At 70.6% G+C, this 54,328-nt stretch carries 57 protein-coding genes (2 of these 57 running past the window's edge); 24 read left to right on the forward strand and 33 right to left on the reverse strand.

The genetic code is table 11. The features are described from left to right. The 3 genes from LQ757_RS15250 to LQ757_RS15260 form a co-directional block, all read left to right on the forward strand. On the forward strand, positions 1–61 hold the final stretch of the coding sequence (locus LQ757_RS15250) for an NAD(P)-dependent alcohol dehydrogenase (RefSeq protein ID WP_231048097.1). 974 nt of this gene lie to the left of the window's left edge; 61 of the gene's 1,035 nt are visible here — the last part of the coding sequence; the start codon falls outside the window, past its left edge; it ends in the stop codon at positions 59–61. 113 nt (positions 62–174) lie between these two features. After that, positions 175–981 (forward strand): FadR/GntR family transcriptional regulator, encoded by an 807-nt coding sequence (locus LQ757_RS15255; RefSeq protein ID WP_231048098.1) that lies wholly within the window; start codon positions 175–177, stop codon positions 979–981. Continuing rightward, entirely contained in the window at positions 975–2,351 is a 1,377-nt protein-coding gene (locus LQ757_RS15260; protein ID WP_231048099.1) for an alpha-hydroxy acid oxidase, read from the forward strand. Before LQ757_RS15255 ends, LQ757_RS15260 begins: the two co-directional genes overlap by 7 nt. Here the strand turns inward: LQ757_RS15260 and LQ757_RS15265 are convergent. The 6 genes from LQ757_RS15265 to LQ757_RS15290 form a co-directional block, all read right to left on the reverse strand. Next, positions 2,341–2,844, reverse strand: coding sequence for a methyltransferase family protein (locus LQ757_RS15265; protein WP_231048100.1), 504 nt, complete (start codon positions 2,842–2,844; stop codon positions 2,341–2,343). The two genes, LQ757_RS15260 and LQ757_RS15265, sit on opposite strands and share 11 nt — an antisense overlap. Before the next feature lie 67 nt (positions 2,845–2,911). Then, entirely contained in the window at positions 2,912–3,526 is a 615-nt protein-coding gene (locus LQ757_RS15270) for a hypothetical protein (RefSeq protein WP_231048101.1), read from the reverse strand. Between the two features lie 152 nt (positions 3,527–3,678). Next, positions 3,679–4,818 (reverse strand): flavin-containing monooxygenase, encoded by a 1,140-nt coding sequence (locus LQ757_RS15275; RefSeq protein ID WP_231048102.1) that lies wholly within the window; start codon positions 4,816–4,818, stop codon positions 3,679–3,681. Between the two features lie 186 nt (positions 4,819–5,004). Further along, positions 5,005–6,639: a helix-turn-helix transcriptional regulator gene (locus LQ757_RS15280; protein ID WP_231048103.1), complete on the reverse strand. Its 1,635-nt coding sequence runs from the start codon at positions 6,637–6,639 to the stop codon at positions 5,005–5,007. A gap of 155 nt (positions 6,640–6,794) precedes the next feature. After that, entirely contained in the window at positions 6,795–7,148 is a 354-nt protein-coding gene (locus tag LQ757_RS15285; protein ID WP_231048104.1) for a hypothetical protein, read from the reverse strand. Positions 7,149–7,290: 142 nt separating this feature from the next. Further along, a complete protein-coding gene (locus LQ757_RS15290) occupies positions 7,291–7,779 on the reverse strand; it encodes a hypothetical protein (protein ID WP_231048105.1) in 489 nt (162 codons plus the stop codon). 166 nt (positions 7,780–7,945) lie between these two features. Between LQ757_RS15290 and LQ757_RS15295 the strand changes: the two genes are divergently transcribed. After that, positions 7,946–9,226: an ROK family transcriptional regulator gene (locus tag LQ757_RS15295; RefSeq protein ID WP_231048106.1), complete on the forward strand. Its 1,281-nt coding sequence runs from the start codon at positions 7,946–7,948 to the stop codon at positions 9,224–9,226. 66 nt (positions 9,227–9,292) lie between these two features. Continuing rightward, on the forward strand, positions 9,293–10,207 hold the full coding sequence (locus LQ757_RS15300) for an AraC family transcriptional regulator (protein ID WP_231048107.1): 915 nt from the start codon (positions 9,293–9,295) through the stop codon (positions 10,205–10,207). Positions 10,208–10,255: 48 nt separating this feature from the next. On the opposite strand, the gene LQ757_RS15305 is transcribed toward LQ757_RS15300, so the two are convergent. Together LQ757_RS15305 and LQ757_RS15310 are read right to left on the reverse strand one after the other, a co-directional pair. Next, positions 10,256–11,470 carry an MFS transporter gene (locus tag LQ757_RS15305; RefSeq protein ID WP_231048108.1) on the reverse strand — a complete coding sequence of 405 codons (1,215 nt, stop codon included), beginning with the start codon at positions 11,468–11,470 and terminating at the stop codon, positions 10,256–10,258. An 89-nt stretch (positions 11,471–11,559) separates the two neighbouring features. Beyond that, on the reverse strand, positions 11,560–12,342 hold the full coding sequence (locus LQ757_RS15310) for a polyprenol monophosphomannose synthase (protein ID WP_231048109.1): 783 nt from the start codon (positions 12,340–12,342) through the stop codon (positions 11,560–11,562). A 119-nt stretch (positions 12,343–12,461) separates the two neighbouring features. On the opposite strand from LQ757_RS15310, the gene LQ757_RS15315 reads away from it, so the two are divergent. Beyond that, positions 12,462–13,208, forward strand: coding sequence for a DUF4097 family beta strand repeat-containing protein (locus LQ757_RS15315; RefSeq protein WP_231048110.1), 747 nt, complete (start codon positions 12,462–12,464; stop codon positions 13,206–13,208). A 54-nt stretch (positions 13,209–13,262) separates the two neighbouring features. On the opposite strand, the gene LQ757_RS15320 is transcribed toward LQ757_RS15315, so the two are convergent. The 5 genes from LQ757_RS15320 to ddaH form a co-directional block, all read right to left on the reverse strand. After that, positions 13,263–14,786 carry a peptide MFS transporter gene (locus LQ757_RS15320; RefSeq protein WP_255681453.1) on the reverse strand — a complete coding sequence of 508 codons (1,524 nt, stop codon included), beginning with the start codon at positions 14,784–14,786 and terminating at the stop codon, positions 13,263–13,265. A gap of 84 nt (positions 14,787–14,870) precedes the next feature. After that, complete coding sequence (locus tag LQ757_RS15325; RefSeq protein WP_231048111.1) at positions 14,871–15,497, reverse strand: Rho termination factor N-terminal domain-containing protein; 627 nt, start codon at positions 15,495–15,497, stop codon at positions 14,871–14,873. Between the two features lie 123 nt (positions 15,498–15,620). Next, positions 15,621–17,594 (reverse strand): AMP-binding protein, encoded by a 1,974-nt coding sequence (locus LQ757_RS15330; protein ID WP_231048112.1) that lies wholly within the window; start codon positions 17,592–17,594, stop codon positions 15,621–15,623. A gap of 142 nt (positions 17,595–17,736) precedes the next feature. Beyond that, positions 17,737–18,978: an ornithine--oxo-acid transaminase gene (gene rocD / locus LQ757_RS15335; RefSeq protein ID WP_231048113.1), complete on the reverse strand. Its 1,242-nt coding sequence runs from the start codon at positions 18,976–18,978 to the stop codon at positions 17,737–17,739. Then, on the reverse strand, positions 18,975–19,835 hold the full coding sequence (gene ddaH / locus LQ757_RS15340; RefSeq protein ID WP_372459660.1) for a dimethylargininase: 861 nt from the start codon (positions 19,833–19,835) through the stop codon (positions 18,975–18,977). Before ddaH ends, rocD begins: the two co-directional genes overlap by 4 nt. Positions 19,836–20,117: 282 nt before the next feature. Between ddaH and LQ757_RS15345 the strand changes: the two genes are divergently transcribed. From LQ757_RS15345 to LQ757_RS15355, 3 genes are all read left to right on the forward strand, one after another. Further along, a complete protein-coding gene (locus tag LQ757_RS15345; RefSeq protein WP_231048114.1) occupies positions 20,118–20,873 on the forward strand; it encodes a hypothetical protein in 756 nt (251 codons plus the stop codon). A 98-nt stretch (positions 20,874–20,971) separates the two neighbouring features. Beyond that, entirely contained in the window at positions 20,972–21,409 is a 438-nt protein-coding gene (locus LQ757_RS15350) for an Lrp/AsnC family transcriptional regulator (protein WP_231048115.1), read from the forward strand. A gap of 37 nt (positions 21,410–21,446) precedes the next feature. Further along, positions 21,447–21,809 carry a GntR family transcriptional regulator gene (locus LQ757_RS15355; RefSeq protein ID WP_231048116.1) on the forward strand — a complete coding sequence of 121 codons (363 nt, stop codon included), beginning with the start codon at positions 21,447–21,449 and terminating at the stop codon, positions 21,807–21,809. A gap of 219 nt (positions 21,810–22,028) precedes the next feature. Here the strand turns inward: LQ757_RS15355 and LQ757_RS15360 are convergent, their stop codons facing one another. Further along, positions 22,029–23,225 carry a RimK family alpha-L-glutamate ligase gene (locus LQ757_RS15360; RefSeq protein ID WP_231048199.1) on the reverse strand — a complete coding sequence of 399 codons (1,197 nt, stop codon included), beginning with the start codon at positions 23,223–23,225 and terminating at the stop codon, positions 22,029–22,031. A 24-nt stretch (positions 23,226–23,249) separates the two neighbouring features. Here LQ757_RS15360 and LQ757_RS15365 point away from each other — a divergent pair, with 24 nt between their 5' ends. Continuing rightward, positions 23,250–23,747, forward strand: coding sequence for an ATP-dependent zinc protease family protein (locus tag LQ757_RS15365; protein ID WP_231048117.1), 498 nt, complete (start codon positions 23,250–23,252; stop codon positions 23,745–23,747). A gap of 39 nt (positions 23,748–23,786) precedes the next feature. Here the strand turns inward: LQ757_RS15365 and LQ757_RS15370 are convergent, their stop codons facing one another. From LQ757_RS15370 to LQ757_RS15380, 3 genes are read right to left on the reverse strand one after another with little or no spacing between them, the layout of a single operon-like run. Beyond that, positions 23,787–24,596 carry an SDR family NAD(P)-dependent oxidoreductase gene (locus tag LQ757_RS15370; RefSeq protein WP_231048118.1) on the reverse strand — a complete coding sequence of 270 codons (810 nt, stop codon included), beginning with the start codon at positions 24,594–24,596 and terminating at the stop codon, positions 23,787–23,789. Between the two features lie 19 nt (positions 24,597–24,615). Beyond that, positions 24,616–25,155, reverse strand: coding sequence for a MarR family winged helix-turn-helix transcriptional regulator (locus LQ757_RS15375; protein ID WP_231048119.1), 540 nt, complete (start codon positions 25,153–25,155; stop codon positions 24,616–24,618). 35 nt (positions 25,156–25,190) lie between these two features. Beyond that, on the reverse strand, positions 25,191–26,063 hold the full coding sequence (locus tag LQ757_RS15380) for a sigma-70 family RNA polymerase sigma factor (RefSeq protein ID WP_231048120.1): 873 nt from the start codon (positions 26,061–26,063) through the stop codon (positions 25,191–25,193). 77 nt (positions 26,064–26,140) lie between these two features. Between LQ757_RS15380 and LQ757_RS15385 the strand changes: the two genes are divergently transcribed. Further along, the gene (locus tag LQ757_RS15385) at positions 26,141–26,929 is read left to right on the forward strand and encodes an SDR family oxidoreductase (RefSeq protein ID WP_231048121.1); all 789 of its coding nucleotides are present in this window, start codon (positions 26,141–26,143) and stop codon (positions 26,927–26,929) included. Between the two features lie 122 nt (positions 26,930–27,051). Here LQ757_RS15385 and LQ757_RS15390 read toward each other — a convergent pair whose 3' ends face one another. After that, positions 27,052–30,711 (reverse strand): proline dehydrogenase family protein, encoded by a 3,660-nt coding sequence (locus LQ757_RS15390; protein WP_231048122.1) that lies wholly within the window; start codon positions 30,709–30,711, stop codon positions 27,052–27,054. 168 nt (positions 30,712–30,879) lie between these two features. Here LQ757_RS15390 and LQ757_RS15395 point away from each other — a divergent pair, with 168 nt between their 5' ends. The 3 genes from LQ757_RS15395 to LQ757_RS15405 all read left to right on the forward strand — a co-directional run bounded on the left by LQ757_RS15395 (position 30,880) and on the right by LQ757_RS15405 (position 32,671). After that, positions 30,880–31,890, forward strand: coding sequence for a LysR family transcriptional regulator (locus LQ757_RS15395; RefSeq protein WP_231048200.1), 1,011 nt, complete (start codon positions 30,880–30,882; stop codon positions 31,888–31,890). 88 nt (positions 31,891–31,978) lie between these two features. Then, complete coding sequence (locus LQ757_RS15400) at positions 31,979–32,152, forward strand: hypothetical protein (RefSeq protein WP_231048123.1); 174 nt, start codon at positions 31,979–31,981, stop codon at positions 32,150–32,152. Positions 32,153–32,254: 102 nt separating this feature from the next. After that, positions 32,255–32,671, forward strand: a complete 417-nt coding sequence (locus tag LQ757_RS15405) for an META domain-containing protein (RefSeq protein ID WP_231048124.1) — start codon at positions 32,255–32,257, stop codon at positions 32,669–32,671. Here LQ757_RS15405 and LQ757_RS15410 read toward each other — a convergent pair. Both LQ757_RS15410 and LQ757_RS15415 read right to left on the reverse strand, forming a co-directional pair. Then, entirely contained in the window at positions 32,668–33,126 is a 459-nt protein-coding gene (locus LQ757_RS15410; protein WP_231048125.1) for a VOC family protein, read from the reverse strand. The genes LQ757_RS15405 and LQ757_RS15410 overlap by 4 nt on opposite strands. Before the next feature lie 43 nt (positions 33,127–33,169). Beyond that, positions 33,170–34,189, reverse strand: coding sequence for a helix-turn-helix transcriptional regulator (locus tag LQ757_RS15415; RefSeq protein WP_231048126.1), 1,020 nt, complete (start codon positions 34,187–34,189; stop codon positions 33,170–33,172). 60 nt (positions 34,190–34,249) lie between these two features. Here LQ757_RS15415 and LQ757_RS15420 point away from each other — a divergent pair, with 60 nt between their 5' ends. The 4 genes from LQ757_RS15420 to LQ757_RS15435 all read left to right on the forward strand — a co-directional run bounded on the left by LQ757_RS15420 (position 34,250) and on the right by LQ757_RS15435 (position 38,754). Next, positions 34,250–35,257: an ATP-binding cassette domain-containing protein gene (locus LQ757_RS15420; RefSeq protein ID WP_231048127.1), complete on the forward strand. Its 1,008-nt coding sequence runs from the start codon at positions 34,250–34,252 to the stop codon at positions 35,255–35,257. A 196-nt stretch (positions 35,258–35,453) separates the two neighbouring features. Continuing rightward, positions 35,454–36,275: an ABC transporter permease gene (locus LQ757_RS15425; RefSeq protein WP_231048128.1), complete on the forward strand. Its 822-nt coding sequence runs from the start codon at positions 35,454–35,456 to the stop codon at positions 36,273–36,275. 122 nt (positions 36,276–36,397) lie between these two features. After that, complete coding sequence (locus LQ757_RS15430) at positions 36,398–38,101, forward strand: phytoene desaturase family protein (RefSeq protein ID WP_231048129.1); 1,704 nt, start codon at positions 36,398–36,400, stop codon at positions 38,099–38,101. Between the two features lie 86 nt (positions 38,102–38,187). Further along, positions 38,188–38,754, forward strand: coding sequence for a TetR/AcrR family transcriptional regulator (locus LQ757_RS15435; protein ID WP_231048130.1), 567 nt, complete (start codon positions 38,188–38,190; stop codon positions 38,752–38,754). Between the two features lie 4 nt (positions 38,755–38,758). On the opposite strand, the gene LQ757_RS15440 is transcribed toward LQ757_RS15435, so the two are convergent. From LQ757_RS15440 to LQ757_RS15455, 4 genes are all read right to left on the reverse strand, one after another. Beyond that, a complete protein-coding gene (locus tag LQ757_RS15440) occupies positions 38,759–39,121 on the reverse strand; it encodes a DoxX family protein (RefSeq protein ID WP_231048131.1) in 363 nt (120 codons plus the stop codon). A 118-nt stretch (positions 39,122–39,239) separates the two neighbouring features. Continuing rightward, on the reverse strand, positions 39,240–40,373 hold the full coding sequence (locus tag LQ757_RS15445) for an ROK family transcriptional regulator (RefSeq protein WP_231048132.1): 1,134 nt from the start codon (positions 40,371–40,373) through the stop codon (positions 39,240–39,242). A 330-nt stretch (positions 40,374–40,703) separates the two neighbouring features. Then, positions 40,704–41,084, reverse strand: a complete 381-nt coding sequence (locus tag LQ757_RS15450; RefSeq protein ID WP_231048133.1) for a TfoX/Sxy family protein — start codon at positions 41,082–41,084, stop codon at positions 40,704–40,706. A 35-nt stretch (positions 41,085–41,119) separates the two neighbouring features. Continuing rightward, complete coding sequence (locus LQ757_RS15455) at positions 41,120–41,479, reverse strand: DoxX family protein (protein WP_231048134.1); 360 nt, start codon at positions 41,477–41,479, stop codon at positions 41,120–41,122. A gap of 124 nt (positions 41,480–41,603) precedes the next feature. Here LQ757_RS15455 and LQ757_RS15460 point away from each other — a divergent pair, with 124 nt between their 5' ends. Then, positions 41,604–42,026 carry a winged helix-turn-helix transcriptional regulator gene (locus LQ757_RS15460; RefSeq protein WP_231048135.1) on the forward strand — a complete coding sequence of 141 codons (423 nt, stop codon included), beginning with the start codon at positions 41,604–41,606 and terminating at the stop codon, positions 42,024–42,026. Positions 42,027–42,116: 90 nt separating this feature from the next. On the opposite strand, the gene LQ757_RS15465 is transcribed toward LQ757_RS15460, so the two are convergent. Next, the gene (locus LQ757_RS15465; protein WP_231048136.1) at positions 42,117–42,512 is read right to left on the reverse strand and encodes a hypothetical protein; all 396 of its coding nucleotides are present in this window, start codon (positions 42,510–42,512) and stop codon (positions 42,117–42,119) included. Between the two features lie 84 nt (positions 42,513–42,596). On the opposite strand from LQ757_RS15465, the gene LQ757_RS15470 reads away from it, so the two are divergent. Both LQ757_RS15470 and LQ757_RS15475 read left to right on the forward strand, forming a co-directional pair. Beyond that, positions 42,597–43,109, forward strand: coding sequence for an SRPBCC domain-containing protein (locus tag LQ757_RS15470; protein ID WP_231048137.1), 513 nt, complete (start codon positions 42,597–42,599; stop codon positions 43,107–43,109). A gap of 67 nt (positions 43,110–43,176) precedes the next feature. Continuing rightward, positions 43,177–44,298, forward strand: coding sequence for an AI-2E family transporter (locus LQ757_RS15475; protein WP_231048138.1), 1,122 nt, complete (start codon positions 43,177–43,179; stop codon positions 44,296–44,298). Positions 44,299–44,345: 47 nt separating this feature from the next. Here the strand turns inward: LQ757_RS15475 and LQ757_RS15480 are convergent, their stop codons facing one another. The 6 genes from LQ757_RS15480 to LQ757_RS15505 all read right to left on the reverse strand — a co-directional run bounded on the left by LQ757_RS15480 (position 44,346) and on the right by LQ757_RS15505 (position 50,042). Continuing rightward, positions 44,346–44,927: an acyl-CoA thioesterase gene (locus LQ757_RS15480; protein ID WP_231048139.1), complete on the reverse strand. Its 582-nt coding sequence runs from the start codon at positions 44,925–44,927 to the stop codon at positions 44,346–44,348. Between the two features lie 103 nt (positions 44,928–45,030). Then, entirely contained in the window at positions 45,031–45,675 is a 645-nt protein-coding gene (locus tag LQ757_RS15485; RefSeq protein ID WP_231048140.1) for a dihydrofolate reductase family protein, read from the reverse strand. Positions 45,676–45,679: 4 nt separating this feature from the next. Beyond that, a complete protein-coding gene (locus tag LQ757_RS15490) occupies positions 45,680–46,852 on the reverse strand; it encodes a bifunctional 2-methylcitrate synthase/citrate synthase (RefSeq protein ID WP_231048141.1) in 1,173 nt (390 codons plus the stop codon). Positions 46,853–46,899: 47 nt separating this feature from the next. After that, complete coding sequence (prpB, locus tag LQ757_RS15495) at positions 46,900–47,811, reverse strand: methylisocitrate lyase (RefSeq protein ID WP_231048142.1); 912 nt, start codon at positions 47,809–47,811, stop codon at positions 46,900–46,902. Next, positions 47,811–49,346 (reverse strand): MmgE/PrpD family protein, encoded by a 1,536-nt coding sequence (locus LQ757_RS15500; RefSeq protein WP_231048143.1) that lies wholly within the window; start codon positions 49,344–49,346, stop codon positions 47,811–47,813. Before LQ757_RS15500 ends, prpB begins: the two co-directional genes overlap by 1 nt. A gap of 27 nt (positions 49,347–49,373) precedes the next feature. Beyond that, on the reverse strand, positions 49,374–50,042 hold the full coding sequence (locus LQ757_RS15505) for a GntR family transcriptional regulator (protein WP_231048144.1): 669 nt from the start codon (positions 50,040–50,042) through the stop codon (positions 49,374–49,376). A gap of 149 nt (positions 50,043–50,191) precedes the next feature. Here LQ757_RS15505 and LQ757_RS15510 point away from each other — a divergent pair, with 149 nt between their 5' ends. Continuing rightward, entirely contained in the window at positions 50,192–51,481 is a 1,290-nt protein-coding gene (locus LQ757_RS15510) for an aminotransferase class V-fold PLP-dependent enzyme (RefSeq protein WP_372459661.1), read from the forward strand. A 40-nt stretch (positions 51,482–51,521) separates the two neighbouring features. Then, positions 51,522–51,977, forward strand: coding sequence for a Fe-S cluster assembly sulfur transfer protein SufU (gene sufU, locus LQ757_RS15515; protein WP_231048146.1), 456 nt, complete (start codon positions 51,522–51,524; stop codon positions 51,975–51,977). A gap of 172 nt (positions 51,978–52,149) precedes the next feature. On the opposite strand, the gene LQ757_RS15520 is transcribed toward sufU, so the two are convergent. Beyond that, positions 52,150–52,788 carry a LysE family translocator gene (locus LQ757_RS15520; RefSeq protein WP_231048147.1) on the reverse strand — a complete coding sequence of 213 codons (639 nt, stop codon included), beginning with the start codon at positions 52,786–52,788 and terminating at the stop codon, positions 52,150–52,152. A 39-nt stretch (positions 52,789–52,827) separates the two neighbouring features. Between LQ757_RS15520 and LQ757_RS15525 the strand changes: the two genes are divergently transcribed. Next, positions 52,828–53,946, forward strand: a complete 1,119-nt coding sequence (locus tag LQ757_RS15525) for an enoyl-CoA hydratase/isomerase family protein (protein ID WP_231048148.1) — start codon at positions 52,828–52,830, stop codon at positions 53,944–53,946. Positions 53,947–53,954: 8 nt separating this feature from the next. Here the strand turns inward: LQ757_RS15525 and LQ757_RS15530 are convergent, their stop codons facing one another. Next, positions 53,955–54,328 carry the 3' portion of a YbhB/YbcL family Raf kinase inhibitor-like protein gene (locus LQ757_RS15530; protein ID WP_231048149.1) on the reverse strand. Its footprint extends 169 nt past the window's final position, so 374 of the gene's 543 nt are visible here — the last part of the coding sequence; its start codon lies off the right edge, out of view; its stop codon occupies positions 53,955–53,957.

Genomic DNA, 54,328 nt, shown 5'->3' on the forward strand with positions numbered 1-54,328 from the left:
AGAGGCGTACCGTCGCCTGCACGACGGAACCCTCCGCGGTCGGGCCGTCATCGTCCCGTAGCGCGTCATCGCCGCGCCGGATGCGCACCGGTGCAGGACGTCATGCCCCGACATGTGGTCTGACCACATCTGCTACTGTGGTCAGACCACACGAAAGCAGCGGGGGTGAACGGCATGGCAGACGACACGACGGCACTCGGTGCCGCTCCTGGCGAGACATCCGACGCCCCGCGCGCCTGGCGCACCGTGCTCGATCACGTCGAGACGCAGCTCCTGGCCGGCGCGCTGCGCCCCGGCGACCGCCTGCCCGGCGAGCGCGCACTCTCGACCGAGCTCGGCGTGGGTCGCTCGAGCGTACGCGAAGCGCTGCGCGTGCTCGAGGTGCTCGGCCTCATCCGCACGCAGGCCGGGTCGGGCCCGAACGCCGGCGCGATCATCATCGCAACCCCGAGTGGCGGCATGAGTGCCCTGATGCGGCTGCAGGTCGCCGCCAGCGGCTTCCCCGTCGCCGACATCGTGCGCACGCGACTCATCCTCGAGACCGCGGTCGCCGCCGACCTCGCCGACGCGACGCCGCAGCCCGACCTCGCCACCTCCAACGCCCTGCTCGACGCGATGGACTCCCCCGACCTCACACCCGCCGAGTTCCTCGCGCTCGACGCCGCCTTCCACCTGGCCCTCGCCGAGGCATCCGGAAACCAGGTCATCGCGGCGACGATGGCCGGCCTGCGCAGCGGCATCGAAGGCTACGCACGTGCGGGCCTCGACCGCCTCGACGACTGGCACGAGACATCCGCTCGCCTGCGTCGCGAGCATCGCGGCGTCGTCGACGCGATTCGAGCAGCGGATGCCCCGGCCGCCCGCACCCGCATCCACGAACACATCTCGCGGTACTACGCCGAGACGTTCATCGACCCGACCCCGACCCCCGACGACCCCGACCGACGACCCGCCGACAGAGAGCACTCAGCACCATGGTGAAGCGCCAATTCCCGAACCCCCGCGACCTCGCGGAGCTCATGAAGTTCAAGAAGCCGACCCTCAACGCGACCGACCGGCGGCTCGAGAAGGCGCTCACGATCGCCGACCTTCGCGCGATCGCGAAGCGCCGCACGCCGAAGGCTCCGTTCGACTACACCGAGGGCGCCGCCGAGGGCGAACTGTCGCTCGCGCGGGCGCGTCAGGCCTTCCAGGACGTCGAGTTCCACCCGTCGATCCTGCGCAACGTGCCCGTCGTCGACACGTCGCGCGAGGTGCTCGGCGGCACGAGCGCGCTGCCGTTCGGCATCGCCCCGACCGGCTTCACGCGCCTGATGCAGACCGAGGGCGAGATTGCCGGCGCCGCCGCAGCAGGGGCGGCGGGCATCCCGTTCACCCTGTCGACTCTCGGCACGACTTCGATCGAAGACGTGAAGGCCGCGAACCCCGACGGCCGCAACTGGTTCCAGCTCTACGTCATGCGCGACCGCGAGATCTCGTACGAGCTCGTGCGACGCGCGGCCGCAGCCGGCTTCGACACGCTCTTCTTCACGGTCGACACGCCCGTGGCCGGCGCACGGCTGCGCGACAAGCGCAACGGCTTCTCGATCCCGCCGCAGCTCACGCCCGGCACGGTCATCAACGCGATCCCCCGGCCGGCGTGGTGGATCAACTTCCTCACGACCCCGGCTCTCGAGTTCGCCTCGCTCTCGTCGACCGGTGGCACGGTCGGCGAGTTGCTCGACAGCGCGATGGACCCGACGATCTCGTTCGACGACCTCGACATCATCCGCGAGATGTGGCCGGGCAAGATCGTGGTCAAGGGTGTGCAGACCGTCGCCGATGCGAAGCTGCTCGCCGATCGCGGCGTCGACGGCATCGTGCTCTCGAACCACGGTGGGCGCCAGCTCGACCGCGCGCCGATCCCGTTCCACCTGCTGCCGAGCGTCGTGCGCGAGGTCGGCAGCGACCTGGAGGTGCACGTCGACACGGGCATCATGAACGGTGCCGACATCGTGGCCTCGGTCGCGCTCGGCGCGCGCTTCACGCTCATCGGCCGCGCCTACCTCTACGGGCTCATGGCCGGCGGGCGCCGCGGGGTCGACAAGACGATCTCGATCCTGCGCACAGAGATCGAGCGCACCATGAAGCTGCTCGAGGTGGCGACGCTCGCCGAGCTCGGTCCGCAGCACGTCACTCAACTGGCGCGGCTGCAGCCGATCTCGCGATCGGTGACGGATGCCGCGGAGCAGGCGACCGCGTCGAAGCCGAAGACCGTTCGTTCCCCGCGTTCGGCCGCGGCTGCGTCGAAGCCAGCGGCGTCGAAGCCGGCCGCGGCGAAGCCCGCCTCGCGGAGCACCGTCACGAAGTAGGTCGTTGCGACGGGCGCCGAGGTAGCCCGAGGTAGCGCGGCACGCGCCTCCGGTACCGTGCGAACTCGTGCGGGAATTGCCGCTCGAGCGTGTGTTCCTCGTGGAGCACCCCCACGTGCTCCACGAGCGTCGCCATGGGAATCGTCGCAGCAACCCAGGCGGAGCCGAACAGCAGGCCGATGCCGAGGTGGATGAACCACCATCCGACGTACATCGGGTGCCGGCTCAGGGCGTACGGGCCTGTCGTCACGAGCGATTCCGGCTGTTCGAGCTCGAACCGGCCGGAGGTCCGGCGTCGCCGCTCGACCAGCGCCCACACGTTGAGAGCGCACCCTGCGCCGAGCGCTACGGCACCCGTTGCCGCATGGAGGGCACGTGAACCGGGGAACAGTGCCGGGCGCACACGACCGAGCCCGACCGCAGTCGCAACGCCCAGGATCTGTCCCGCCGGAAGCGGAAGGTTCTCGTACAACCCGATCAGACGCGATGTCATCCGTATCGCCTTCCGCGAAGAGCGCGCGACGCGCCGGGCAGCACGCCGAGCTGAGACGCCCGCGCCCTCAGCCCGCGACGCGGGTATCCGCGCGCGCGGCCGCGGGGGCCGCGGCATCCGCTGCGGCACGCTCCGCGCTCACGAATCGCTCCGCGATCGAGACGGCCGCCGTGAGCAACGCGACGAGTCGATCGTCGGCGTCGCCGACGCATGCCTGCGAGATCCCGTGGACCGCACCCGTCACGACTTCTCGGCTCTGCCGCACGCTCATTCCGGCGCGGTGCATCGGGCCGATCTGGTCGATGAACCGGGCGGCCCAGGCGTCTGCGCCGGGAGCGGCGCGAAGGGCTGAGCGCGCCGACTCGATCGCTTCCGCGGCGAGCACGTCACGGTGTTCCGCGAGGAAGACGATGGCGACATGCAGCGCGACGGCCTGTGAGCGCTGGCGCTCTTCGGCGGCGACGGGCAATGCATCGTGTGCAGCCCGCACGGCGAGCAGGACGTCGAGCAACGGGTCGTCGCTCGTCAGGCCGATGACCCTCGGGATGAGTGGCGTGAGCTGGGCACGGCCGGCATCGCTCGTACGGTCGTTCACCAGCCGGGCGAGCAATGCGAGCGTGCCCTGCGTGCATGCGGGGTGGTCGCTCCAGCGTTCGCCCGCGAGGTACGACGCGAACTCCATGAAGCACGCCCCGCGCCGTGGCGAGCGATGTCTGCCGGGAGACAGGATCGGCATGACATCCGGGTGAACCATTGCATCGCGCATGAGGACCTCCCTCGCTCATTCCACTCTGCGCTCGCCGCGGCCGGGATTCAAGAGCGGGCCGCCGAATGTCACCGAGTCGAAGTGGCGTGGACGCTCCCCGCGATCCGAGCAGCGGCCGCGAACCTCGGCCGGGGCATCCGCTTCGCGAGGTAGCGCGCGTCGCGCCCGACTCCGGGAAGCGTCGCTGAGAAGAGGGCGTAGAGGAACTCGAGGCCGAGGAAGAACAACCCCGGAACGGCCTCCACGACTCCGCGGTGGTGCATCGGCTCGCCGTCGTCGCCGAAGGCCGGCAGGTCGATCCATTCGAAGTCGTTCCGGTACCCCGTGCACCAGATGATGCTCGAGACCTCGCAGGTCGTGCCATCGGCGAAGGCCGGACGTCCGTGGTGCACGCCGGTGACTCGCGGGACCACTCGAACGCCCGCGGCGACGAGGTCGGCGACCTTGGTGCGCAGGAGCGGCGCGGCGGTGAGCTTTGCGGCGGCATTGCGGCCGATCGGGTTCCGCATCGTCAGGACGTGAAGCCCGACGAAGCGGATCACCGGGTAGACGAACCGTGCATCGGTGCGGTTCGGGCGCACCGGGGGCTGGGCGCTCGGCGTACCGGCGATCAGGGTCTCGTGCGACGGGGCGATGTCCCGGGCGATCTCCGCGCCGGAATTGCCCACCCCGACGACGAGCACCGGTCCTGCGGGCAGCTGAGCCGGGTTGCGGTAGTCGCTCGAATGCAATTGGACGATGCCGTCGCCGAGCCGTTCGGCGAGGTCCGGCACCTTGGGCGCCTGGCACCCGCCTGTTGCGACGACGACGTTGTGCGATTCCCAGCTGCGACTGCCGGCGGTTGCGACGAACCGGTCGCCATCGCGGCGCAGGCCGTCGACGTGCACGCCACTGCGGACGGGGAGCCCGTGCATCGCGGCGTAGTCCTCGAGGTATGCGGCGATCTCGTCCTTGGTCGGAAAGGTGAGCGGGTCACCGGGGAACGGCGCACCCGGCAGCCCATCGAAGCGAGCCGGCGTATTCGCGCGCAGCGAGTCCCAGCGCTCCCGCCAGGCATCGCCGACCCGGTGCGCGGCGTCGAGGATGACGAAGTCGCGCCCTTGGCGCGCCAGTTCGGAGCCGATGGCGAGCCCTGCCTGCCCGCCGCCGATGACGACGGTGTCGACGAACTCGGTGTTGTCGTTGCTGTCGGTGCTGTCGGTGAACATTTCGGGCCTCCGTCACGCGATGGTGTGGGTGATACGGATGACCGTAGGAACCGGGGCCGACGACCGCATCGGACGAATTCCCCATCCTGCGCGGGATGCGCATCGGGGCGGACTCCGACACTGATGCCAATGTGGCATCAGTGTCGGAGTCGGCCAGCGCCGACCTCGAGAAGGCTCCGCCCGGGCCTAGACGATCGCGTGCTCGTACGCGTACGCCGTCAGCGCCGCACGCGAGGCCAGCCCGAGCTTGACGAACACGTTGCTGAGGTGATGTGCGACGGTCTTCTCGCTGAGGTAGAGCTCGCTCGCGATGGCGCGATTCGTCTTGCCGGCGGCGACCAGCCGCACCACCTCGACCTCGCGTGCGGTCAGCGGACCGAAGGCGGCATGCGCGATCGAGCGCGCGAGCGCATCGAGCCGAGCGAGGTCGGGTGCCGCTCCGAGCTCCGCGAACGCGGTGCGCGCGGCGTCGAATTCCATCGCAGCGGATGCCTCGTCACCGAGTGCGCGACACGCCAGGGCCGCGAGCACCCGACAGCGGGCTGCCTCGTAGGGGACGTCGAGTTCGTGCCAGGTCGCCCACGCCCGGCGCAGCCGCTCGAGCGCCTCGCGGGCCGCGCCCTCCTCGAGCAGCACCGCCCCTTCGGCGCCGTCGACGACCGCTCGCAGCATGGGCTTCGGGGCGCTCGGCGTCATCGCGATCAACTCATCGACTGATCGGCGGGCCGAAGCGATGTCGTGCATGGCGAGTTCGGTCTCGATCAATGCAGGCAGCAGCCGCCGACGATTGGCGACATCAGCGCTCGCCATCGCCTCATGGAGGGTCGATTGCGCCGATCTCGCCCGACCCTGCGCCAGCCGAAGCAGTGCGAGTCCCGGCTCGGGCGGGTACCCCGTCTCGCTCGCATGGCGGTACGACTCCTCGGCGGCCTCGACCTCACCGCGCAGACGCTGGATCTCGCCCTGCTCGTACCAGGCTCCATAGGCCGCGTCGCGGTCGCCTCGACGCAGACGTGCCAACGCCGCGGTCGCAGCCCTGGCCGCCTCCTGCCACGCACCGTGCAGGCGAAAGAGTGCCGCGCGTTGCGCCTGGCACTGTCCGCTGAACGCGACCATGTCGGGTTGGGCGCTGCACCAGCGATCGAACGCGACCGTCCATTCCCGAGCCCGCGCGAAGTCGAACGCGATCTGGCACATCCCGATCACCTCGCAGTAGGCGATTCCCGATGGCACGGGCGAGAGCTCACCGGCGGTGACCGCCACCATCACCTCGTCGAAGAGCGTGAACCCCGCATCCGAGTCGCCCTGCGCGATCTCGACCTGGCCGATCCCCATTCGCGCGAGTGCGATCGCGTCATGGTCGTCGAATCGTTCGGCGAGCTCGAGCGCCTGCGAGAGGATCTCCAGGGCGCTCGACGGATCTCCCCCGTACAGTGCACCGAGCGCCTGGGGAATCAGCAGCAGTCCACCGACCGACTCGGCATCGCCGCCCGACGCGACGATACGCTGCGCTCGCGCGATCCACCCGCCGGCTCGCGCGATCTCATGCTCATCCATGAGGTGCATGCCGATCCACACGGCGGTGCGTGCCGCTCCCGCGTCATCGCCCGCCCGCAGGTACGCCTCATGCGCCCGTGTCGCCGTGTCGATACCCGATTCGTCGCCGATGAGGATCGCCGCGGTGGCGAGCCGGTCGAGCAGGTCGGCGCCGAACTCGGCGTCGGCTTCGGCGTCGGCTTCGGTCAGCGCGTCGAACGCCTCGCGCCAACGCTGTCGGGCGAAGGCCTCGAGTCCGTGTTCGAGTACGTCATCGGACGTCATCGCGCCCTTCCGTGGCGGGCGCACCCGGCTCCGCTGTCGCCATGGACCCCGCCGGATACCGTCAAGCTACCCCCGGCGCTGCGGTGCGGCAAGCCACCACCGCCCCGGCACAGCTCGCCCGCGACATCCGCCGCGCACGCGGCATCCGTCTCGCGCTACGCGGCCGAGCGCACCGGTGACGTGCTCGCGCGGTCGTTCGCCGCGGTGCGCGCCCGCCAAGCCTCACGCCGCCGGGCGACGAACCGGCGCCAGGCTCCCCCGTAGTGCAGGAACCAGACGAGCATGAGCCCGCATGCGACGAGGTAGAACGAGTGCAGGAACCAGACGGGCCCGAACGGCAGGCTGAATACGTAGAGCGAGTACACGACATTGCCGAGGTTGGTGATGGCGAGGTTGCCGAAGCTGTACGACGAGAGGTCTTTGGTGCGCGCCGCCTTCACGAGCATGGGCATATAGCTCATGGCGAAGAGGCCGGTCGATACGACGCCGGCGAGCACGGCGACATCCATGGCAACGAAGGTACGAAACGGCGGGTGCGACCGCATCGGGAGAAACACCCATTGAGCGGATGCCCCGTGGAGCGCCATCCCCATCCGATTGGCGTACTCCATCCCTGAGGTTTCCTCAGGGTTTGCTCGGAGGCGCTCGCGGTCAGCGGCGCGCGTATTTGGCGACCCGATCGCCCAGCTGCTCGAAGCGCTTCAGGTCGGCCTCTGCCTGCTCGCGGTCGGTCGGCACGATGATGGACGACACGATGGTGCGGAACGCCGCGGACCTGGCCATCTTGCGGACTTGCTTCGCCTGCACGCGTCGATGCTTGATCGTCTTGGCTCGCTGCTTCGCATCGGAATCGGCAGCGGCTTTGCGCCGGGCGTCGCCCGAGGCGGTCACCCGCAGCGACGCCGACTCCAGTCGCGCCGCCGCCCGTCTCGCGGTGCGCGTCGCGCGTCGCGGATGGTCGCGGAGCTCCTTCCGCGCCGTGCGCACGTCGGCGCGAGCGGTGGCGGTGAGCGCCTCGAGGCTCGCCCGGGCGTCTCGCGACAGCGTCTTCGAGAGCTTCCGGGCCTCGGTGCTCGCTCGCTCGGCCTCGGCGACCGCCTTCCGGGCCTCGCGTCGCTCCCCGGATCGTGCATGCGGCATCCTCGCCATGACACCCTCCAATCGGGTTTCACGACACCCGGCAATCGGGTTTCACGTCCAGTGTTCCACCGAACGGCCCGATCGCGCAGGAGTCGACCGTCGTCGAACCCATGTCCCCCGAACGGGGTACGTGACCGCGACGCCCTCCGGCCACCATGCTTTCACCATGACCGAGGTCGGCGAGACATCCGCCCATACCACCACCGGCCCCATCGACGACGTGCACCGTGCGCAGGCTGCGCGCCTGCTCGAGCACCTCATCGTTCACGGCCCGGCGACGCGGAGCGAGCTCTCATCCGTGACCGGACTCGGCCGCGGCGCCATCGCCGGCCTGACGACGCGCCTGCTCGAGGCAGGCGTGATCCGGGTGAATCCCTCGGATGCCGCGGCCGACGGCCGCACCGCGCCCCTCGCGCTCACCGCGGCGGATCATGTGCTCGTGACGGCGATGCTCGCGCGCGACGAGGCGATCGCGACGGTCGCGACCCTCGGCGGCGACGAGATCGCGCGGTTCGTCGCGCCGCTCGTCGCACCCGCCGCCCCGGCGCTCGATCCGGGCGAGGCGGCTGACACGACCGACGAGCTGCCGTCGCCCGCCGAACTCCTCGCAGCCGCACTCGGCCGTGCCCTCGCGCGCGCCGACCGGGCGGGGCATCCGATCGCCGACATCACCGTGCTCGTCGACGGCGCCGTCGTCGGCCAGCCGGCCGTGGTCATCACCGATGCGCGCCTGGGCGCCGAGCCCGTCGATCTGATCAACGTGCTGCGCGGCGCCGCGCCGGGCCTCGACGAGGCCGAGGCCGCACTGCCGCTGCCGGTCGGCCTGCAGTCGACGGCGGGCGCCGCAGCCGACGCCGAGCGCGCCGAGCTGCCCGGCATCGACGACGTGCTCTACGTGTCGGGCGACGGCGCCATCACCGCGGCGGTGATCTCGGGCGGGCGACCGCTCGTCGGTGCGCACGGGCTCGCCGCGACGTTCGCCCACCTGCCGATCGTGCAGGGCGGCGTGCGCTGCGATTGCGGGCAGAGCGGATGCCTCGCCACGGTCGCCGCGCCCGAAGTCGTGCTCGAGCGCGCGGGTCTCGCGGAGTTCGCCGCCGCGAACGGCCGCGCCGCCGCCCTCGAAGAGCTGGTCGCACGGGTCGCCGACGGCGACGACCGGGCGCGCTGGTCGTGGCTCGACGCCGCGCTGTGGATCGGGCGCACGCTGCAGGTCGTCGTGCCCACGGTCGACCCCGCGGCGGTGATCATCGGCGGGTACTGGGCGCCGCTGCTCGGCGACATCGATGCGTCGTTCCGGTCGAACCGGCCGACGATCGGCGGAGGCGCGCTGCGGACGATCCCGACCATCGCGCCGGCGCGACTGGGCCCCGACGCGGCGCTCGTCGGCGCCCGGCGTCAGGCGCGCGTACGCCTCGTCGCCGACCCCCTCCTGCTCGTCGGCTGACGCCGCTTCGGGTCATGCTGCCCGGTTCCGGGGAATGTCCTGGCTTGCGCCGCGCTTGCACCTCCCATGAGTGCGATCGAGCTCCAGGCAAGAGCTGCGCCAGAGGTGGACCTCGAGGCGCGCGCGATCGACGACGTGCTCGCGCGCCTGCACTGGAGCGTGCTCGAGTTCGCCCACTGGCATCTGCCCGAGGGCACGGCCCGACGAGATGACGGCCCCGGCGTCCGCTTCCTCTTCGTCGTCAGCGGCGGGGTCGAGCTGCGCGCGGTCGGGCAGCACGCGGTCGGCGACAGCGGTGAGCGCACCGAACCGCTCGCCATGCAATCGGGCGACTTCGTGCTGCTTCCGAGCGGCGGCGGCGCCGACGTGCGAGGTCGAGCCGACTCGGTGCTGCTGAGCGGGTCACTGGCCCTCGACGGCAGCGGCAACGACCTCACTCGCGCGATGCCGCCGGTGTTGTTCACCTGCGGATTCCGCGTCGAGGAGCCGGTGTTCGCCTCGCTCCTCGACACGATGTACCGCGAGATGTCGAGTGCCCGGGCGGGCAGCGACTCGGTGATCCGCCGGCTCGCCGATGTCGTCGCATCGGCTGCGGTGCGATTCTGGCTCGAACGCGGATGCGGAAGCGCCCTCGACTGGCTTGCGTCCGTGCGCGATCCGAACCTGCGCCGCGCGGTCGAGGCGATCCACGACGACCCGGGTTCACCGTGGACGGTCGAGTCGCTCGCACGCGTGGCGCGGTCGTCGCGGTCGCAGTTCGCCGAGCAGTTCCGCCTGACCGTGGGCGACAGCCCCGCGCGCTACCTGACGCGGATCCGCATGGAACACGCGGAGCGGATGCTGCGAGCCGGCGTCCCCGTGGGTGACATCGCCTATCGACTCGGCTACGAGAGCGAGGCGGGGTTCAGCCGCGCCTTCCGGCGGCACTCGGGTTCGGCCCCGAGCCGCTGGCGCCGAGCCCTTCTCCAGCGCCTCGACTGAGCACGCGACGCCCGACGGCCCCTCGCGTCCGCCGGACCACATCCCACGTCAGCGCCGCCGCGACGACGACAGCACGCCGGCCCCCAGCGCAGCGGCGATTCCGCCGCCGATGAACGCCGCCTGCACGCCGACCGAGTCGACGAGCAGTCCGCCGACCGCCGCGCCGATCGTGATCGCGATCTGGAACGCCGAGACGACGAGGCCGCCCGCGCTCTCGAGCCGGTCGGGCGCGACCTTCGCCATCCAGGTCTGCACCATCGTCGGCACGGCGCCGAAACCCGCACCCCACACGAAGACGGTGACGAGCGCCACGCCGAGGTGTGCGCCGCCCAGCGCGAACACGACGGTCGCCGCGCCGATCGCCACGGGAGCCGCGATCACGAGCACGTGAAGTCGCCGGTCGGCGAGCGGGCCGGCGACGACGTTGCCCACGAAGCTCGCGACGCCGAAGACGAGCAACAGCAGTGCGAGCAGTGACGGGTTGAGCCCGTCGATCGACTCGAATGCGGGTCGCAGGTAGGTGAAGCCCATGAAGTGCCCACCCGCGATCAACACGATCGCGAGGATTCCGAGCGCGACGACCGGAGTTCTCGCGGTCTGCACGAGCGCGCGGAACCCGGGTGCACCGCTCGGCGGAACGGACGGCAGGGTGGCGAGCTGCGCCGCGAGCGTCACGACGCCGGCGGCGGCGGCACCCAGGAACACGGCTCGCCAGCCGAACTGCTCCCCGAACCATGCGCCCGCCGGGACTGCCGCGATCGTGGCCAGCGACACGCCGCCGTTCACGATCGTCATCGCCCGGCCGAGGCGATCGGCCGGCACGAGCTGTGCGGTGACGGCGAGCGACATGGCCCAGAACCCCGACAGCGCGAGCCCGAGCAGCAGTCGCGAGGCCAGCATGAGCCCGAATGCCGGCGCCACCGCGACGAGCACGTTCGAGATGATCGCGAGCGACGTGAGCCCCGCCATCACCCAGCGACGGTCGAGCCGTGGCAGCGATGCGACGACGAGCGGGCCGGAGACGATGCCGATGAGGCTCGTCGCCGTCACGAGCTGCCCGGCCGTGCCCTCGGTGATCGCGAGCTCCGCGGCGATCGGCGAGAGCAGGCTCGCAGGGAGGAACTCACTCGTGACGAGGGTGAAGATGCCGAGCCCGAGCGCGACCACCGCCGGCCACGACGCACGGCGCGCAGTGCCCGCTGCGGCGTGTGCATTGGCGGCCGTGGCGGCGGGTACCGCAGCGGTGGGCGTGCGAGTCGACATGGATGCTCCTTCGGTCGGCTTCCAGCCTCGCTGCGAAGGCGTTCACGCACCCGACCGATCGTCGCTGCGATGCGACCATTCCTCCGACGTCAGGCGCGCGAACGCCTCGTCGCCGACCCCCTGCTGCTCGTCGGCTGGCGCCGGCGCAACCGACTGGTGATCCCCCAGCCGGTGACCTTGAGCATCGCCTCGACGACGATGCCCAGACTCATCTTCGACCGCCCCTGAAGGCGCTCGACGAAGGTCACGGGCACCTCGATGACGGTGAGCCCCGCCTCTCGGGCGTGCCAGAGCATGTCGACCTGGAACCCGTAGCCGCGGGTGTGCACCTCGTCGAGGTGGATGCGCGACAGCGCGTCGGCGCGGAATGCGCGGTACCCCGCGGTCGCGTCGCGGGTGGGCAACTGCAGCACCCACCGGGCGTACGCGCTGCCTCCGCGAGAGAGCAGCTCGCGGTGGCGCGGCCAGTTCTCGATCGAGCCGCCGGGGATCCAGCGCGACCCGATGACGAGGTCCACCGGTTCGCCGGCCGGACCGGTGCCCTCGAGTGCGGCGAGCAGCGACGGCATCTGTTCGGGCAGGTGCGACCCGTCGGCATCGAGCTGCACGATCGGGTCGAAACCCTGCTCGAGCGCCCAGTCGAACGCAGCCAGGTAGGCGGCACCGAGCCCCTGCTTGCCGGCGCGGTGCAGCACGTGCACCGCGGCGTCGGCTGCGGCGAGCTCATCGGCGAGCTCGCCCGTGCCGTCGGGCGAGCTGTCGTCGACCACGAGCATCGAGGCATCGGGAACCGCGCCGCGCACGCGACCCACGATCGACGCGAGGTTCTCGCGTTCGTTGTACGTAGGGATCACCACAAGGGGTCGCCGCATCGAGCTCCTCCTCACCTGGTGACCACGCAATCGTATCCGCCCGCTTCGGGGGATGCCCGTGATCGGTCGGGGGGCCATCCCCCGAGACGCCTGCGCCCCTGCGGGGTACCGTCGAAGACATGAACTCGACCAGGCGGAACACACGGCTCGCCGTCGCGGCCGGCGTCGGCATCTGCGCGCTCCTGCTCAGCGGATGCGCACTGCTCCAACCTCCGAAGACGTTGAGCGATGACGCGACCGTCGACGAGGCGGTGAGCTCGATCGAGCTCGACGACACCGACGGCGGCGTCACCGTTCGCGGCATCGAGGGCGCGACCGGCATCTCGCTCGAGCGAACGATCCGCTATCGCGGGGACCGCACGTTCGAGGACACGCACTCCGTCGAGGGCGACACGCTCGTGCTCGGCGGCTGCGGGCGCAACTGCTCGGTCGAGTACACGCTCGAGGTACCGGCCGGGCTCGACGTGCGCGGACGCACCGAGAACGGCGAGGTCGACCTCACGCTCGTGCACGACGTCGACGTCGAGACGAGCAACGGCCGCATCACGCTCGACGGCGTCACGGGCACGATCCGGGCGGCGACCTCGAACGGTCGCATCGAAGGCTCCGGGCTCGAGGGCGACGGCATCGAGGCGTCGACCTCGAACGGTGCGATCGACCTCCGGGTCGAGGTCGCGCAAGACGTCGAGGCACGCACCTCGAACGGCTCGATCGACCTGACGGTGCCCGACGGCACGTACCGCGTGAGCGCGGAGACATCGAACGGCCGCACCGACATCGCGGTGCCGAACGACTCCTCGGGCGAGTTCTCGCTCGACCTGTCGACGTCGAACGGGTCGATCACCGTCGACACGAGCAGCAGGTAGGCGGCGAGTGCCCGTTAGCCGGCGAGCGCCGATGGCCGCCGAGCGCCCGACTCGTCAGCGCACCCCGGCCATGAGCCGCAGCACCGGCTTGCGCGCGAGCCAGAGTGCGGCCCCGAGCACGATGGCGATCGCGCCGAGCACCCCGAAGTACGTCGCCTCATTGACCACCGTGTAGAACTCCGCGAGCTGCCCGGCGATCGACGTCCCGAGCGCGACCGACAGGAAGAACAGCGCCACCATCTGCGTGTGGAACGCGCTCGGCGCGAGCTTCGTCGCCACCGAGAGCCCGACCGGCGAGAGCAGCAGCTCGGCGACCGTGAACACGAACAGGATGAGCACCATCCACAGCAGCGGCGTCGAGTTGGCGCCCCCGCCCGCGAACGGCAGGAACAGCAGGAATGCGAGCCCCATGACGGCCGTGCCGAGCGCGAACTTCACGGGCGTCGGCGGCTGGCGATCGCCGAGCTTCGTCCAGAGCGCGGCGAACACGCCCGACAGGATGATGATGAAGATCGGGTTGATCGACTGCACCCACGGCACCGGCATCTCCCAGCCGAACAGGTCGCGGTTCAGCTGCTCGTCGGAGTAGATCGTGAGCACGGTGAACTGCTGCTGGTACAGCGACCAGAACGCGACACTCGCGATGAACAGCGGAATGAACCCGTAGACGCGGCTGCGCTCGGTCGGCGTGATCCGGTGGCTGCCGAGGATCACCACGAAGTACGCGACGGCCGCGACCACGGTGCCGCCGATGACCCAGGTGACGAGGTTGGTGGCGGTGATGAGGCCGGTGAGCAGGAGCACCGCGATGAGCAGCACGGCCGCGATCGCGATGCCGATCACGAGCAGGCGTCGCGATGCGGGCAGCGGGTTGGGCACGACGGATGCCTCGGGCGGCAGGCTCTTGCGACCGAACGAGTACTGGATCAGCCCGAAGGCCATGCCGACCGCGGCGAGCGCGAACCCCCAGTGGAAGCCCCAGTTCTGCTGCACGAGACCGGTGAGGATCGGGCCGAAGAAGGCGCCGAGGTTGATGCCGAGGTAGAAGATCGAGAATCCGGCGTCGCGCCTGGGGTCGTGCTCGGAGTAGAGCGTTCCGACGACGCTCGTGGCGTTCGCCTTCAGCCCGCCTGATCCGAGGGCCACGAGCACGAGGCCGACGCCGACGCCGAGGAACCCGGGCAGCGCGGCGAGCGCGATGTGGCCGGCCATGATGACGATGGCGCTGAAGAAGAGCACCCGCTCGGAGCCGAGCAGCCGGTCGGCCATCCACGCCCCGAGGATCGTCGAGAGGTACACCGCGCCGCCGTAGGCGCCGACGATGCCGGCTGCCGAAGTCTGGTCCATGCCGAGGCCGCCCTCGGCGGCCGAGTAGTACAGGTACAGCAGCAGGATCCCCTGCATGCCGTAGAAGCTGAACCGCTCCCACATCTCCACGCCGAAGATGTGCACGAGTGGTCGCGGCTGCCCGAGGAAGCCGTGGTCTCCCCGGGTGTCGCGCTCGACCGGCTCGGCGCCGCTCGGGGCCGGCTCGACCGACCCGTACTCCCCCGGGGCAGGTTCGGTGACCTTGCCCATGGGGGCAGCCTAGACCCTGGTTCGGCGCGCGGCGAGGCATCCGTTCGTCGGCTTGCGCAACCGCGTCGTGAAGGCGATCACGTGTCAGTCGCGAAGGAAGACGACGAGTTGCGCCTTGGTGAACCGGGAGTAGCCGGGGATGCCGCGCTCGCGGGCGAGGCTGCGAAGATGCACGACCGTCATCTCCTCGAGCGGCGTCTTCGCGGCCGGTGCCGCCGCGGCGGACTTCGTCGCGGCGGGCTTGGTCGCAGTAGCGGGCTTCTTCGCGGCGGGCTTCGTCGCGGCGGCCTTCTTCGCCCCGGGCTTCGTCGCCGCTGGCTTCTTCGCCGCGGGCTTCTTCGCCTCCACCGGATTCTCGGCCGTCGCGGGGTCGATGCGCTTCCCGGCGGCGCGGGCCTCGTCCGGCCTCACGGCCGGGTTCGCCGTGTTCGCCTCGTTCGCTTTCGCTTTCGCCTTCGCCTTCGCCTTCGCCGATTCGTCGGCCTTCGCCGTGTTCTCGATCTTCTGCTTCACGACCGCTGCTTCGACGCGCAGGCGCGACGCCGTGCGCTCGAGATCGGCCGCGACCTCGGCGGCGCGCTTCTTCGCGACCTTGTCGGCCTTCTTCGCGAGCCGCTTCGCCTCGGCGAGCGCCTCAGTCGCTGCATCGAGTGCCGTGCGTGCCTTCTTGAACGCCTTCGTCGCGGCCTTCTCGGCCTTGCTTCGTGCCATTGCCCACCCCCGACCCCGACGCGGACGAACCCGTGCGGTCGGGTGCAAGGATATCGCGGCGAGGTTACGCCGCCCGAAGTTCCGCAGGGCGCCTTCGAACCGACCGGCCGGCCCGGCCGCGACCTACTGCGCTGCCAGCGCGGACTTCAGCGCCTCGAGCACGGTCGGGTCTTCGATCGTGGCGGGCACCTTGTAGGCCTCGCCGTCGGCGATCTGCCGCATGGTCTTGCGAAGGATCTTGCCCGAGCGCGTCTTCGGCAGGCGTTCGAGCACGGTGACGTCGCGGAACGCCGCGACGGGTCCGACGGTGTCGCGCACGAGCGCGACCAGTTCCTTCGCGAGCGTGTCGTGATCGACGGATGTCCCGTGCTTGAGCGTCACGAATCCGGCCGCGCGCTGCCCCTTGAGTTCGTCCTTGACGCCGATCACGGCGACCTCGGCGACCGCGGGGTGGTGGTTGATGGCCTCCTCGAGCGTGCCGGTGGACAGCCGGTGCCCGGCGACGTTGATGACGTCATCGGTGCGACCCATGACATAGACGTAGCCGTCCTCGTCGAGATACCCGCTGTCGCCGGTGGCGTAGAACCCCGGGAAGGCGGTGAGGTACGACGAGACGTACTGCTCGTCACCGCTCCAGAGGGTGGGCAGGCTCCCCGGCGGCAGCGGCAGCCCGAGCACGATGTTGCCCTCGACTCCGGTCTCGACCGGCCTGCCCTTGCCGTCGACGACGGCGAGCCGGTAGCCGGGCACGGGCAGCGAGGGCGAGCCCGGCTTCACCGGCAGGGGTTCGATGCCGCGAGGGTTCGCCACGATCGCCCACCCCGTCTCGGTCTGCCACCAGTGGTCGATGACCGGACAGTGGAGGGCGTTGTCGAGCCAGTGGTAGGTCTCGGTGTCGAGCCGCTCACCGGCGAGGAAGATCGCGTCGAGGGTCGTCGTGTCGTACCTCGCGAGCTCTTCGAGATCGGGATCGACGCGGCGGATGGCGCGCACGGCCGTCGGCGCCGAGAAGAGCACCTTGACCCCGTACTCCTCGACGACGCGCCAGAACGCACCCGCATCGGGAGTGCCGATCGGCTTGCCCTCGTAGAGCACCGTCGTCGCGCCGGCGAGCAGCGGGCCGTAGACGATGTAGCTGTGGCCGACCACCCAGCCCACGTCGGAGGCAGTCCACATGACGTCGCCCGCGTCGACGTTGTAGATGTTCTTCATCGACCACGCGAGCGCGACCGCGTAGCCACCGCTGTCGCGAACGACGCCCTTCGGGGTGCCGGTCGTTCCCGAGGTGTAGAGCACGTACAGCGCGTCGGTCGCCGCGACCGCGACGGGCTCGACGGCCTCGGCGTCCGCGAGCTCCTCGTCCCAGTCCGACCAGTGCACGCCGACGCGGCCGTCGAACTCGGCGGCCGTGCCGAGCACGGCCTCGCGATTGCGCACGATGACGGTCTCGACACTGAGTTCGTCGGCCGGGATCACGCTGATCGACTGCGTCACAGCGTCGGTGACCGAACGGTCGCCGACGATCATGGCGAGGGCCTTCTCGATGATCGGCAGGTACTCGACGGCGCGGCCCGGCTCGAGGCCGCCCGACGACGTGACGATGACCCGTGGTCGGGAGTCCTGGATGCGCACCGCGAGCTCGTTCGCCGCGAACCCGCCGAACACCACCGAGTGCACGGCACCGATGCGAGCGCAGGCGAGCATCGCGATCACGGCCTCGGGCGTCATCGGCAGGTAGATCGCGACCCGGTCGCCCTTCTCGACGCCGTTGTTGCGCAGCACGCCGGCGAAGAGCGCCACCTCGTGCAGCAGCTCGCGGTAGGTGAACGTGCGCTTCGAGCCCGTCATCGCCGAGTCGTAGGCGAGTGCCACCTGATCACCCCGACCCGCCGCGACCCAGCGGTCGAGCGCGTTCTCGCTGACGTTGAGGATCCCGTCGGGGAACCAGCGGTAGATGGGGGCTGCGCTGTCGTCGAGGGCGCGCTCCGGAGCGTGGCGCCAGTCGAGAAGCGCAGAAGCCTCGAGCCAGAACTCGTCGGGCGACTCGATGCTGCGGCGATATTCGTCAGCGTGACGACGGACGTCGGTGTCGGCCATGCGCTTCCTTCCCTCAGGATGACGCGACGAGCGCCGCTTCATCGGGACGTGGCCCACCTTACGACTCCGGCGCGGCGAACGCCCGCGGTACGCGACGAGTGGCATGGATGACGCGAGACTCGGCAGCACGCGGAGCGCGGGCCTACCCCCTGAGGTCGTCCAGCGCCTCCGCCAACCGCTCGACCGCCCAGTCGAGGTCGGCGGGCTCGACGACGATCGGCGGAGCGAGCCGGATGGTCGAGCCGTGCGTGTCCTTCGCGAGCACGCCACGTCGCATGAGCGCCTCGCACACCTCGCGCCCCGTGCCGATCGTCGGGTCGATGTCGATGCCGGCCCACAGCCCGGCACCGCGCACCGCGACGACGCCGCGGCCGATGAGCCGCCCGAGCCGTTCGTGCAACCGCGCTCCGAGTTCACGCGCCCGCTGCTGCGGCTCGCCGGTGGCGAGCATTCGCACGACCTCGAGGCCGACCGCAGCGGCGAGCGGGTTGCCACCGAACGTCGAGCCGTGCTCACCCGGCCGCAGCACGCCGAGCACGTCACGGTCGCCGACCACGGCCGACACGGGGACCACTCCCCCGCCGAGCGCCTTGCCGAGCAGGTACAGGTCGGGCACCACCCCGACGAGCTCGCACGCGAAGGTCGCACCGACCCGGCCGAGTCCCGACTGGATCTCGTCGGCGATGAGCAGCACCCGACGCGCGGTGCAGAGCGCGCGCAGCCGCGGCATGAAGTCGGCGGGCGGCATGACGATGCCCGACTCGCCCTGGATCGGCTCGACGAGCACCGCGACGGTGTTCTCGTCGATCGCCTCGGCCACGGCATCGGCATCGCCGTACGGCACGGTGCGGAAGCCCGGCGTGTACGGCCCGAAGTCGTCGCGCGCATCGGGGTCGTCGCTGAACGAGATGATCGTGGTCGTGCGGCCGTGGAAATTGCCCGCCATCACGACGATGTTCGCGGAACCGGGCGCGACGCCCTTCACGCGATAGCCCCACGCCCGTGCGACCTTGATGCCCGACTCGACCGCCTCGGCGCCCGTGTTCATGGGCAGCACCATGTCCTTGCCGCAGAGTTCGGCGAGCTCGGTGACGAACGGCCCGAGCCGGTCATTGTGGAACGCCCGACTGGTGAGCGTGATGCGGTCGAGCTGCTCGCGGGCGGCTGCGACGAGCCGCGGGTTGCCGTGCCCGAAGTTCACCGCCGAGTATGCGGCGAGGCAGTCGAGATACCGCCGGCCCGCGACATCCGTCACCCAGGCGCCGTCGCCCGACGCCACGACGACCGGCAGCGGATGGTACGTGTGCGCGGCATGCTCGTCTTCGAGGGCGATCGCCGCACTCGTGACGTCGGTCGTCGTGGAGGACCCGTTCGACGGGGTCATCGGCGAAGCTCCAGCGTGCAGCACTTCACGCCCCCGCCGCCGAGCAGCAGCTCCGACAGGTCGACGCCGATGGGGTTGTAGCCGTGCTCGCGCAACTGGCGCTCGAAGTCGGCCGCGCGCGACGCGATGACCACGTTGAAGCCGTCGCTGAACGAGTTGAGGCCGAGGATCGCCGCATCGGCCTCGTCCACGATGATGGCGTCGGGATACCGCTCGCGAAGCAGGGCGACGGATGCCTCGTCGAACGCACTCGGCAGGTAGGCGATGTGCTCCTGGCCGGGCGTGGGGTCGAGCACGGCGAGCGCCGTGTCGAGGTGGTAGAAGCTCGGGTTCACGAGCGTCAGGGTCACGACGTCTCGGCCGAACACCCGACCGAGTTCTTCATGCGAGCCCGAATCGCTGCGGAACCCCGTTCCCGCGAGCACGGTGTCGCCGACGAGCAGGAAGTCGCCCTCACCCTCGTTGACCTCGGCGGGCACGCGCACGTCGAAGCCGGCATCGTCGAACCACCGCATGTAGGCGGGACCCTCGGGCTGCCGCTCGGCGTGGGTGAACTTGGCGCCGTAGGCGATGCCGTCGAGCACGAAGCCGCCGTTCGCGGCGTAGACCATGTCGGGCAGGCCCTCGATGGGGTCGATGAGCTGCACGTCGAACCCCAGCCCGACATACGTGTCGTGCAGGGTCTGCCACTGGGCGAGGGCGAGGTTCGTGTCGGTCGGCGCGGCGGGGTCCATCCACGGGTTGATGCGGTACACGACCTCGAAGTGCTCGGGACGGCACATGAGCACCGAGCGGCCGGTGGGGCGACGCTCGGGCGTCGTGTCGGGCTGCGGATCGGTTCCGACCAGGGTCGACATCTCACTCCTTCGTGGGGTGCGCGTGGGGGCGGGTTGCAAAGCCCCGGCGACGACGTTCGGGTCTCGCGGCCGCCGGGGCTACTCCTCTCAGTGTGAACCGAATTCCATTGCGGTTGGCCGCTTCATACGCATGATTCGAGCGCATTCGACGCTGATCTGCATGAAATCTGCGACAAGGGCAGCGGATGGCGCAGTCAACGGCTTGCCGCAGGCCCGATGCTGAGGCATCCTGAGGTCAACGGTGCGATGCGGCGACGCCGGTCGCGCCGGAAGGGGTTGATCGTGGACGCCACCGACGATGAACGCGTGCGCAGACTGCAGCGCATCGCCTACGGCGCCGACGCCTCCACCGAGGAGCGCAATGCCGCACTCGCCGAGCTCGATCGGCTCGCGCACGTCGACGCGGGGATCGACGACGCACCCGCGGCCGCGACGCCGCACTCCTCGGACGAAGCCGTGGCGGACGTGGGCGCCGACGATCCCGGCATTTCGGGGCTGCGTCGCCCGAAGCGCCCTGCGCTCCGCGTCGGCCTGATCACCGGCGCCGTCGCCCTCGCCGTCGGCGTGGCCGCCGGGTTCGCCGCCGGGTGGCAGTCGCGCCCGAGCGACCCTGCCGATGGGGCGGGCTCGACCGGTACCTCCGGGCCCGTCGAGCTCGGTCCTCGCCTGCACGCCGACGTGTTCGCCGCGATGCCCATCGCCCTCGAGACCGATGCTGCGCGCGTGTTCGATCGCAGGCAGACCGCGGCCGACACTCCCCATACCGAGACCCCGCTCGCCGACGTCACGGCGCTCGTGGGGCAGATCGACACCCGGCTCCTGGCAACGAGCCCCGCGGGCGTCGCGGTCTTCGCCGCGCGCGACGACACGGATCTCTGCCTGATCGCCACGTTCACCGATGGCGGAGCCGCTTCGGTGTGCACCCAGCGCGGGCGCTTCCCCTCGCAGGGCCTGCGAATGGCGGTGGGCGGGCCCGATGTCATCGTCGACGTGGGGTGGTCGCCCGAGGGCGTGCTGCAGCTCACGACGGCGCGCTAGCGGCAGCCGCATCCGTGCTCGGAGCAATCGCGGCATCCGGCGCATGAAATCTGCGCTGGACGCTATTCGAGCGCAACGGATCCACGTACACTCCGAACATGGACAACCTCGATCGAGCAATCCTCGATCTGCTCAGGCAGAACTCCCGGGCGGGGTACGGCGACATCGGCTCTGCCGTCGGGCTCTCGGCATCCGCCGTCAAGCGGCGCGTCGACCGGCTCGTCGCCGACGGCGTCATCCGCTCGTTCACCATCCAGGTCGACCCCACGGTCGACGGCATGTCGACCGAGGCGTACGTCGAGCTGTTCTGCCGCGGCACCGTCGCGCCCGACGAACTGCAGCGCATCCTGCAGGGCGTGCCCGAGGTCGTCTACGCCGGCACCGTCACCGGCTCGGCCGACGCCATCGTGCACATGCGCGCCCGTGACATCGCCTCGCTCGAGGACGCCCTCGAGCGCGTGCGCATCGCCCCGAACGTCGATCACACCCGCAGTGCGATCGTGCTCTCCCGGCTCGTGAATCGGAATCGCGACTGACGACGACCGCCGTCGTCGACGAGGAGGCGGGCTCGGCATGAGACTCACGATCGACCACGAGGCATCCGACCCGCCCTTCGACCAGGTGCGGCGGCAGGTGACCGACGCGGTGAGGTCGGGCGTGCTCGCCCCGGGCACCCGCATGCCGACCGTGCGGGGCCTCGCCGACGAACTGGGACTCGCCGTCAACACGGTGGCCAAGGCGTATCGCGCACTCGAAACCGATCACGTCATCGAGACGCGCGGACGGGCGGGCAGCTTCGTCTCGGCGCAGGGCGACGCGGTGACGCGCGAGGCGCAGCAGGCGGCGATCGCCTACGCCGACCGCGTGCGGCACCTCGGCATCGACCGCGCCACCGCGCTCGATCTCGTGGCGTCGGCCCTCGACGCCGAGCGCTGACCCCGCCCCGGCGCAGACCACCCGCGGTTCCGAACTCCCCCGTCTCGCTCTCCCACCCCGTCTCGAAAACAGGAAGACACGCCGAACAGCACCCTGAAACAGGCGCCGATGCGGCGTGTCGCGCGCGAGTTCCTGTTTTCGGGGCAGGGCCGGGCGGGTCGGGTGAGGTGCGTGCGGGTGTCCGGACGGATTGGGGGCCGGCCGGGGCGGTGAGGGCGACTACTCGGCCGGGGTCGGGATGGGCTGCTTCGGCAGCTTGCGCACCTTCGCGCGGCGGCGACGGCGCTCGGGGATCATCGAGCGCATCTCCTCGAGCCGGCCGAAGCACAGCAGCCGGTCGTCGGCCTCGAGCACGACGCCCTTGCGCGGGTTCGGGATGACGGTCGTGCCACGGTGCAGCGTGAGCACCGTGATGTCGCGGTCCCAGAGCCCCGACTCGCCGAGCGTCTTGCCGACGAGGTCGGCGTTGCCGTGCACGAGCAGTTCGGCGACGCCGTAACCGGTCGAGACGGTGAGCCGCTGTCGCACGTCGATCTCGGGGAAGGCGACCTGGTTGGCGATGTAGTCGATGATCGCGCCCGCGACGTCGAGCTTCGTCGCGGTCTCGATGCCCTCGAGTCCCGGCGACGAGTTCACCTCCATGACGAGCGGCCCCTCGTCGCCCTCGAGCATGTCGACGCCCGCGACCCGCAGGCCCATGATCTGCGCCGATCGCACCGCCGCCTGCTCGTACTCGGCCGAGAGCTCGACCGGTTCGACCGAGCCGCCGCGGTGCACGTTCGAGCGGAACTCGTCGCCACTCGCGACGCGTCGCATCGCCGCGACGACGCGGTCGCCGACGACGAGCGCACGGATGTCCCGACCGCGGCTCTCCTTCACGAAATGCTGGATCAACACGTTCTGCTTGGTCGAGTGCAGGGTCTCGATGATCGCCTCGGCCACCTTGACCTCGGGCGCCAGGATGACCCCGATGCCCTGCGTGCCCTCGAGCAGCTTGATGACCACGGGAGCACCGCCGACGCGGGCGATCGCCGGGCGCACGTCGGCGCGATTGCGCACGAATGCCGTCGGCGGCATGCCGATGTTGTGGCGCGAGAGGATCTGGGTGGCGCGCAGCTTGTCGCGCGAGTTCGAGATGCCGTTGGCGGTGTTGGGGGTGTACACATCCATCTGCTCGAACTGGCGCACGACCGCCGTGCCGAAGTAGGTGATGGAGTTGCCGATGCGCGGAAGCACCGCGTCGTAGTCGGAGAGCTGACGGCCGCGATACTGCAGGTCGGGCTCACCACCCGACAGGTCGATCGCGAAGCGCAGGGTGTTCAGCACCTTGACATCGTGGCCGCGTTGCTGCGCGGCGGCCTTGAGGCGTTGGGTGGAGTATGCCTGGGGGGCGCGCGAGAGGATCGCGAGTTTCATCATTGTCCCTGCGAAGATGGTGTCGTGTCGAAGCCCCACCATTCAAACACCATCGCGGGATGGCGCGAATGGGTGAGCCTCCCCGACGCGAAGGTGCCCTGGATCAAGGCCAAGCTCGATACCGGTGCCCGCACCTCATCACTGCACGCGTTCGACGTCGAAGAGCTGCGCCGCGGCGACGAGGCGTTCGTGCGATTCGGCATCCACCCGTGGCAGGCCAGCGAAGACGACGCCGTCGTGTACGAGTGCCCCGTATACGACCGGCGGCATGTACGCAGCTCGTCGGGCCACGGCGAAGAGCGCATCGTCGTGCTCATGGACGTCGTGCTCATGCAGCGCCGCGTCACCGCCGAGGTCACACTCACCAACCGCGACGAGATGGGCTTCCGCATGCTCATCGGGCGTGAGGCGCTGCGCCACGGGTTCATCGTCGACCCGGCACGCTCGTTCCTGGGCGGGCGCGCGCCACGGGGCATCCGTCGTCGAAATCGCGGACGGCACGTGCCCACGCCGCGGGTCTGACGCGAACGCGCCAGACCCGCGGTACTCAGCGTCGGCGGCTCACGCCCGGGGGGCCGGGTCGTTCCACGACCAGACGTCGTCGCCGCGCAGGCTCGCGTCGGCACCGCCGTCGCAGTAGATGGTCTGCCCCGCCATGTGGGTGTTCTCTGCGCTCGTGAGCCAGGCGAGCAGGTAGGCGATCGAGGTCGCGGGCTGGTGGTAGTTGAGGGGCATCGGAACCGCGGCGTCGACCATCGCCGCACCCTCGGGGGTCGCCAGCAGGTCCTTCGTCATCGGCGTGGTCACGGTGCCCGGCGCGACCGCGTTCAGCGGGATGCCCGAACCCGCCCAGTCCGACGAGATCGACGCGCGACGCACCCAGCGCGACAGCGCACGCTTCGACGACGAGTAGTTGGCGTACCCGACCTCGGGCCCCTGCGCGGCGAGCGAGTCGCCGATCGCGAGCGTCGCCGCCTCGTCGCCGCTGAGGGCGGCCTCCACGAGCGCGGGCACGACCGGCTGCAGCGAGGCCATCGACGAGACGACCGCCGCGCGCGGGGCCTGCGACGCCCGGAGCGCGGGCAGGAGCGCGGTCAGCAGTTCGGTGACGCCGAAGTAGTTGATCGCCATCGTCTTGGCGATCGGCGCCGCGATGCCCGCGCACGCGATGACGGCATCGACGACCCCGCCCGCGAGTTCGGTCGCCGCGGCCGCCGCCGCAGCCCGCCCCTCGGCGGTGGAGAGGTCGGCCTCGACGTCGGCGCCGCGCAGGTCGATGCCGATCACGCGTTCTCCGCGCGCGCGCAGCACCTCGGCGGTCGCCGCTCCGATGCCGGACGCCGATCCGGTGATGACGTAGGTGCGAGCCATGGTTGTTCCCTTCGCTTTCTCACCCGACCGCGTCGGGCTGCTGTTCGCCGCCGTCGTGTGCCGGCGGACGAGGTTGCGCGGCATCGGGCGACATCGCCGACTCCGCGATGAGTCCCTGCACGAACCGGCGGAGGAGGGCACCGAAGGCCTCCGCCTCGCGTGCGTCCCAGTCGGCGAGCGCGTGCGCGATCATCTCGCGACCGGCGCGTGCCAACTCGCCGTACGCCCGCGCTCCCGTAGCCGAGAGCGCCACCACGCTCGCCCGCCCGTCGCGGGGGTCGTCGGACTTCTCGACCAGCCCGTCGGCGACGAGGCGTGCGAGGAGCTTCGACGCGGTCGGCCTGGTCAGGTGCAGTTCGTCGGCGAGTTCACTCGGCCGCGCCGAGCCGCCGCGGAGGCCGAGGGTGTAGATCGCGCGCACCTCGGTGGCGTCGAGTTCGATGCCGACGCCGTGGGCCACGCGGCGCTGCAGGTCGCTCGACGACCACCGCGAGATCAGATGGGTCAGCGAGGCAAGCAATCCACCCTCGAGGGCTTCGCCGTCGGCGCTCCTGCTCACACCGCGATTCTTCCACGTTTGATTGCTTCAGGCAACTATATTTGCAGGATGCTACGTACGCCGAGTTCCTCGAGCCGGGCCGGGTCGGCGAGGACCCCGAGACCGACGATGCGCTCGCCGACGATGTCGAACGCCATGATCGACACCACCTGATCGTGCATGACGGCCGCCACACCGGGCCTGCCGTCGATGAGGATCGGAGTCGAGTGCGCCGCCAGGCGACCCGAGAGCACGGCCTGCTCGGCGATCGACTGCGCGCCCTCGACGATCTGGGTCGAGGTTCCGTAGTCGGCCCGGAGCACGGCACCGTCATCGAGCAGCGCGAGGAGTTCGCCGAGGTTCCCGTCGCGCGCCGCGGCCAGCCATGCGTGCACGATGCGCCTGCCGCGCTCGCGATCCGGGCGCGGGGGCTCGTCCGCCCCGCGCACCCGTCGGCGCGCGCGGGAAGCGAGCTGTCGCGCCGCCTCGGGCGACCGCTCGAGCACGTCGGCGATCTCGTCGAACGACTGGCCGAAGACGTCGTGCAGCACGAACGCGATCCGCTCGGCCGGACTCAGCGTCTCGAGCAGCACGAGCAGCGCCGTGCTGATGCGGTCGCCCTGCGCCACGAGTTCGGCCGGGTCCGCCTCGACCGCGACGGGCTCGTCCCGCCACGGCTCGACCTGCCACGATCGCTCGCGGGTGCGACGCGGTGCCCGCAGCAGGTCGAGGCTCACGCGCGAGACGACCGTCGTCAGCCATGCTTCGAGGTTGTCGATGCTCAAGGCATCCACCCGCTCGAGCCGGAGCCACGTCTCCTGGACCGCATCGTCCGCGTCGGCGGCCGAGCCGAGCAGCTGGGTGGCGATGGCCCGCAGTCTCGGACGCTCGGTCTCGAAGCGCCGCGCCAGAATTCTTCGGTCGGTCATGTCACATCTCCTCGTGTTCGATCGTCGGACTGTCGACGAGGAAACGCCCTCGGATGTGACATGAGAGGACGAACACCATGAATGCACCTCTGCTCGTGACCGGAGGCACCGGCAACATCGGCAACCGCGTGGTTCCACTCCTGTGCGAGGCCGGTCGCGACATCCGGATCCTTTCCCGCCATCCGCGCACGGATGAGCCCGGCATCCAGCATGTCCAAGGCGACACCGTCACGGGTGCCGGACTCGCCGCGGCGCTCGAGGGCGTCGAGGTCGTGCTGCACCTGGCCGGCGGGGCGAAGGGCGACGACATCGCGGCGCGCAACCTTGCCGCCGCGGCGCGCGACGCAGGCGTGCGCCACCTCATCCTCATCTCGGTCGTCGGCGCCGACCGGATGCCGATCGGATACTTCCGGGCAAAGGCCGAGGCCGAGCGGGCGATCGCCGGGTCGGGGGTGCCGTGGACGGTGCTGCGCGCCGCGCAACTGTACGACTTCGTGCTCCCGGTCGTGCGCGGCATGACGCGGCTGCCGCTGCTTCCGGTGCCGCGAGGACTGCGGTTCGAGCCGATTCACGGCGATGAGGTCGCCGCACGCCTCGCCGAGCTCGCGCTCGGCGGGCCCGCGGGGCGGGTCGCGGACCTCGCCGGGCCCGAGGTGCTCGACGTCCGGCAGCTCGCTGAGGCCTATGCCGAGGTGACCGGTGGACGGGCGCGGCGGCCCCTGCCGATCCGCCTCCCTGGCGCCGTGGGTCGCGCCTATCGTGCGGGCGAGAACCTGGCCGGGGAGCGTGCGCGGCGCGGTGAGCGCACGTGGCGGGAGTTCCTGCGCGAACAGGTCACGGCTGCCGACCGCGCGTCGGTCGAGTAGCGAAGCGTATCGAGACCACTGAGCCGCACGCAGCCGAGGAGAATAGGCCCCATCCCCCGCGCTCGCGGCACGATGGGGCCCAATCTCCTGAGTTACGACCGTGACGACCGGGCGACCGGCCCTCAGATGACCCCGTCGGAGATCGTCGTCGGGTTGCCGAACCGGTGGTTCGTGATCGAGATCGCCTGCTCGTGCAGGAACGGCAGCAGCTCGACCCGGCCCGACGGCGTCACGGGGTGCGACCACACGGCGATGTCGGGCGTTCCGCCGAGCGCGTCGGCGAGCGCCGAGGCCCCGCCGCCGATGAGTCGCACGCGCGGCGTCGTGATGGCGCCGCGTGCCGCACGGGCGAGCCAGTCGCCGTCGCCCTCGCGCACGACCGTGATGTCGCGGGCCTCGAGCAGCCGGCGAACACCCTGCGGAAGCTCGACCGCGGTCGACACCATCATCGGCGCGTTCGCGAGCAGTCCAGCGGCGATGACGCGCAGGCCCTCAGCCAGGGTCGCCTGCTCGCCGATGCGCACGGTCACGGGCAGCGACCGGTAGCGGAAGAGGTTGCGCTCGACGCCGACGCCCGAGACATCCTTCACCGCGCCGTACTCCTCGGCCCACGCGAGCTCGTCGCTCAGGGCCGAGCGGCGCAGCACCTCGAACGCCTCGAAGTCGAGGGCCGGCTGCGAGAGCTCGATGAGCTGGGTGACCCGATGCTCGAGTCCGCGCAGGTGCAGGGTGCTCGAGGTCTGGCCGTGCTGGGGCATCCAGTCGCCGAGGCCGAACAGGTAGTTCGGTCCGCCCGCCTTCGCTCCGGCGCCGACCGCCGAGCGCTTCCAGCCGCCGAACGGCTGGCGCTGCACGATCGCGCCCGTGATGCCGCGGTTCACGTAGAGGTTGCCGGCCTCGACGCGGTCGAGCCACGTCGCGAGCTCGTCGGAGTCGAGCGAGTGCAGGCCGGCCGTGAGGCCGTAGTCGACCGCGTTCTGCATGCGGATGGCCTCGTCGAGGTCCTTCGCGTGCATGATGCCGAGCACCGGGCCGAAGAACTCGGTGAGGTGGAAGTACGAGCCGGCGGCGACGCCAGTGCGGATGCCGGGCGACCAGAGCTTGCCGGTGTCGTCGAGTTGCTTGGGCTCGACGAGCCACTCCTCGTCGATGCCGAGCTGGGTGAGCGCGTGCAGCAGCTTGCCGTTCGCCGGCTCGATGATCGGGCCCATCTGGCTCTGCGGATCGGCGGGGTGGCCCACGCGCAACGACATCGCCGCGTCGACGAGCTGGCGGTGGAACCGCTCGGACTTCGCGACCGAACCGACGAGGATCACGAGCGACGCGGCCGAGCACTTCTGCCCCGCGTGGCCGAAGGCGCTCTTGACCACGTCGGATGCCGCGAGGTCGAGATCAGCGCTCGGCGTCACGATGATCGCGTTCTTGCCGCTGGTCTCGGCGAGCAGCGGCAGGTCGTTGCGGAACGAGCGGAACAGCTGCGCCGTCTCGTAGGCACCGGTGAGGATGACCCTGCCGACCTCGGGCGCCGCCACGAGCTGCCGCCCCAGGTCGTGGTTCGCGAGATCGACGAGCGCGAGCAGTTCGCGCGGAATGCCCGCCTCCCACAGCGCCTCGACCATGACGGCGCCCGAGCGCTGCGCGAGCTTCGCGGGCTTGATGATGACGCCCGAGCCCGCGGCGAGCGCGGCGAGCACGCCGCCGGCCGGGATCGCGACGGGGAAGTTCCACGGCGGGGTGACGACCGTGAGCTGCGGCGGCACGAAGACGGCGCCCTGCACGTGGTCGAGCTCGCGGGCGCGCTCGGCGTAGTAGTGCGCGAAGTCGATGGCCTCGCTGATCTCGGGGTCGGCCTCGGCGATGGTCTTGCCGGCCTCGGCGGCCATGACCTCGATGAGCCGGTCGCGGTTCGCGGCGAGGGCGAGGCCGGCACGATGCAGCACCGCGGCGCGCTCGGCGCCGGGCAGCTCGCCCCACGCGCGGCCGCGCGCGGCGACGGTCTGGATGACGGTGTCGAGGGTGGCCGCGTCGGCGACGTGTGCGGCAGCGATCGTGTCCAGTCCGAGACGTGATTCGGGCACGCGGGCGAGGATGCGCCGACCCCAATCGCGGTTCGCGGCGATCGCCGGGTCGGTGTCGGGCTCGTTGCGGAAGCCGGGCGTCGCGCCCGGTCCGGCGGTGCTGGTTGAGCCTGTCGAAACCTGCGAATCGGCGGATGTCGCTGCATCCACTGCGTCGAAGCCACCCCCCGACCCACGAGTGATGCCGAGCACGACGCCCGTGAGTGACGCGTCGTCGTCGAGCTCGCTGCCGGGGGCGGGCGCCTCGGGGATCGCCATCGCGGCGGCGAGCGCGTCGCCCTCCCACTCGGTGTGCCGGTTCTGCGTGCGGTTCGGGGCCGGGGCCGGGACATCCGCCCCGTCGAACTCGGGGCGCAGCGCGTCGAGCGAACGCTGGAACCTGGCCAGCTCGCGATCGAACAGCCCGCGGTCGTCGGCGAGCTCGAAGACGGCCGACATGAAGTTGTCGTGGCTCGCGTTCTCTTCGAGGCGGCGGATCAGGTACGCGATCGCGACGTCGAACTCGCTCGGGTTCACGACGGGCGTGTAGAGCAGCAGGTTGCCGACATCGCGGCGCACCGCCTCGGCCTGGCCGGTCGCCATGCCGAGCAGCATCTCGAACTCGACGCGCGACTCGACGCCCCGCTCGCGTGCGGTGAGCCACGCGTGTGCGACGTCGAAGAGGTTGTGGCCCGCGACGCCGAGCTTCACTGCGTCGGTGCGCTCGGGCGTCATCGACCAGTCGAGCACGCGCTTGTAGTTGGTGTCGGAATCCTGCTTGGTGTCGTAGGTCGCGACCGGCCAGCCGTGCACGGCGGCGTCGACGTGCTCCATCGCGAGGTTCGCGCCCTTGACGACGCGCACCTTGATGGGGGCGCCGCCGGCGGCGCGGCGCTGCTTCGCCCACGCGGTGAGCTCCTGCATGGCGCCGAGCGCGTCGGGCAGGTAGGTCTGCAGCACGATGCCCGCCTCGAGCCCGCGCAGCTGCGGCTGGTCGAGCAGGGTCGTGAAGACCGCGATCGTGAGGTCGAGGTCGCGGTACTCCTCCATGTCGAGGTTGATGAACTTCGCCTTGCCGCGCGCCTCGCTCTGCGCCGCGAGCTCGTAGAGGGGCGTGAGCTTCGCGACGACCTTCTGCACGGCCTCGTCGAACGACCACATCGACAGCTGGCTGACGACGCTCGACACCTTGATCGACACGTAGTCGACGTCGTCGCGGGCGAGGAACTCGTACGTGCCCTGCAGGCGGCGGTTCGCCTCGTCCTCGCCGAGCACGGCCTCGCCGAGCAGGTTCAGGTTGAGGCGGTTACCCGTTTCGCGCAGCGTCGCGATGGCGGGGCCGAGCTTCTCGGGGGTCGCGTCGAGCACGAGGTGGCCGACCATCTGGCGCAGCACGCGACGGGCGATCGGGATCACGAGCCACGGGAACCCGGGCGCCATCACCCCGCCCACGCGGATCGCGGCCTTCAGGTACCACGGCAGGAACTTCGGGGTGAGCTTCGCGACCTGCTCGAGGTTGCGTCCCGCGACGCCGAGGTCTTCGGGGCGCATGACCCCGTCGACGAAGCCCACGGTGAAGGCGAGGCCGTTCGGGTCCTTGAGCACGCCGGCGAGGCGTTCGGCGGCGGGTTCGACGGGATGCTCGGCGCTCTCGGCGAGCCAGCGCCGCACGAGTGCGACGACGTGATCGGTGTTCGGCCGGGCGTCGGTGGCGGCATTCGACATGGTCACGTTCCTTTTCTGGGTCCTGAGCGGGTCGAAGGGCGGGCGCGTTGGGGACTGCGCGCCTGTCGGGTTAAGTGTGCGTCGCGACATCCGTTCAGTACAGCGAATGATTCTGACGGATACTGTTCAGAGAAACCGAATGAACGAATGGATGTCCCGGAGGCCGGCATGCTCGACGTGAGACGCCTGCGCCTGCTCGTCGAACTGAGCCAGCGCGGCACGCTCGCGGCCGTCGCCGAAGCGCTCTCGTACAGCCCCTCGTCGGTGTCGCAGCAACTCAGCCAGCTCGAGCGCGAGGCGGGCGTGCCGCTGCTCGTGCAGGCGGGTCGTCGCGTGCAGCTGACCCCGCAGGCGCTTGTTCTCGTCGAGCACGCGCGGGCGATCCTCGACCGGCTCGAAGAGGCCGAGTCCGACGTCGCCCGGTCGCTCACCGCGGTGGGCGGCACCGTGCGCATCGCTGTGTTCCAATCGGCCGCGCACGCCGTCGTTCCGCAGGCGCTCACGCTGCTGCGTGTCGAGCACCCCGGCTTGCGCGTGGAGATCACCGAGCGGGAGCCCGAGCTCGCGCTCTTCGACGTCGCCGCGCGCGACTTCGACCTCGTGGTCGCCGAGCAGTACCCGGGCCACACCCGGGCGCACCGGGCCGATCTCGACCGGGTGCCGCTCGCCGCCGACGCCATCCGCCTCGCACTGCCGCCGCACCCCGCCGCGCGGGTTGAGGAGCGCCCGACGAAGGAGGACGCGTCTCGAAACCGCCACGGGCAGGCCTCGGGGTTTCGAGACGGCGCTGGCGCGCCTCCTCAAACCACGGGGTCATCTCTCGCGGCGGCGGCGACGCGGCCGTGGGTGCTCGAACCCGAGGGCACCGCGTCGCGCGACTGGGCCGAGCAGCTCTGCCGCGACGCCGGGTTCGAGCCCGACGTGCGGTTCGAGACGGCCGACCTCATGGCGCACATCCGGCTCATCCGCTCGGGCAACGCGGTCGGGCTGCTGCCCGATCTCGTCTGGGCGGGCGAGGCGCCGAGCGTGACGCTCGTGGACCTGCCGGGACATCCGCAGCGCGAAGTGTTCACCTCCACCCGCCATGCCGCGGCTGTCAGGCCGGCCGTCGTCGCGTGTCGCGACGCGCTGGGACGCGCCGCCCGCGCGACCGCGACCCCGGCCGACGGCACCGCCTGAGTTCAGCACGTCGGCGCGTTCGCCGACGCGCTGGCGCCGATCACGATTCCCACCCCACATCAAGGCAACCTCGGCCTACGCTGGGCTCATGGCACGGATGTCTCGTTCCACGACCCGCATCGGCATGGTCCTCGTCGCAGCGGCCGCCGTCATGACGCTCACCGGTTGCCCGTCGAACGGCGGCTCCGGCGGCGGCATCTACGGACTCGGCGTCGACGCTTCGGTGGTCGTCGTGGAGCTCTCGGCCGGCGCAGGCGGATAGCGCAGCGCCGAAGACCCGCGGCGGGCGAACTCGAGCCCGGTCGCGAACTACGACGACCTGATTCCGTGGCGGCGCACAGCCCCTCGGGGCTACCCTGCGACCATGGCTGGAATTCGGAAGATCTCGATCGCCGGCGGGGCCGTGTTCGCCCTGCTCGTGCTGGCGGGTTGCGCCGGCGTCCAAGGCTCGGCGGGGGGCGGCTCGGTCGACGCGGCCGGCACCTGGGGCGACACGTCCGACTCGACCGCGCCCTCGCTCGAGCTGGCCGACGACGGCAGCCTCAGCGGCACCGACGGCTGCAACACGCTCAACGGCTCGTGGAGCGTCGACGAGGCCGACCACGTGCAGTTCGAGGATGTCGCGACGACGCTCATGGCGTGCGAAGGCGTCGACACCTGGCTCTCGGGCCTGAGCGAGGCGACGGTCTCGGGCGACACCATGACCGTGCTTGGTCAAGACGGCGCCGAGATCGGCACCCTCGAGCGCAGCGGCGGCGGCGACGCGCCCTCGCTGTACTAGTCGAGTTCGGGGTCGAAGCCGACCACCGCTTCTCCGGCAGGTCGCACCTCGTGCATCCACGGCGTGTAACTCACGCCGACGAGCAGGCCCTCAGGGCTCATGAGGCGCGACGTCGTCTGCCCCCATGGCTCCTCATGCGCGCCGACGAGGATCTCGTGTCCGCCCGCGCGAAGCTCCTCCACCGCCTCGGCCACGGCCGCCGGCGAAGCGACGTCGAACTCGATCCATGCCTGCGGCACGGGGCGGTCGACCGGCCACTCGGCGGTGCCGAAGGTCGCCTCGGCGGCCTGGCTGAGCGGCCAGATCGCGAAGGCGTTGACGCCGGGCAGCAGCTCGGTGTGGAAGTAGCCGCTGTCCTCGCTGAAGGGGATGCCGAACGCACCGCCCCAGAAAGCGGACGAGGCGGCGCCGGCGCCGCTGATGGGACCGAACCCGGCCACGAATGCGATGTCCATGCGGTAAGCCAACGCCCTGGGGGCGGCATCCGCAATGGTGCGCTCAGCGCGCCGGGTCGATCACCGGCGGGCCGCCGGCCGCCACGGCCGCCTCCGCGAACCGCTCGCCCTGTTCGGCGAGGAACGCGAGCACGTCGGGCTCCGCCTCGACCCGATAGCGGATGCCCCGGGGCAGCCACATGAGCGCCAGGAACAGGCTCTCGACGGCGTCGGACTCGAGCGGCCACACGCACCGCGTCGGCCCGTCGGCCACGACGTCGCGGCCGTACCACCCGAGGTACTCCGTGAGCTCGGGCGCCGGCATCTCGATTACGGCGCGTGCCCTCACGCTGCGCGCCCGCCAGCGCAATGCCCGTTCGACGCGGGTGCGCGCCTCGACGTCGCCCATGGCGCGCGGCTCGAATCGCACGCGGGTCTGGAACACCTCGCTCATGCGGTCGAGGCGGAAGGTGCGCCAGTCGTCGCGATCGCGGTCCCACGCGAGCAGGTACCAGCGGCGGGCGACCGGCACGAGGCGGTAGGGCTCGATCGAGCGAGCGGATGCCTCGCCCGCGGCATCCGTGTACTTGAATCGCAGTCGCTCGGAATCGCGACATGCCAGCGCGAGCAGACCGAGCAGTTCGGCGTCGACCTCGGGTGCCGGCTGCCCGGTCCCGCCGCCCGCGGTGCCCGCGCCGAGCGTCGCGTGCGACGCGAGCGCGTCGATGCGTCGCCGCAGCGCGGGCGGCAGCACCTGCTCGATCTTCGCGAGGGCGCTGAGCGTGGTGTGCTCGGCGCCGCGCAAGCCGGCGGTCGCCTGCGAGCGCAGGCCCACCGCGATCGCGACGCCCTCGTCGTCGGTGAGCAGCAGCGGCGGCAGGCCGGTGCCGGCCTCGAGCCGATAGCCGCCCGCACTCCCCCGCATCGACTCGATGCCGTAGCCGAGGTCGCGCAGGCGCTCGACGTCGCGCCGCAGCGTGCGCTCGCTCACGCCGAGGCGATCGACGAGGTCGCGTGCCGACCAGTGCCGGTGGCTCTGCAGCAGGGAGAGGAGTTCGAGGGTTCTCGAGGTCGTCGCAGCCATGGCTCAAGTATTGCCTCCATCAGGACAGGAAGTGACCGGATCTCTCGGAAGACTGCAGGTATGACGAACCAGACGAACCAGATGATCACCGCACATGGCCTCACGAAGACGTTCCGCTCGAAGGGACAGACCGTCGAGGCCGTCCGTTCCGTCGACCTCTCGGTCGCCACCGGCGAGCTCGTCGCATTCCTCGGCCCGAACGGCGCCGGCAAGTCGACGACGCTACGCATGCTCACGACCCTGCTGCCGCCGACCGCGGGAGAGGCGATCGTGGCCGGCTGCGACATCCGCACCGATCCCGCCGGCGTGCGCCGCCGTATCGGCTACGTCGGCCAGGGCAACTCGGGCGGCCACACCCAACGGGTCCGCGACGAGCTGCATGCGCAGGGCGCGTTCTACGGCATGGGCCGCCGCGAGACGCGGGCACGGTCCGCCGAGCTCATCGAGTCGCTCGAGCTCGCCCAGGTCGCGAACCGCCAGGTGCAGTCGTTGTCGGGCGGCCAGAAGCGCCGGCTCGACATCGCGCTCGGCCTGATCCACCGGCCCGAGCTGCTGTTCCTCGATGAGCCGTCGACGGGCCTCGACCCGCACTCGCGCGCGAACCTGTGGGAGCACATCGTCGAGCTTCGCCGGGCGACCGGCACGACGATCTTCCTCACCACCCACTACCTCGACGAGGCCGACCAGCTCGCCGAGCGCGTCATGGTGATGGACAACGGCGCGGTCATCGCCGACGACACGGCCGACGCGCTCAAGGGCTCGCTCGCCGGCGATCGGGTCACGCTCACGTTCGATTCGCCGTCGGATGCCGCGACCGCGGCCGCCCGCATCGGCGGCGAGGTCGACGGGGCCGACGCCCGCGTGGTCACCGTCACGGCCCCGGGCGGCGATCGGGCCCTGCCCCGGTACATCCGCTCGCTCTCGGACGCCGGCCTCGAGGTCGCCGCGGCGACCCACCGCCAGCCCACGCTCGACGACGTGTTCCTCGCACTCACGGGCCGCAGCCTGCGCGAGGAGGCCGCGGCGCCCGCGGCATCCGCCGAGGAGCTCGAGACCGCGGCCGCCTGACACGGCCCCCTTTCCTCTACCAACCCCGCCATCCGTCGACCAACCCGCCATCCCCGCCATCCCTCCACCAACCCCGCCATCCCTCCACCAACCCCGCCACGAAAACAGGAAGACACGCCGCGATGGCACCGAGAACAGGCACGACTCGCCTGTTCTCGCCACGAGTTCCTGTTTTCGCAACATGAAGGAGCATGAAATGAACACCATCAGCCCCGCCGCGGCCGACGCCGTCGCGGCCGACCGCCACGCGGCATCCGCTCGCCCGACCGGATTCGTGCACGACACTGCGACCGTCTTCGTTCGCGAGTCGCGCCCGCTCGTTCGCGACCCGTTCAGCGTCATCTTCTCGCTCGTGCAGCCGCTCGTCTTCCTCGGCCTGTTCGGGCCGCTCCTGGTCGGCGCGGCGGGCGGCGACGTCGCCGCCACCCTGCAGTGGTTCGTGCCCGGCATCCTCGTGATGGTCGCACTGTTCGGCACTGCCTCGACGGGCGCCAACCTGCTGTTCGAGATGCAGACCGGCTCGCACGAGCGCACGCTCGTCGCACCGCTCTCCCGCAGTGCCCTGCTCGTCGGGCGCGCGCTGAAGGAGGTCGTTCCGCTCGTCATCCAAGGCACGATCGTCGTGCTCGTCGCGGTGCCGTTCGGGTTCCGGCTCGACGTGCCGGGCCTCGTCGCCGGCCTTGCAGTGCTCGCCGTCTTCGGCGTCGGCTTCGGTGCGCTGAGCTACACGCTCGCGCTCGGATGCCGCAACCGCGACTGGATGTTCTGGATGGTGCACCAGACGCTGCTGTTCCCGCTGATGATCCTCTCGGGCATGCTGCTGCCGCTCGAGGACGGCCCCGCGTGGATGAAGGTCGCGGCCGCGGTGAACCCGCTGAGCTACCTCGTCGGCGCTGAGCGGGCGCTGCTCGCGGGCGACTTCGGGGCGCCGGCTGTGCTCGGCGGTATCGTCGCCGCGGCCGCGACCTGCGCGATCGGCGTGTTCGTGGGTGTGCGCGCCATGCGACGCGCCCGCTGACGCGCCCCGCGACGCGCCCACTCGCCCATTCCGGGGGTGCTTTCCTGCCAACTGACGCCGCGTTCGGCGCACTGGACGGCAGGAAAGCACCCCCGGAACAGCTGAGGGCTTACGCTCGATGGATGCCTCAGCCCCACGACGTCGTGATCCTCGGTGGTGGCCACAACGGCCTCACCGCTGCCGCCTACCTCGCCCGCGCGGGGCGCTCGGTGCTGCTACTCGAACGGGACGACCACCTCGGCGGTGCGGCCGTCTCGGCGCAGGCGTTCGACGGTGTCGACGCACGACTGTCGCGCTACTCGTACCTCGTGAGTCTGCTGCCGCAGCGCATCATCGACGACCTCGGCCTCGACATTCGGCTCGTTCGTCGGCGCTACTCGTCGTACACCCCCGATCCCACCGATCCCGCACGTGGCCTGCTCATCGACAACGAGGCGGGGCCCGAGGCATCCGCCGCCGCCTTCGCACGCGTCGACGCGGCCGACGATGCCGGGGCCTGGGAGGCGTTCTACGCCGACACCGCACGGCTCGCCGAGCGGCTCTTCCCGACGCTCACCGAGCCGCTGCCGACGCGCGCCGAGGCGCGAGCCCTCGTGGGCGACGACCGCATCTGGCGGGAGTTCGTCGACCGGCCCCTCGGCGAGACCATCGACGCGCGCTTCACGAACGACCTCGTGCGCGGTGTCGTCGCGACCGACGGGCTGATCGGCACGTTCACCGACCTCGACGACCCGGCGCTCGACGCGAACCGCTGCTTCCTGTATCACGTCATCGGCGGCGGCACCGGCGACTGGGATGTCCCGGTCGGGGGCATGGGCGCCGTCACCGGCGAACTCGCCCGGGCCGCGCGCGAGGCCGGCGCCGAGCTCGTCAAGGGCGCCGAGGTGCTCGGCGTCTCAGGCGAGGGTCACGTGCGGTACCGCCTCGACGGCGCCGAGCACACCGTCACCGCCACGACCGTGCTCGCCAACGTCGCCCCCGCCGTGCTCGAGCGGCTGCTCGACGCGGGAGCGTCGGCGCCGGCCGCGACCGAAACCGCCGACACGGCGTCGGGCGCAGACGCCACCGCCGTCGCCCCGGGCGACGAGCCGCCCTTCACCCGCGACGAGTCGATCGCGATCCCCGCCGTCGTGCGCGAGCGGCTGCGCCGGCTCGCCGTGCCCGAAGGCGCGCAGGTGAAGGTCAACCTGCTCCTCACACGCCTGCCTCGGCTGCGCGACAGCGCCGTCGCGCCTGAGGCGGCGTTCGCCGGCACCTTCCACATCAACGAGCTCGAGACACAGCTCGACCGGGCGTTCGCCACGGCGGCGCGCGGCGAGATCCCCTCACCGCTGCCGTGCGAGATCTACTGCCACACCCTGAGCGACCCGTCGATCCTCGCACCCGAGCTCGTGGCATCCGGCATGCACACCCTCACCGTCTTCGGACTGCACGCACCCGACCGTCTCGTCGAGCGCTTCGGCAACGACGAACTGCGCGAGCGTCTGCAGGCGGCCGTCATCGAGTCGCTGGATTCGGTGCTCGCCGAGCCGATCGAGAGCGTGATCGCGACGGATGCCTCGGGCCGGCCGTGTATCGAGACGAAGACCACGCACGACCTCGAGGCCGCCTTGCGCATGCCCGGCGGCAACATCTTCCACGGGCCGCTGTCGTGGCCCTGGGCCGAAGATGAAGCGCCGCTCGCGACGTCGGCGGAACGGTGGGGCGTCGCGACGCAGCACGCGCGCATCCTGCTGTGCGGCTCGGGCGCCGTGCGCGGCGGTGCCGTCAGCGGCATCGGCGGACACAACGCCGCGATGGCCGTGCTCGAGGCATCCCTCGCCTGAGCGCTCGCCGCGCGCGGACTCAGCCGCTCGCCGCGGGCGGCCCAGCCGCTCGCCACGCCACCATACCTTCGCGTACGGTGGCAGGTATGTCCACGACTCGGCAACGCTGGCTCGACGAGGGCCTCGCGGTGCTCGCCGTCGAGGGTGAGGCGGGGCTGCGCATCGACCGCATCGCGTCGCGCCTCGGGCTCACGAAGGGCTCCTTCTTCCACCACTTCGAAGGCGCCCCGGGCTACCGCGAGGCGCTGCTCGACGAGTACGAGCGACAGACCCTCGACGCCCTGGCCGACGCGATCGAAGCACGTCGCGGCGGCGACACCCGCAGCACGCTCGCGTGGCTGACCGAGCTCGCGACCTCGCAGTCCGAGACGATTCGCCGGCCCGGGCTCGACCTCGCCGTGCGGGCATGGGCGGCGGCCGACCCCGTCGCCCGCGCGACCCAAGCTCGCATCGATGCCGCGGTGATCGACGCGTTGCAGGCCGCGTGGCGCCCCGCCGTCGAATCCGATGGGGCGGCTCGAATCGCGGCGCTCGTGCCCTACCTCGTGTCGCTCGGTGCTGCGATGACGGTGCCGCCCATCGCCCCCGACGAGCTGCGGCGCGTGTACGAGCTGCTGCTCGAGGCGGTGCCCGGCGACGCTGCGTCTCGCTGATCGCTCAGAGCACGAAGCTCCAGAGCAGCGTCGCGACGCAGATGACGAGCATGCCCGTCGCGTTCACGAACAGGTTTCGCCCGAAGTCCCGTGCGCGGATGTGCATGCCGATCGCCACGACGAAGTAGGCGATGAGGGCCCCGCAGGTGACCGCGCCGAGATAGGGAATCCAGATGCCCGCGATGAGCCCGGCCGCGGCCGCGAACTTGATGGGCGTCATGATCCACCACCAGCGGCGTGGGAAGTGGACGTCTTCGAAGCACTTCGCCACGAACTCCACCGGCTTGTAGCTGATGATGCCGTCGACGAACTGGATCGTCGCGAGCACGACGACCGGCCAGATCGGATCGGGATGCAGGCCGCTCATGGTGCATACCATACCGTATGGTACGTCATGCGGCCACCCTCGGTACGTCGGCTACGAGACGCGTACCCGACCGAACTCGTCGACCGTGACGTATCGTGCGCCGCCGCCGAGCCCGGGCTCAGCCGGCCAGTGCCACACCCGGGCGGTTCCACCGCACGCCGAGCGTCGACATGAGGGCGTGCTGGGCGGCGCCGAGGAACGGGTCGGTCGGGCGTGCGTACCGCACGGCGACCGGGCCGGCGCCTTTCGCGCGGTAGAGATCCAACTCGTCTTGCAGCATGTTGAGGAAGTCGGGGCCGAGTGACGGCGCGGCACCGCCGATGACGACGTCGTCGGGGTCGAGCATCGCCGAGAGCATGCGCAGCGCACGGGCGAACGCCGACGCACCCGCCGCCAGCCGCGCCCTGATGTACGGACCGCCGACGAGCTGCGCGACCTCGTCGGCGGTGAGCTCGTCACGGAACTCGTCGCCGATCATGGCGCTCATCGAGGCGGCGGACTCGAGGCAGCCGTAGAGCCCGCAGCGGCACTGCGCGCGTTCGCCCTCGAATACGACGCGCACGTGGCCGATCTCGCCGGCGCGGGCCGACGCACCGCGAAGCAGCTCGCCGCGGTGCACGACCGCGGCGCCGATGCCCTCACCGAGGTGCACGAACAGCTGCACGCCTTCTCGCATGCGCTCATCGATCAGTTCGCCGAGCGCCTCGGCGTGGGCGTCGTTGATGACATGCGTGGGCGCTCCGACCGCACTCTCGACGAGTTCGCCGAGGGCGAGCTCGAACCACCCGAGTTGCACGCTCTCGACGACGACCCGGGATTCGGCGGCGCCCGGCACCTGGATGCCGACGGCCAGCAGCTGTTCGCAATGGCTGCTCGCGAGACGCTCGACGAATGCCACGACGTCGTCGGGACGCACGGCGGACTCGAACTCGTCACGAACCTCGGCGAGCTTCTCGCCGGCGAGACTGAACACCGCCCCCGCGATCAGGTGCGGTCTGACGCGTACGGCGATGATCTCGTGCCGCCGCTCGGCCGCGCGAAGCAGCGTTGCCCGCTTGCCGCCGGTACTGGAGGCCTGGCCGCCTTCGTCGACGAACCCCGATTGCTCGAGCTCGGCGATGAGCGATGAGACCGTGGCCGAGGTCAGCCCGGTCTCGCGCGCGATCTTCGCGCGCGTCGCCGTTCCGCCGTCGCGGACCACGATCTGGAGCGCGCGACGCAGGTTCTGGTGACGGAGGTCCGCGCGAGCCATCAGGGGATGCATCGGATCGATGTTACTCGCGCGCGACCACGGCGGCGGGGAGGTCGTGGGGTGAGACCCGCTGCGCCCCGCGGCGATGGCTCCGCCGACGGGGCGCAGCAGTGGACTCATCGCGGAATGCCCCCGATGTTGATCTCAGCCGGGCCGGCGAACGCGTTCCCCTGGATCGAGTTCAGCCCCACGAGCTCGTCAGCTCGCGGTCGACGGGTCGGGTTCGATCTCGCATGCGAACTCCTCTGTGCGGTGGCTGCCGGGTGGACTTTAGTCACTGCCTAAAGTAACTCGCCCCGCAGCAGCGTGGCAAGCCGCCGTCGCCCACTGTCAACGCTCGGTGTGCTTCGGAGCCTTCGAGCCCTTCGGCGCCTTCGGCGGCAACGCCGCGACGCCCTCGAGCGCGCGGCCGATCCACTCGCCGAGCCGCGCGGGCTCGCCCACCCACGACGCGGGCAACGACAGGTACCCGCCCATCGGCCGCTCATCGGGCCCGAAGGGCCCCACCCCGTCGATCGCCGCGAGCTCGTCGCGCGCGCCGTCGTCGAGCACCTTCACCCCGATGCGGTCGCCGAAGAGCCCGGCGAACATGTTGCCGTTCACGAACGCCCCGAGATTGCCGAACATCGGCTTCACCTCGACGCCCGGGGCATCCGGAATCACCGAACGGAACAGCGCCTTCGACTCGTCGGAGGCCTTCGCCATCTGCATGTCGCCCCTCCCCCGGGCCAATCCTACGGAAGCGATCAGCCGAAGAACACCCAGCCGAGCCCCACGACCAGCGAGAACGCGCCGAGCGCGACGCTCGGGACGAACGACTCCCGGCGCCTGACGTGCAGCGCGGTCGCGACCGCCATCGTGATCGTCAGCGCGAACGCGGCGACGGGCGTGAGCCACGGCAGGATCCCGGTCGCCGCCGGGAGGATGAGCCCGAGCGCTCCGAGGAACTCGAGGACGCCGACCGCGCGCGCCTGCCCGTCGGACAGGTCCTCCATGTACGCCATCTTGGGCAGCAGCTTCTCGCGCGGTGTCGTCGACTTGACGACACCCGCCATGAGGAAGACGAGCGCAAGCAGCACGGTGGCGATCCACAGGGCGATGATCATGGGTTCTCCAAGAAGGGTCGGTTACTATCAGTGCGTGACGCACGATCGGTGACTCTAACCGACCGGTGCCCCGCACTTCACCGTGCGTCACGCACCTCGAGGTGCGTAACGACCTGGAGTACGCATGACCGCAACCGTTCCCGCCCCCACCGCATCGCCGACCGAGGCCGCGATCGACTCCTCGGCGTGCAGCGCCGACCACCCGGCGAGCGGCGTGATCCGCGACGTGCTCTCACGCGTGGGCGACAAGTGGAGCCTGCTCGTCATCGGGCTGCTCGGCGACCGATCGCTGCGGTTCACAGAGCTGCATCGGCGAATCGACGGCATCTCGCATCGCATGCTCACCCAGACGCTGCGCAACCTCGAGCGCGACGGGCTCGTCTCGCGAACGAGCTACGCCGAGATCCCGCCGCGCGTCGAATACGCGGCGACGCCGCTCGGCCGGTCGCTGGCCGTGCCGGTGCTCGAGCTCGTCGGCTGGGCGTCGGCGCACCACGAGCAGATCACGGCCGCGCGGGATGCCTACGACGAGACATCCGCTCGCTGAAGCGGACGTCGCGGCAGACGTCGCGTCAGACGACGCGACAGACGACGAGAAGCAGTCCGCCGAGAAACAGATCCCCGAGGAGACCGACCCCTAGAAGACGAACAGCTGCCCGAGCACGAGCACCGCGATCAGGAACAGCGCCACGACGGCGCCGATGATCGTGAGCGACTTCGCCGAGAGATTGGCCACGCCGTAGCCGACGAGGAACGGCAGCGCGAGCAGGAAGAGCGTCACGATCCACCAGAAGGTCTGGTATCCGCCCTGTGTCGCGTCGGACAGGCGGCCGGCGAAGAGCTGCTGCGTGTGCGGGTTGGTCGCGAACGCGAACGCCGCCGACAACGGTACGGCGATGAGGGCGAACACGATGAGCCCGGCGAGCGCACCCCAGAGGCCGGACTTGCCCTCGGTGACGTTCATGGTCTCTTCGTGTGCCTGCCCGCTCGACGGATGATTCGGTTTGCGCTTCGCGCCCCCACTGGAACCCATGGCGCCACTCTAGTGAGGCCCGTCGCTCTAGAGATAGGCACCGCACCGCATTAGCCTGAAGTGACGAGCGACAGGGAGGCGAAGATGACCGCGAAACCGACCGGACACTACGTGCTGAAGGCCGACGGCCTGTACCTGCAGTTCGATCGCCTGTTCCATGCGCCCATCGAAGACGTCTGGTACAGCCTCACGAACCCGAACGCCATGAAGGCGTGGATCGGCACGTACACCGGCAGGCCCGCCACGGGCGGCGTGCGCTTCCAGATGACGGCCGAAGAGGGCGAGGCCGAGTGGCAGAACGTGAGCATCCTCGAGTGCCAGCGACCGTACCGCTTCACCGCGGACTCCGGGTCCGGGCCGACCGGCGTCCGCGTCTTCTGCCACCTCATCGAGGGCGGCGGCATGACCACGCTCACCCTCGGCCAGCGCATGAAGGACGCGACCGAGGCCGAGAGCATGGGCCCCGGCTGGGACTACTACCTCGACCGGCTCATCGCGGCCCGCTCGGGCGCGGAACTCCCCGTCTGGGACACCTACTATCCCGTATTCGCACCCCACTACCGCGAGCTGACGGTTCCGAGCGCCGCGAAGGCCTGATCACGGCATCGCCGCCGATGAAGCGGATGTCCCGACCACGCGACATCCGCAGCCCTAGACTGACGCCGTGAAACGCATCGAGCGACGTGCCCGCGAGGCCGAACTGGCGACGACCGACCGTCCCGGCCGCCCCGGGCGCGCCGCCGACTTCATGGCGAACCGGCCGTTCCAGTGGGCGTTCGTCGCGACGCTGGGCGTGGTCGTCGCGCTCGGGCTCACTGCGGCGTTCGTGAGCATGGGGAGCGTCGTCTTCTCGGTGCTGGCGGCAGCGTTCATCACGCTCGGCCTCGACCCGCTCGTACGCTGGTTCGAGCGCCGCGGCCTGAAGCGCGGCGTCGCGATCGTCACGGTGATCATCCTCTTCATCCTGGTGATCGCCGGCATGCTGTGGCTCGTGCTGCCGCTGCTGATCACCCAGGCGACGACCTTCATCAACTCGCTGCCGAGCCTCTACGCCGGCATGCAGCAGCAGCAGTGGTACCAGGACGTGCAGGCCGGCACCGGCGGTGTGATCGGCACGATCTACGCCTGGATCACCGATACGATCAGCGACCCGAACTTCTGGGCCGCGATCGGCGGCGGCGCGCTCAATGTCGGCCTGGCGATCATCGGCGGCATCTCGAGCGCGTTCTTCATATTCATCCTCACGATCTACTTCACGGCCACGCTCGACGTGTCGAAGGCGGCGATCTACACGCTCATCTCGGCCTCGCATCGCGAGCGGGTCGTCGGCTACGCCGAGCGCATCATGCAGAACGTGGGTCGCTACCTCAGCGGCATGGTCGTGCTCGCGTTCTTCAACGCCGTCTACAGCCTGATCCTGCTCACGCTCGTGCAGGTGCCGTTCGCGCTCGTGATCGCGGTGGCGGCGTTCTTCATCACACTCATCCCGCTCATCGGTACCGTGCTCACGACCATCGTGATGACGGTGCTCACGCTCTTCGTCTCCCCGCTCTCGGCGCTCATCGTGCTTGTCGCGATGCTCGTCTACATGCAGGTCGAGGCCTACGTGCTGACGCCGAAGGTCATGTCGAAGGCGGTGCAGGTGCCCGGGTCGATCGTGCTCATCGCCGCGCTCGCGGGCGGCACGCTCGCCGGCCTGCCCGGCGCGCTCGTCGCGATCCCGGTGGCGGCCGGCATCCTGCTCATCATCAAGGAGGTCGTCGTGCCGAAGAAGGCGGTCTCGTAGCCCGTCGGTCGAGTAGGCGCGCCAGCGCCGTATCGAGACCCGCCGACTCAGTGCCAGACCGACGGCGCCTCGGCACGGGTCGGCGGCAGGGCGACATCGGTGCCCCACCGTTCGAGCCACTCGGGGATGCCGTGCGCGTCGGTCACGCCGAGCGCCTCGACGATCTCGTTCATCGGCACGGTGCCGCCCGCCTTGCGCAGGAATCGCGCGCGGATGAATCCCGTGGCGTACACCTCGGGCTCGCCGCCCCGGCCGTTCCCTGAGCTTGTCGAAGGGCGCACGAACCGCTGCTCCATGTAGACGGCCTTGTCGTCGTGGCCGACGAGCCGCGACTCGATCGTGAAGCGCTGCCACAGGCTCAGCGACTTGCGGAACGTGATCGTCTCGCTCGCGACGACCGGATACCAGGCCTTCTCGCGCATCATCTGCCAGACGCCGTTGCGCACGAGCATGTCGAACCGCGCGACATCCATGATCGAGAAGTACACGCCGTTGTTCATGTGCCGATTGATGTCGAGGTCGGTCGGCAGGGTGATGAAGTTCGTGCGGGCGACCTCGTCGTGCGTGAGGTCGGGCTTGCGGCGCGCGAGGAACAGCACGTGCAGCAGCGTGCGGAAGATCATGTGCATAGTCCACGACTGTACGACGATTTCATCGTCGATTCCCTGACGTTGGCGCATCACCACAGTGGCGATGCGGATGCCGCGGGGTGCGGTTGTACGAACGCTCGAGTCACCCGGCCGAGCGCAGCACGCGGTAGCGAAGGTGCGTTGCGAGCGCCCCCTGCTCGACCGACTCGGGCGCGAGGTCGACCCGATGCCGCGTCGAGTCGGGGAACAGTCGCGACCCGCCGCCGAGCAGGAACGGCACCAGGTGCAGGCGCACGTCGTCGACGAGGTCGGCGGCCAGAGCCTGGCGCGCCACATCCGCACCGCCCATGATGCAGACGGATGCCGCACTCGCGGCCGCACTCGCCCGCCCCACCGCCTCGCGAACCCCGCCGGTCACGAACTCGAAGCGCGAGCTCCCGCGCTCGAACGGCTCGCGTTCGCGGCTCGTGACCACGAAGCACGGCCGACCTTGGAAGACGGGATCGTCGCCCCAGGGTCCCTCGCCGACATCGAACGTACGCCGGCCGATCACGAACGCGCCGGTCGACTCGAACATCGCCGCGCGGGCACGGCGGTCGACCTCGTCGCGGGTGCGATCGGCGACACCCGAACGGTCGTCGTGCGGCGCGGCCCCGGCGAACACCGGGTCGGGGATCCACTGCTGCACGCACTCGCCGTCGATGCCGAGCGGCCGCTCGAGACTCACGCCGTGCCCGGCCGTGAACCCGTCGAGGGTCATCGACATCTCGAGGAACACGTGCGACACGGCGTCAGCCCTTCGCGGGGACGTGCCGTTCGTCGTGGCCGTTGTAGACCGAGAGCGGGCGGATGAGGGCGTTCGACGCGGCCTGCTCCATGATGTGCGCGGTCCACCCGGTGATGCGGCTCGCGACGAACAGCGGGGTGAAGGTCAGGGTGTCGAATCCCATCATGTGGTAGGTCGGGCCGGCCGGGTAGTCGAGGTTCGGCTTGATGCCCTTGCGCTCGCCCATCGCCTGCTCGAGGGCGACGTACAGCTCGAGCAGGTCGGGCCGGTCGTAGTGCTCGACCATGCGCTCCATCGAGTCGCGCATGGTCGGCACCCGCGAGTCGCCGTTCTTGTAGACCCGGTGCCCGAAGCCCATGATCTTGCGCTTCTCGGCGAGCGCGGTGTCGAGCCAGGCCACCGCCCGGTCGGCGCCGCCCTCGCCCGCGCCGATCTCCTCGAACGCATGCATGACGGCCTCGTTCGCCCCGCCGTGCAGCGGGCCCTTGAGCGCGCCGATGGCCCCGACCACGGCCGAGTACAGGTCGGCGAGGGTCGACGTGATGACGCGCGCCGTGAACGTGGACGCGTTGAACGAGTGCTCGGCGTAGAGGATCATCGACACGTCGAACGCCGTCACCACAGGGAGTTCGGCCGCCTCGCCGAAGGTCTGCCACAGGAAGTTCGCCGAGAATCCCAGGTCGGCGCGGGGCTCGACGAACTCGAGCTCGTGGCGGCGGCGCTGGTCGTAGGCGACGATCGAGGGCAGTTTCGCGAGCAGCCGCAGCGACTTGTCGAGGTTCGCCTCGCGCGAGTCGTCGGGGGTGGCCGGGTCGCTCGCGCCGATCACCGAAACCGCGGTGCGCACGACGTCCATCGGGTGCGCCGTGAGCGGGAGCTCGTCGATGATGCGCTTGACCTCGTGGTCGAGGCCGCGCAGCGACCGCTCGCGCTCCTCGAACTCGGCAAGCTCGGCGTCGTCGGGCAACTCGCCGTGCCAGAGCAGGTACGCGACCTCCTCGAAGGTGCACGACGCGGCGAGCTCCTGCACGGGGTACCCGCGGTACAGCAGCGAGTTGGTGTCGGGGTTCACCTTCGAGACGGCCGTGTAGTCGACCGGCACACCGGCCAGGCCCTTGTAGATCATCTGGGTCGAGGCCGCGGCCTCGGGCTGCGGTTCGGTGCTCTGCTCGGCCATGTGTGCTCCCTTGCGTGTGGCGTGGTCTCGATACGGCGCTGACGCGCCTACTCGACCGGCGTCTTAGTAACGGTGAAGTTGAAGATCGACGTATCGAAGTGGTTGTAACCCTCGTAGTCGATGAGCTCGTAGAGGTCGGCGCGGTGCTGCATGTCGCCGAGCTTCGCGGTGAGGCTTCCGGATGCCTCGAGCTCGTCGAGCCCGCGAACCGCGGCACCCATCGCGAGGCGCAGCAGCGACACCGGCCAGATGACGATGTTCATGCCCACGTCGGCGAGCTGTTGCACGGTGAACAGCTCGCTCTTGCCGAACTCGGTCATGTTCGCGAGCAGGGGCACGTCGACCGCGGCGCGGACGGCCGCGAACTCCTCGAGCGATCGCATCGCCTCGGGGAAGATCGCGTCGGCGCCGGCGTCGACGAGGGCCTTCGCCCGGTCGACGGCGGCCTGCAACCCGTCGACGGCGGCGATGTCGGTGCGCGCCATGACGAGGAAGTTCGGGTCGCGGCGCGCGTCGACGGCGGCCCGGATGCGCCGGAGCGCGGTCTCGTCGTCGACGACCTGCTTGCCGTCGAGGTGACCGCAGCGCTTGGGGTTGATCTGGTCTTCGATGTGGAGGCCGGCGAGCCCGGCGTCCTCCATCTCTTGAACCGTGCGGGCGACGTTCATCGGTTCGCCGAACCCGGTGTCGGCGTCGATGATCGCGGGCAGCTCGGTCATCCGCGCGATCTGCCTGCCGCGGCCGGCGACCTCGGTGAGTGTCGTGAGGCCGATGTCGGGCAGCCCGAGGTCGGCGCTCAGCACCGCACCCGAGATGTAGACGCCATCGAAGCCCTTCTCGCCGATGAGCCTGGCGCTCAACGGGTTGAATGCGCCGGGGAACCGCATGATCTCGCCGGTGGCGAGTCGCTCGCGGAACAGCCGCCGCTTCTCGGCCGGTGTCGTCGTGGCGTACAGCATCAGAAGAGCCCCTCGGGGATGTCGACGCCGGTGAGCGCGCCCGGGGCGACCGTGAACGTCAGGCCGGCGAGCTCGTCGGGCCCGAGTTCGGGCAGGCGCTGCGCCACGTCGAGGAACCGCTCGATCTCGGCCTCCTCGAGCGCCCACTCGGCGAGGGTGCGGAATTTCGCGACGTACTGCTCGCGGGCGAACGGGCGTGCGCCGAGCGGGTGCGCGTCGGCCACGGCGATCTCGTCGACGATCTCGCCGCCGTCGGCGAGCTTGATCACGACCCGGCCGCCGAAGGCCTTCTCGCTGATGTCGTTCGAGTGGTAGCGGCGGGTCCACTCGGGGTCCTCGACGGTCGAGACCTTCTTCCACAGTTCGACGGTGTCGGCGCGGTGAGCGCGCTCGGGCGAGTAGGAGTCGGCGTGGTGCCAAGTGCCGTCTTGCAGGGCCACCGCGAAGATGTACGGGATCGAGTGGTCGAGCGTCTCGCGCGAGGCGTCGGGGTCGTACTTCTGCGGATCGTTCGCGCCCGACCCGATGACGTAGTGGGTGTGGTGCGAGGTGTGCAGCGTGATCGACTCGATGTGGTCGGGGTCGAGGATCAGCGGGTACTCGGCGTGCAGCTTGCGGGCGAGGTCGATCCACGCCTGCGCCTGGTACTCGGCGGAGTGCTCCTTCGTGTACGAGTCGAGGATGGCGCGCTTGGCTTCGCCCGCGTCGGGCAGCGGCACCTCGTAGGAGCCCTCGGGCCCGTCGAGCAGCCACGCGATGACGCCGTCCTCGCCCTCGTAGATCGGCACGGGGCTCGTCTCGCCGCGCATCGCGCGGTCGACCGCCTCGACGGCCATCTTGCCCGCGAAGGCCGGGGCGTGCGCCTTCCACGTCGAGATCTCGCCCTTGCGCGACTGCCGGGTCGCGGTGGTCGTGTGCAGCGCCTGGCCGATGGCCTGGAAGATCGTCTCCTGGTCGAGACCGAGCAGGGTGCCGATGCCGGCCGCGGCCGACGGGCCGAGGTGCGCGACGTGGTCGATCTTGTGCGCGTGCAGCGAGATCGCCTTGACGAGGTCGATCTGGATCTCGTAGCCGGTGGCGATGCCGCGCACGAGGTCGCGCCCGGTGAGCCCGCGCTTCGCGGCGAGGTGCTGCGCGACGGCCGTGATCGGCGGGATGTTGTCGCCGGGGTGCGAGTAGTCGGCTGCGAGGAAGGTGTCGTGGTAGTCGAGCTCGCGCACTGCGACCCCGTTGGCCCATGCGGCCCATTCGGGCGACGTGTGGCGCGCGGCATCGGCACCGAACACCGTCGCACCGTCGCCGCCGATCGAAACCGGGTGCGACAGCGCCTGGCTGCGCGCCGAGACGACGGGCCCCCGTGCAACCGACGCCGCGGCCACCGCCGCGTTGTCGATCACGCGGTTCACGACCATGTCGATCACGTCGTCGTCGAGCTCGACCGGGTCGGTCGCGACGCCCGCGAGCTGCCAGGCGAGCTGGCCCTCTCGGGCGAGGTTCTCGTCGCTTCGGTGGGTTCGGACGTGGTGCAGGTGCATGGTGGACCTTTCTCGGTGTTCCATCGGTCAGGCTACGCGGTGCCCGTCGGGCTGACGAGCCTCGATCGAGGCCAGTGCGTGTCGGAGGCTCATGTGCAGGTGCACGTGAGTGGCGTGGGCTGCGAGCGACGCGTCGCCGGCGATGATCGCCTCGACGATGAGCAGATGCTCGGATGCCGCGGCGCGAAGTCGCTCGGGATGCTGGCGTGCGAGCCGCCGCACACGGGCCGAGTGCAGACGGGCGTTGCGCAGGGCGCCGATGAGCAGCGGGTTGGCGACCGCGGCATCGAGTTCGGCGTCGAGCGCGTCGACGGTCTCGTAGTAGTCGCGCAGGCCGCCCTCGTCGCCCGAGGCGAGCTGGCCGGGTGAGAGCTGCAGCCGGCTGCGCAGGCCCGCGAAGCGTTCGGGTTCGCGGCGCATGGCTGCCAGGCGAGCGGCCTGCTCCTCGAGCGCCTCGCGCAGTTCGTAGAGAGCCGTGATGCTCGCCGCCGAGAGCTCGCTCACCTGCAGCACGCGCGGTGACGCGGCGGTGGCGAGGCCGTCGGCCTCGAGCCGTGCGAGTGCTTCGCGCACCGGGGTACGGGAGACGCCGAGGCGATTGGCCTGTTCGACCTCGGCGAGCGCGGCGCCGGGCGCGAGCACCCCGTCGAGGATCTCCTCGCGGAGTGCGCGGTAGGCGCGGTCACTGGCTCGCATCGAACTCCTTCTTCCCGTTATGTATACACTACGTCGGGTCTCGTTGCAATCGACGCCTCGAACCCACCCGTGTGTATACACAGATATTTCCGCTGGGTCTGATTGCCACTCCGGGCCGATGCCCACCCATCCGTGGGACGATTGAAGGGATGAGCATGAGCGACCTCCGCCGCGACTTCCCGGCCTTCGACCAGGCATCCGCCGGCGGCATCCCGACCGCCTACCTCGACTCGGCCGCCACGTCGCAGCGCCCGCGTCAGGTGCTCGACGCCGAGCGCGAGTACCTCGAGCACCACCTCGCCCCGGTGCACCGCGGGGCGAGTGCGGCCGTCGGCCTCTCGACGACCCTCTTCGAAGAGGCACGGGCCACCGTCGCCCGATTCGTCGGCGCCGGCGAGCGCGAGATCGTGTGGACCGAGAACGCCACCGACGCGATCAACATGGTCGCCCTCGGCATCGCCGACGCGAGCGCGGGGCTCGGAGGGGCATCCGCTCGCTCGCTCGCACTCGAACCCGGCGACGAGATCGTCATCACCGAGGCCGAGCACCACGCCAATCTCATCCCCTGGCAACGCCTTGCGGCCAAGACGGGCGCGCGGCTGCGCGCCGTGCGGGTCGACGAGCACGGCCTGTGGTCGGCCGACGACCTCGCCGCCGAGCTGAGCGACCGCACCCGCATCGTCGCCGTCGCCGAGGTGTCGAACGTCACCGGCTATCTCGCGCCCGTCGCCGACGTCGTATCGCTCGCGCATGCGCGCGGCGCACTGGTCGTGCTCGACGCCTGCCAGTCGGTGCCGCACCGTCCGACCGACTTCGGCGCGATGGGCGTCGATTTCGCCGCGTTCTCGGGGCACAAGATGCTCGGGCCGAATGGCATCGGCGTGCTGTACGGCCGCGAAGAGCTGCTCGACGTGCTGCCGCCAGCACGCACCGGCGGGTCGACCATCACGCGCGTCACGCTCGAGACCGCCGATTTCCTGCCGTCGCCGCACCGCTTCGAGGCCGGCACGCAGCCCGTGTCGCAGGCGGTCGCACTCGCCGAGGCCGTGCGATACCTCGAGGCCATCGGCATGGACGAGGTCGCCCGGCACGAGTCGCAGCTCGCGGCGCGCATCGTCGAGGGGGTCGCACAGCTGCCCGGTGTCCGTGTCATCGGACCGGGCGTCGGCGTCGAACGGGCGGGGCTCGTCGCCGTCTCGGTCGACGGGGTGCACGCCCACGACGTGGGCCAGTACCTCGACGAAGCCGGCCTCGTCGTGCGCGTCGGCCACCACTGCGCGCAGCCGCTGCACCGCGCCCTCGGCATCACCGCGTCGACGCGGGCGAGCGCCCACGTGTACACCACCGACGACGAGGTCGACCGCTTCGTCGAGGCACTCGGCGGCGTCCGTGAATTCTTCGGCGTCTCGGATGCCCCGGCCGCGGCGGTCATCGCGTGAGCGGGGGCGTGAGCGGGGCGGGCATGAGCCGGGGCAACGCATGAGCGGGCTCGAGGGTCTCTACCAGCAGATCATCCTCGACCAGGCGAAGGCGCGGCACGGCGACGGCCCGCTCGACGGCGCCGACGCCGAGCACCACGAGTTCAACCCGACCTGCGGCGACGAGCTCACCATGCGCATCCGCCTCGACGATGCCCACGCCCGCATCGCCGAGCTCGCTTGGCAGGGCGACGGCTGCAGCATCTCGATGGCCTCGGCCTCGACGCTCGCCGAGCTCGCGACCGGTCGCGACGTCGGCGAGGTGCGCGAACTCATCGACGGGTTCCGGGCCATGCTGCGCTCGCAGGGTCAGGGCGAACCCGACGAAGAGCTGCTCGGCGACGCGATCGCGTTCCACGGTGTCTCGAAGTACGTCATGCGCGTGAAGTGCGCGATGCTCGGCTGGGTCGCGCTCGAGGCGTGCCTCACCGAGGCCGCGGCCACGCCTGTCGAGTAGCGCGCCTGTCGAGTAGCGCGTCGGTCGAGTAGCGCGTCGGTCGAGTAGGCGCGCCGGCGCCGTATCGAGACCTCGCCCCGCCGCGGACGAGTGCCATCTCAGGAGAATGGTCGCCATCCCCACCTGACACGGCGGATCGAGCCCATCCTCCTGAGCTGCGCGACGCGCCGCCTCAGTGCTTGTCGCCGCTGAGCGCGAGCACGCCGCCGAGCCCGATCATCATGACGCCGCCGGTGGCGGCGAGGTGGGATGCCCGACGCGGGGAACGGGCGAACCAGTTGCGCGCAGCGCTCGCAGCGAGCGCCCACACCGAATCGCAGATGAGCGCGAGCACGATGAACACGACGCCCAGCTCGAAGAGCTGCAGCGGGATCGACCCCGCGCTGAACGACACGAACTGGGGCAGCACGGCCACGAAGAACGCGATCGTCTTGGGGTTCGTGACTCCCACGACGAAGCCCTCGCCGAGCTGTCGCCAGTGCGAACGAGGCGGCGCCTCGCCGTTGACGGCGTCGGCGGCGTCGGCTCGATGCCGGATCGCCTGCACGCCGAGATAGACGAGGTACGCGGCGCCGACGAACTTGATGATCGTGAACACGACGACCGACTGGGCCACGAGTGCGCCGACCCCGAGCGCGACCGCGGTCACGAGCGGCACCATGCCGATCGCATTGCCGACCACGCTCAACAGGCCGCCGAGGCGGCCGAGCGCGAGCGAGCGCCCGATCACGAACAGCACGCTCGGACCGGGGATCACGATGAGGACGATCGAGGCGATCACGAACGTCCACAGGTTCTCGACGGGCACCATCAGAGCAGGTTAGCGCCGATCGGCGCTACGGTGGCTCTCGTGAGCGACCACATCTCTGCGACCGTCGCCGACGGAGTCGGCCACGTGACGCTCGATCGACCCCAGGCGCTCAACGCGCTCTCATTCGAGATGATCACGTCGCTCACGTCGATATTCGACGCCTGGCGCGACGACACCGAGGTCGGCGTCGTCGTGCTCGACGGTGCGGGCGACCGCGGATTCTGCGCGGGCGGCGACGTGCGCGAACTCCACGGCTACGCGACCAACGACGGCCACGCCGAGGCGCACGCGTTCTTCCGCACCGAGTACCGGCTGAACGCCGCGATCGCGCGCTACCCGAAACCGGTCGTCGCGATCATGGACGGCATCACGATGGGCGGCGGCATCGGACTCGCCGGCCACGCGTCCATCCGTGTCGTCACCGAGCGCTCGCGCGTCGCGATGCCCGAGACGCGAATCGGCTTCACCCCCGATGTCGGAGGCTCGTGGCTGCTCGCGAAGGCGCCCGGCGAGCTCGGCGTGCACCTCGCGCTGAACTCACGCACCATGGACGCCGCCGACGCCCTGCACGCCGGGTTCGCCGACGCCTTCGTGCCGTCCGAGCGCCTGCCGCACCTGCTGCAGGCCCTCGCCGAACGTGCCGACCCGGGCACTCCCGCTGAGATCGTCATGCTCTTCGACGAGACGCCAGGCCCATCCACGCTCGCGCTCGCGCGCGACTGGGTCGACGCCTGCTATTCGGCGCCGACGGTCGGCGAGATCATCTCCCGGCTACGCGCGTTCGCCGAGGGGCATCAGGATGCCGCGTCGAGCGCGTTCCCGCGACATCCGCTCGACCCGGGCGCGTTCGCCTACGCGGCCGCAGCGGCCGACGAACTCGAGTCGCTCTCGCCGACGGCGCTCGCGGTGACGCTCGAATCGGTGCGCCGCGCGCGCACGCTGCCGCGGCTCGAGGACGCCCTCGAGCAGGAATTCCGTGCGGTGACCTGGTTCATCGAGCAACACGACCTGCACGAGGGCATCAGGGCGCAGGTCATCGACAAGGACCGGCGGCCGCGGTGGAACCCGCCCGAGCTGCACGACCTCCCGCCGGGGCTCGTCGACCGCGTGCTCGACGAGCAGCGGTTCGACCCGGTGTGGCCCGCGCCTGCCGAGTAGCTCCGGGCTCAGTCGGCGGGGTTCACCGCCGTGCCCGTGAGCACCGCTCGGGCGAGGCCGTGGAAGAAGCACTGCGACCCGAGCACGGCCGGAGTCGATTCGGGATCGACGCGGAGACGGGCGACATCGAGCGCGTGCACGACGAAGAAGTAGCGGTGCACGCCGGTGCCGGGCGGCGGGCCCGAGCCGACGTAGCGTCGCTCGCCCTCCTCGTTGCGCAGCACGAGCGCACCGTGCGGCAGCTTGATGCCGCCCGGCTCGCCCGCATCGGCATCGAGGCTCGTGACGCTCGCGGGGATGTTCGCGACCGCCCAGTGCCACCACCCCGAACCGCTCGGCGCGTCGGGGTCGAAGCAGGTCACGGCGAAGCTCTGCGTCGCCG

It is taken from the genome of Agromyces cavernae (assembly GCF_021044935.1).
In the GTDB taxonomy this organism is placed as follows: domain Bacteria; phylum Actinomycetota; class Actinomycetes; order Actinomycetales; family Microbacteriaceae; genus Agromyces; species Agromyces cavernae.

Excerpts from the sequence above, each read along its gene's own strand:
- LQ757_RS15255 (WP_231048098.1), top strand. The coding sequence starts at position 175 with ATGGCAGACGACACGACGGCACTCGGTGCCGCTCCTGGCGAGACATCC.
- LQ757_RS15260 (WP_231048099.1), top strand. The coding sequence starts at position 975 with ATGGTGAAGCGCCAATTCCCGAACCCCCGCGACCTCGCGGAGCTCATG.
- LQ757_RS15265 (WP_231048100.1), bottom strand. The coding sequence starts at position 2,844 with ATGACATCGCGTCTGATCGGGTTGTACGAGAACCTTCCGCTTCCGGCG.
- LQ757_RS15270 (WP_231048101.1), bottom strand. The coding sequence starts at position 3,526 with ATGGAGTTCGCGTCGTACCTCGCGGGCGAACGCTGGAGCGACCACCCC.
- LQ757_RS15275 (WP_231048102.1), bottom strand. The coding sequence starts at position 4,818 with ATGTTCACCGACAGCACCGACAGCAACGACAACACCGAGTTCGTCGAC.
- LQ757_RS15280 (WP_231048103.1), bottom strand. The coding sequence starts at position 6,639 with ATGACGTCCGATGACGTACTCGAACACGGACTCGAGGCCTTCGCCCGA.
- LQ757_RS15285 (WP_231048104.1), bottom strand. The coding sequence starts at position 7,148 with ATGGATGTCGCCGTGCTCGCCGGCGTCGTATCGACCGGCCTCTTCGCC.
- LQ757_RS15290 (WP_231048105.1), bottom strand. The coding sequence starts at position 7,779 with ATGCCGCATGCACGATCCGGGGAGCGACGCGAGGCCCGGAAGGCGGTC.
- LQ757_RS15295 (WP_231048106.1), top strand. The coding sequence starts at position 7,946 with ATGACCGAGGTCGGCGAGACATCCGCCCATACCACCACCGGCCCCATC.
- LQ757_RS15300 (WP_231048107.1), top strand. The coding sequence starts at position 9,293 with ATGAGTGCGATCGAGCTCCAGGCAAGAGCTGCGCCAGAGGTGGACCTC.
- LQ757_RS15305 (WP_231048108.1), bottom strand. The coding sequence starts at position 11,470 with ATGTCGACTCGCACGCCCACCGCTGCGGTACCCGCCGCCACGGCCGCC.
- LQ757_RS15310 (WP_231048109.1), bottom strand. The coding sequence starts at position 12,342 with ATGCGGCGACCCCTTGTGGTGATCCCTACGTACAACGAACGCGAGAAC.
- LQ757_RS15315 (WP_231048110.1), top strand. The coding sequence starts at position 12,462 with ATGAACTCGACCAGGCGGAACACACGGCTCGCCGTCGCGGCCGGCGTC.
- LQ757_RS15320 (WP_255681453.1), bottom strand. The coding sequence starts at position 14,786 with ATGGGCAAGGTCACCGAACCTGCCCCGGGGGAGTACGGGTCGGTCGAG.
- LQ757_RS15325 (WP_231048111.1), bottom strand. The coding sequence starts at position 15,497 with ATGGCACGAAGCAAGGCCGAGAAGGCCGCGACGAAGGCGTTCAAGAAG.
- LQ757_RS15330 (WP_231048112.1), bottom strand. The coding sequence starts at position 17,594 with ATGGCCGACACCGACGTCCGTCGTCACGCTGACGAATATCGCCGCAGC.
- rocD (WP_231048113.1), bottom strand. The coding sequence starts at position 18,978 with ATGACCCCGTCGAACGGGTCCTCCACGACGACCGACGTCACGAGTGCG.
- ddaH (WP_372459660.1), bottom strand. The coding sequence starts at position 19,835 with ATGTCGACCCTGGTCGGAACCGATCCGCAGCCCGACACGACGCCCGAG.
- LQ757_RS15350 (WP_231048115.1), top strand. The coding sequence starts at position 20,972 with ATGGACAACCTCGATCGAGCAATCCTCGATCTGCTCAGGCAGAACTCC.
- LQ757_RS15355 (WP_231048116.1), top strand. The coding sequence starts at position 21,447 with ATGAGACTCACGATCGACCACGAGGCATCCGACCCGCCCTTCGACCAG.
- LQ757_RS15360 (WP_231048199.1), bottom strand. The coding sequence starts at position 23,225 with ATGAAACTCGCGATCCTCTCGCGCGCCCCCCAGGCATACTCCACCCAA.
- LQ757_RS15370 (WP_231048118.1), bottom strand. The coding sequence starts at position 24,596 with ATGGCTCGCACCTACGTCATCACCGGATCGGCGTCCGGCATCGGAGCG.
- LQ757_RS15380 (WP_231048120.1), bottom strand. The coding sequence starts at position 26,063 with ATGACCGACCGAAGAATTCTGGCGCGGCGCTTCGAGACCGAGCGTCCG.
- LQ757_RS15385 (WP_231048121.1), top strand. The coding sequence starts at position 26,141 with ATGAATGCACCTCTGCTCGTGACCGGAGGCACCGGCAACATCGGCAAC.
- LQ757_RS15390 (WP_231048122.1), bottom strand. The coding sequence starts at position 30,711 with ATGTCGAATGCCGCCACCGACGCCCGGCCGAACACCGATCACGTCGTC.
- LQ757_RS15395 (WP_231048200.1), top strand. The coding sequence starts at position 30,880 with ATGCTCGACGTGAGACGCCTGCGCCTGCTCGTCGAACTGAGCCAGCGC.
- LQ757_RS15400 (WP_231048123.1), top strand. The coding sequence starts at position 31,979 with ATGGCACGGATGTCTCGTTCCACGACCCGCATCGGCATGGTCCTCGTC.
- LQ757_RS15405 (WP_231048124.1), top strand. The coding sequence starts at position 32,255 with ATGGCTGGAATTCGGAAGATCTCGATCGCCGGCGGGGCCGTGTTCGCC.
- LQ757_RS15410 (WP_231048125.1), bottom strand. The coding sequence starts at position 33,126 with ATGGACATCGCATTCGTGGCCGGGTTCGGTCCCATCAGCGGCGCCGGC.
- LQ757_RS15415 (WP_231048126.1), bottom strand. The coding sequence starts at position 34,189 with ATGGCTGCGACGACCTCGAGAACCCTCGAACTCCTCTCCCTGCTGCAG.
- LQ757_RS15420 (WP_231048127.1), top strand. The coding sequence starts at position 34,250 with ATGACGAACCAGACGAACCAGATGATCACCGCACATGGCCTCACGAAG.
- LQ757_RS15425 (WP_231048128.1), top strand. The coding sequence starts at position 35,454 with ATGAACACCATCAGCCCCGCCGCGGCCGACGCCGTCGCGGCCGACCGC.
- LQ757_RS15430 (WP_231048129.1), top strand. The coding sequence starts at position 36,398 with ATGCCTCAGCCCCACGACGTCGTGATCCTCGGTGGTGGCCACAACGGC.
- LQ757_RS15435 (WP_231048130.1), top strand. The coding sequence starts at position 38,188 with ATGTCCACGACTCGGCAACGCTGGCTCGACGAGGGCCTCGCGGTGCTC.
- LQ757_RS15440 (WP_231048131.1), bottom strand. The coding sequence starts at position 39,121 with ATGAGCGGCCTGCATCCCGATCCGATCTGGCCGGTCGTCGTGCTCGCG.
- LQ757_RS15445 (WP_231048132.1), bottom strand. The coding sequence starts at position 40,373 with ATGGCTCGCGCGGACCTCCGTCACCAGAACCTGCGTCGCGCGCTCCAG.
- LQ757_RS15450 (WP_231048133.1), bottom strand. The coding sequence starts at position 41,084 with ATGCAGATGGCGAAGGCCTCCGACGAGTCGAAGGCGCTGTTCCGTTCG.
- LQ757_RS15455 (WP_231048134.1), bottom strand. The coding sequence starts at position 41,479 with ATGATCATCGCCCTGTGGATCGCCACCGTGCTGCTTGCGCTCGTCTTC.
- LQ757_RS15460 (WP_231048135.1), top strand. The coding sequence starts at position 41,604 with ATGACCGCAACCGTTCCCGCCCCCACCGCATCGCCGACCGAGGCCGCG.
- LQ757_RS15465 (WP_231048136.1), bottom strand. The coding sequence starts at position 42,512 with ATGGGTTCCAGTGGGGGCGCGAAGCGCAAACCGAATCATCCGTCGAGC.
- LQ757_RS15470 (WP_231048137.1), top strand. The coding sequence starts at position 42,597 with ATGACCGCGAAACCGACCGGACACTACGTGCTGAAGGCCGACGGCCTG.
- LQ757_RS15480 (WP_231048139.1), bottom strand. The coding sequence starts at position 44,927 with ATGCACATGATCTTCCGCACGCTGCTGCACGTGCTGTTCCTCGCGCGC.
- LQ757_RS15490 (WP_231048141.1), bottom strand. The coding sequence starts at position 46,852 with ATGGCCGAGCAGAGCACCGAACCGCAGCCCGAGGCCGCGGCCTCGACC.
- prpB (WP_231048142.1), bottom strand. The coding sequence starts at position 47,811 with ATGCTGTACGCCACGACGACACCGGCCGAGAAGCGGCGGCTGTTCCGC.
- LQ757_RS15500 (WP_231048143.1), bottom strand. The coding sequence starts at position 49,346 with ATGCACCTGCACCACGTCCGAACCCACCGAAGCGACGAGAACCTCGCC.
- LQ757_RS15505 (WP_231048144.1), bottom strand. The coding sequence starts at position 50,042 with ATGCGAGCCAGTGACCGCGCCTACCGCGCACTCCGCGAGGAGATCCTC.
- LQ757_RS15510 (WP_372459661.1), top strand. The coding sequence starts at position 50,192 with ATGAGCATGAGCGACCTCCGCCGCGACTTCCCGGCCTTCGACCAGGCA.
- sufU (WP_231048146.1), top strand. The coding sequence starts at position 51,522 with ATGAGCGGGCTCGAGGGTCTCTACCAGCAGATCATCCTCGACCAGGCG.
- LQ757_RS15520 (WP_231048147.1), bottom strand. The coding sequence starts at position 52,788 with ATGGTGCCCGTCGAGAACCTGTGGACGTTCGTGATCGCCTCGATCGTC.